Genomic DNA, 57,671 nt, shown 5'->3' on the forward strand with positions numbered 1-57,671 from the left:
GGCACCCGGTAGATGCCCCCGGAGATCAGCGCGCCCACGCAGTAGGGCGAAACCCTGTGGCCACGGGGGTAGAGCAGTTCCGTCGCCACGATGTCCTCACCCATTTTGCGCACGTGCTGCCAGGGAAAGGCCGGTGCTTCAATGCGGATGCGATCCTCACCGACGGTCTGGATGTTTTCGATCATGATGACGGCATTGGTGCCTTCGGGCATGACGTGGCCGGTGTTGAGGAACCGGGCCTGAGTGCCCACGGCCAACTCTTTGGGCCGGGATTCGCTGGCGCCGAAGGTCGCTTCGGCGGCCACGGCCACGCCATCCATGGCGGCGGCGTGAAAGTTGGGCGACGACACGGCGGCGGTCACCGGTTCGGCCAGGATCCGGCCCACGCTCTCGGGCGGCGACACGTGTTCGGCGGCCATGCTGCCGGTTCCGGGAAAATGGTCGAAGAGAATCTGCCGGGCTTCCTCGAGGGGCTTCATTTTCAAGTAGACATTGCGTTTGGTGGTCAAGGGTAACTCCCGTTGGCTTTGTATATGTTAGACTTTCAGTTTGATGTAAAAAGACCCGAATTGGCAGGCGGCCGTCATAGCGGCATCACCTCAACCGCTGCTCCCTGATCCAGCCCTTCGGTGTCGATGCCGATGGCGATCAGACCGTCGGCCTTGACCATGGTGTTGATCAACCCGGATTTTCCCAATATCGGCTCCGCCATGACAGGGCCGCCGGCCTCATCGCGATCAAGACGCACGCGGACGTAATCCACCCGTCCCTGGGCCGATGCCAGGTTGCGGCTCAGGACGGCCTTTACCGGAAACTGCCGGACCGTTTGCGTCAATCCACACAGCCGGTCCAGAAATGGCCTGACCACCGCGGCAAAGACCACCATGGCGGAGACGGCGTGACCGGGCAGTCCCCAGAAGGCCTTGCCGCCGGATCGGGCCAGGATGGTGGGCTTGCCCGGGCTGATGGAGATGCCGTGGACCAGGATCCCGGTATCGGGCAGGGTGTCGAGCACCTCGACGGTGAAATCCCTGGCCCCCACCGAACTGCCCCCGGAAATCATGACCATGTCGGTGGTTTCCAGGGCACCCCGGCACTTTTTCATGAGGTCGTCGCGGTTGTCCCTGACGATGCCGAAGACCACCGGCACCCCGCCGGCCGCCATCACCTGGCCGGACAGGCTTTGCGTGTTGATGTCCCGGACCTGTCCTTCGCCGGGAACCTGATCGACCGGTACGACTTCGTCACCGGTTGAAATGATGCCGACCATGGGGCGCCTGAAGACGGTGACCGCCGTTCGTCCGCAGGCGGCCAGCAGGCCCGCCTCCTGGGGTCGGATGCGCGTCCCGCTGGCCAGCGCCGGTTCGGCATGCCGGATGTCTTCGCCTTTCTCGATCACGTGCTGACCGGGGGCCACGCTCCGGTACGCCTCGATGGTGGTATCGTCCAGCAGGTCGGTGTGCTCGATCATGATGACGCTGTCGGCACCCTCGGGCAGCATGCCGCCGGTGGCGATCCGGGCCGCCTCCCCGGGGCCGATGGAAAAATCGGGCCGGACCCCCATTTTGACCTGCCCGCGTACATTCAGGTAAGCGGGGTTGGCCTCGGATGCACCGAAGGTGGAGGATGCCTTGACGGCGAAGCCGTCCATGGTGGATCGGCTGAAATCGGGAATGTCCACATCGGAATAGGCGTCCTCGGCCAGCACCCGGCCCAGGCATTCCGCCAGTGCCACCGTTTCCGTGCCCACCGCGGAAAATGACGCTGCGTGGGCCAGAACGCCTTCGATGGTTTCTACATGGAAAAACTCTTTCATGACATCTCTATCTCTTTTTGCTATGCCTGTCCGACCGTCGGCCCGTGGCATGCCCGGGCGACGCATCTGCGGCAGACGGCGTGTTTTTTTTCATTGGCACATATGTGTAACCCCAATGAAATCAAGGGCTCCACTCCTTTCGGGCCCGGTTTCAACCTTTAGGACTACTATACCATAATAGGAACGATGGAAACAGATACAATGGAAACCTGTGTGAATCATCCGGATGAACCCGCCAGCCTGGTGTGCATGAAATATCAGGTTCCATTTTGCGCCCGGTCCGCCCGGTGCCGGGACCCGAGATTGTATTGCAAATACCGGTCTGCCTGCCCCATCTGGTTTATCGCCAGGGACCGTGAAAATGGATGGGGGGATGAGTGAAGCCGGAAGTCGGAAGTGGCGTCTTTCATGGTATAAAGGCTTGAAAAAGGAGGGCCGGTGGACAACTACGAGAAGATCGCCAGGGATAATCTGGAACGGCTTTATGGGAATCTGCCAGGTGACCTGGAGAAGCGGCTTCCGGGTGAGAAAAACGGTTTGGCCTATCGATTCACGGCTTTCGGTCAGCGATGCGTCATTGCGCCGGACGGTATCGTCCTGGGCGGTGAAGCGGTGCCCGGTGTGATCGGCATCCTGCTCTCCCTGTACGCATTGAACGCCTCGACCGAGGCACCCCTTCTGGAACCGTTGAAATCGTTCAAGGAGTTTCCCGGTACCGCGCCCTATGTGGCGGCATTTACCTCCCACACCGAGCAGATTCTGGTGCCGGGGGTGCCCCGGATCAAGCAAAAACGCCAGTCGCTCGTGGATCTGCTTGGGGGCCATCCGGCCCCCCCGTCGGTGGGTGGCGATTTCGCATTCGTGATCCGCCCCCTGCCCAAGATCTTCCTGTGCTATATCGTTTACGAGGCCGACGAGGATTTCCCGCCGTCGGTAACCTGCCTATTTTCCGGCAACGCCAACCGGTTCATGCCTGTGGACGGGCTGGCCGATGTGGGCGAGTATACCTCAAAAAGGATTCTGGCGCTGGTCTGACGGGGCTTTTGGAACCGTCCTGCCCATGGCCCGGCCAGCCCAGTTCAACACTGCCGGCGTTCCTGCTTCGTAAGGATGGGTTGGCGCAGGTCTTTCTTTTCGTTTCTTTATGTCAAAATTGACACATGAGAAAAGATGCGATAGGAAATAACCCATCGATCCTTTTGTTCTGCCCGTATTCTCCGTTTCCTGAACTATGCATGCACCGCAGTGGCTTTTGAGTGGGGTGGTGCTGCTACTCACTGTGCGGTTTCGTCAGAGGTTGACGCCTGAGCTGCCGGACGCTTTTGCGAATGTCTTTTTAATCCATTAAAGGGGAGGGACCGGGATTATGATTAAACGGAACATCGTGCTGAACGGCACCGAAAAGGTTGTGGTCGCCCAGGTGGGTGACTCCCTTGCCAATGTTCTTCGCGGCCAGATGGGGCTCACCGGGACAAAAGTCGGCTGTGACCAGGGGCAGTGCGGGGCCTGCAGCGTCATCGTCGACGGGAAACTCGTGCGCTCCTGTGTCACCAGGTTCTCACGAATGGCGGAAGGGGCCTCCGTGACCACCATCGAGGGCATCGGCACACCGGCCGGCCTGCATCCGATCCAGCTGGCCTGGATTGCGCACGGCTGCGCCCAGTGCGGCTTCTGCAGCCCGGGATTTATCGTTTCGGCCAAGGCCCTGCTCGACGAGAAGCCCGATCCATCCCGGGAAGAGATCCGGGACTGGTTTCAGAAGCACCGCAATGCCTGCCGCTGTACCGGCTACAAACCGATCGTCGACGCGGTCATGGATGCCGCCAAGGTGCTGCGCGGAGAAATGGCAGCCGATGAACTCCATTTCAAAATCCCTGCCGACGGTCGCATCTGGGGCACCAAATACCCACGTCCCACAGCCGTCGCCAAGGTGACCGGCACCCTGGACTACGGCGCGGATCTGGGGCTGAAACTGCCCGAAGACCGGCTGAACCTGGCCCTGGTCCAGGCCACCGTCTCCCATGCCAATATCAAGGGCATCGATACGGCCGAGGCCGAACGGATGCCCGGCGTTTTCAAGGTGGTCACCCATAAGGATGTGCCCGGAAAAAACCGCATCAGCGGCCTGATCACCTTTCCGTCCAACAAGGGAGACGGCTGGGACCGGCCGATTCTCTGCGACACCAAGGTGTTTCAATACGGTGACGCCATCGCCATCGTCTGCGCCGATACCGATGCCCATGCCAGGGCGGCGGCGGCCAAGGTCAAGGTGGACCTGGAAGCGCTGCCCGAATACATGAGTGCGCAGGCGGCCATGGCCGACGACGCCATCGAGATCCATCCGGGCACGCCCAACGTCTACTATGTCCAGAAAATCGCCAAGGGGCATGAAACCGGCCCCGTTTTCGATGCGGCCGGCGCGGTGGTGGAAGACGATTTCTACGTCGGCCGCCAGCCCCACATGCCCATCGAACCGGACGTGGGGTTTGCTTACCAGGACGACGACGGCAAACTGGTGATCCACTCCAAGTCCATCGGCCTGCACCTGCATGCGGCCATGGTCGCTCCCGGCCTGGGGGTGGAGATGGAGAATCTGGTCATGGTCCAGAACCCGGCCGGCGGCACCTTCGGCTACAAGTTCAGCCCCACCATGGAGGCCCTGGTGGGCGCGGCCGCCCTGGCCACCGGAAGGCCCTGTTTTCTCAGGTACGACTACCAGCAGCAGATGGCCTACACCGGCAAGCGCTCGCCCTTTTTCATGAACATGCGTCTTGCCGCCGGCAGGGACGGCAAGCTGCTGGCCATGGAGACCGACTACAGCGTGGATCACGGTCCCTATTCGGAGTTCGGCGATCTGCTGACCCTTCGCGGGACCCAGTTCATGGGGGCCGGCTACGACATCCCCCATATTCGCGGCGAGGGGCGTACCGTGTGCACCAACCACGCCTGGGGATCGGCCTTCAGGGCCTACGGGTCCCCCCAGAGCGAATTCGCCTCGGAAGTGCTCATGGACGAACTGGCCGAAAAACTCGGTATGGATCCCCTGGAGCTGCGTTACAAAAACGTCTATCGCCAGGGATCCACGACCCCCACCGGTCAGGAACCGGAAGTCTATTCCCTGCCGGAGATGATCGACAAGCTGCGTCCGCTTTACAAGACGGCCAGAGACAAGGCTGCGGCCGAATCCACCGCGGGGATCAAAAAAGGGGTGGGGGTCTCCATCGGCGTATACGGGTGCGGTCTGGACGGTCCGGACAGCTCCGAGGCCTGGGTGGAACTCAACGCCGACGATACGGTGACCGTCTACTCCTGCTGGGAGGATCACGGCCAGGGTGCCGATGCCGGCGCACTGGGATCGGCCTTCGAGGCCTTGCATGTGACCGGTATCACCCCGGACCGGGTGCGCCTGGTGATGAACGACACCAGCAAGGCCCCCAACTCGGGCCCCGCCGGCGGCAGCCGGTCGCAGGTGATGACCGGGCAGGCCATCAAAAATGGCGCCGAAGCCCTGGTGGCGGCCATGAAAAAGCCCGACGGCACCTATCGATCCTACGCCGAGATGCAGGCCGACCACATCCCCGTGCACTATACCGGAAAATGGACCGCGCCGGCGACCAATTGTGACGGGAACAGCCAGGGATCGCCTTTCTCCGTGTACATGTACGGGGTATTCATGGCCGAGGTGGCCGTGGAGACCGCCACCGGTAAGACCGCGGTCGAAAAAATGACCCTGGTGGCCGATATCGGCAACATCAACAACCGGCTGGTGGTGGACGGGCAGATGTATGGCGGCCTGGCTCAGGGTATCGGCCTGGCCCTCACCGAAGACTACGAGGATATCAAGAAGCATTCCACCATGGTCGGTGCGGGGTTCCCGTATATCAAGCAGATCCCCGACGACATGGAATTGATCTACGTCGAAACCCCGCGCAAGGACGGTCCTTTCGGCGCCGGTGGCGTGGGGGAACTGCCCCTGACCAGCCCCCACGCGGCGGTCATCAACGCGATCACCGATGCCTGCGGCGTTCGTATAACGCAGCTGCCGGCCCTGCCCGAAAAGGTGCTGGCCGGTCTGAAAGAGAAGTAAGCGGCCTTATGGGGTTACCTGACCGTTACTCTGGTGACGTCTTCCCGAAACTTCTCCGCGGGAGCGCGTCACACCCGTTTCATTCTTTAATGTCAACCCGTCATCAAAAAATTTCTTTCGTCCGCGAACCTGGCCATGGAACAATGACGCTTTCGTGACTTTGAACGCCCATGCATTCAGGAAGGGCCGGTGGTCTGCATGGCAGCATCTCCCTGATCCGCTAACGCACCGGTGACCGGTCAGCCTTTAAGCTTGATCCCTGCCCCTGCAGAACGGTATTGAAAACACTGGGCCCGATTCTGGGGCGAATGGACCATCAAATTCAAATGGATCGCCGGGTATCGGTTTCCAGAGGGACCGGCAAACGCCGGATTCGTGACCGAAGAGAAAGGAACATGCATCCATGAACACCATTGCACGAGCGGCCTGCGAACTGCTGGACAGGCAGGAACCGTTTATCCTGGCCACCATAGTCAGTCACAGCGGTTCCACACCGCGTACCGCGGGCAGCCGGATGATCATCACCGCCGCCGGCCGTGGAATCGGTACCATCGGCGGCGGATTGCTGGAGGCCGGAGCCATGTCCCGGGCCGTGGAATTGATCGGGAAGGGGCAGTCGGCCCTCATGCCCTTTGACCTGAGCGACAACAATGTTGCCACCATGGACATGATCTGCGGAGGGCAGGCGGATGTGCTGCTGGCTTTCGTATCGCCCACGGAGTTGAACCGGACGGTTTTCGATCAATGGCGGCGGATGCTGGACCAGCGACCAGGCGGATGCCTCATCACTGTTGTCCGGGGATCGCAGGAGAATATAGAGGCCGTTGCCCATTGCGTGGCGACCGCCGCCGGCGAGATCATCGGTGATTTTCCGCTGTCCGGCGGGGAAGGGGAAATGGCGCTCAACGCCGCCGCCGGTTCAACGGGGCCGCGATGGCTGGCCCTGGAGACCGGTTTCGTGCTGGCGGAGCCGACCCGGCGGGTGCCCGGCACCTATCTTTTCGGTGCCGGTCACGTGGCCCGGTATACTGCCGCCGTGGCGGCCATGGCGGGATTCCGGGTCTCGGTCTCCGATGACCGGGCGGAATATGCCAACCGGGAGCGTTTTTCAGACGCCCATGAGATCCGGGTGCTGGAGAACTTCGACGACGCGATTTCAGGTCTTTCCGTCGGCCGCGAGGATTTTATCGTGATTCTCACCAGGGGGCACCTTCACGATAAAACAGTGCTGGCTCAGGCTTTGAGAACCGATGCGGGGTACATCGGCATGATCGGCAGCCGGAGAAAGAGAAATGCCATTTACGGGGCGCTTTTGGAGGAAGGTTTTTCAGAGGCGGACATCGACCGGGTGCATTCTCCCATCGGCCTGTCCATCGGCGCCGAAACCCCGGAAGAGATTGCCGTCAGCATTGTGGCGGAGATGATCCGGCATCGCGCCCATTCGTTCACCGCCCACGGCTGATAACCCAAAAGAGGGCACATCGAGACATCCGGGCGTGGTGTGCCCATCCTCAAAAGCGGGTGTGATTCGTTTTTTCACACCTTTAAAAAAATGCCAACCGACGGCTGCAGCCCGACGATTGGCATTTCATCTGAATCCTCAGCCCTGTTTACCTGCCGCTAGCATGGGGAGACGGTGACATAGTGCTCCTGCATGACCATGGCCCCGCCGCCCCGGTCCCATTTGTCCAGGCCGCCGCACATCAGTTCATGGTCGGCCACACCCTTGCCGAAAGCCCGGCTTTCCACGGGCAGGCGATGTCCGAACCCGTGCAGCATGAAGACCGCCTCGGGGTGAATCAGGTCGGTCAGTTTGGCCTGCATGCGCCCGCCGCTGCCGTTGCCGCTGACTTCCACCATGTCACCATCGGACAGGCCCATGGCCGCGCCGGCCCCGGCATGAATCCACAGGGTGTTCTCGGACACCTGCTCGAACAGCAGGCTGTTGTTGACCGTGTGGCCCTGGGTGTGAACCCCGCAGCGGCCGAATGTCAGCCTGAACTGGCCTTCCGGGGGGTGGGTGCCTGCATAAGGCTTGAGGGACGGTATCCCCCGGGACTCCCAGCGTTCCGAGATGATCTCCACTTTCCCGGACGGGGTCTTGAATGCGGGTTCCGGCCTGTACAGCGGACCCTTGCCCAGAGGAATGAACCCCCTGGCGTCGAAGTCGGCCACGCTGACGCCGGTGCCGTCCAGTTGATAGTTCCAGATCTCCTCGATGGAATCGAATGCCAGCGCATCGATGCCCAGCCGTTTGGACAGGCCGCAGATGATTTCCCAGTCGCTGCGGGTATCGTATCGCGGGGCCACTGCCCGGCGGCGGGTGAACAGATAGGGATTGAGCCCGTTCTTGCAGGCCAGTATGGACTCGCGCTCCAGATAGGGTGACAGGGGCAGCACCAGGTCGGAGAACCAGGCCGTATCCGACCAGGTGAAGCTGACGGACATGAGAAAATCGAGACCGGCCCATTTTTGCCTGAGCCGGTCCGGGTCCGGATACCCCATGAGCGGATCATGGCGGTAGGCAATGTACGCCTTGACCGGGTAGGGGGTTTCGGTTTCGATGGCATCGAACCCCAGATGCAGCAGACCGGGGCCGCTATCCAGGTGGCCGAGCTGCCAGCCCGTGCCGTCGGCACGCTTCTCTTTGGGGGTGGGAACCAGATCCGTCAGCTTTTTCAGTCCCTTGCGGTCGACATCGCCGGGTTTGTTGGCCATTGGCAGACCGCCCCGGGCGCCGATGGCGCCCAGCAGGGCATTGATGATGTAGATCGTACGGGACATGTAAAAGGAGTCGTTGTATCGGGCGTTCATCCATCCGGGGTGCCAGATGACCGCGGGGGCATCCTTGGCCAGGTCCCGGGCGAACCGGACGATTTCCACCGCAGGAATGCCGGTTTCCGTTTCCGCCCATTCGGGGGTGTAGGGTTTGACGAACCGATCGAGCACATCCAGGTCCTTGATCCACTTGCTGGCGTAGGCGGCATCGTAAAGATTGCGGTTCAAAAGGGTGTGGATGACCGCCAGGTTCAATGCGTAATCCGACCCGGGCCGGATCATCAGGAATCTATGGGCTTTGGTGGCCGACACATTGGCCCGGATATCGACCACCGTCAGTTTGCACCCCTTTTCCATGGCGGCCATGAGGTCGTTGACCTCCTTTACATTGATGGCCTCGAAGATGTTGCGGGTCTGGAGCACCACATGCCGGGCATTTTTGAGATCATAGCAGAGCGCTTTTCGGCCGAAACCGAACAGGGAGAGGGCTGCATGCTGGACGTTGCGGGCACATGAAGAGTCGTGGTTGGACCAGTTGGGGGAACCGAGCCCCCGGACGAAAGCCTGGTGCAGATCCCTGAACGGACCGCCGCGGTCGGAGAAGAGAACACTCCTGCCGCCGTGGGTGTCAATGGTCGATTCGAGCCGGCCGGCCGCATGATCCAGGGCGTCATCCCAGCTGACGGGCTTCCAGTTTCCCTGGCCGCGGTCACCGACCCGGATCATGGGACGCTGAAGGCGTTCATTGTCGTTGATCAGCGCCTTGCCGGCGGCGCCGCGGGCGCACAGGGCGCCGTTGATGCCGCCCATGTGGGGGTTGCCACGGACAAATTGAATTTCTCCGTTTTCGGTTTCGACCTCAATGGGGCACCTCACGGTGCACATGCCGCAAACACTGAATGTTGAATCTGTGGACGCCATCATCTGTCCTCCCGTCTGCAAGGTGTTCCCGGACCCCATGACCGGTAATTCCATGCTGGATATCGCAGCCGCTGCGTTATGTCAATACAGATATATACTTCTCATGCGGGCGCTGCCGACCGCTCTTTCATGGCGATGAGGCGTTCGTCGATTCCTCTCAAGGAACGTCTTTGGTTAAAACCGATTGACAATCGGGTGAATATCGAATAGCAACATACGTTATGTCATTAGTGACATAAAGTTTCGTGCCACGCCCACCGGCATCAACCCATTACATGTCCGCTCAACCATCGCAGGCGGAGGCTGTCGCTTCGGCAGCAGCGGCATTACCCGTCGCGCAGGCAGGAAAGGAGCCGTTCATGGCCCAGGAAAGCATGTCGATCAACGGGAGCCGGTTTCCGTTTGACCCGGGGCAGACCATTTTACAGGTTGCCGAGACCAACCGGATTAGGATCCCGACACTCTGTTATCTCAAGGAGGCCTCGCCCACGGGGGCCTGCCGTATCTGCGTGGTGGAGGTTGACGGTGCCCGTTCGCTCGTGGCCGCCTGCAGCACCCCTGCCGCAGACGGCATGGTGGTGCATACCGAATCTCCCCGGGTGGTGGCGTCAAGGAGAGAAACACTGGCACTGCTGCTTGCCTCGGGCAACCACAACTGCGCCATCGGTTCCGGGAGGGAAAACGCGTGGTCCGCTTTTCAAATGCGGGCGGCCGCTTCCGATGGCGGCGAGGACCTGTGCCCGGCCTGGGGGGACTGCCGCCTGCAGGACCTGGCCTACCATTATCAGGTGGAGGGGGGGAAATATCCGCGGACCGGCACCCGGTACCCCACGGAGACCGTCAATCCGCTCATCGTCCGTGATTTCTCCCGCTGCATTCTCTGCGGCCGGTGCGTTCAGGCCTGCAATGAGGTCCAGGTCAACCGGGCCATCAGTTTTGGCTACCGGGGGGCAGCGGCCAAAGTGGTGGCCGGTACCGATGTGCCGCTCAAAGAGTCCCAATGCGTGTTCTGCGGTGAATGTATCCAGGCCTGCCCGACCGGCGCCCTGGTGGAAAAGAAAGCCCGCTTTGTCTGGCGTCCCTGGAAAAACCGCACGATCCGAACGACCTGTCCATACTGTGGTGTCGGCTGCCAGCAGTGGCTGCATGTTCAGGACGGTCGCATCGTCAAGGTCACCGGCGTGGAAGACGGGTCCCCCAACCAGGGCCGGCTGTGCGTCAAGGGGCGCTTCGGCTACGACTTCATTTACTCCGATGAACGCCTCAAGACCCCGTTGATCCGGGAGGGCGACGATTTCCGCGGGGCATCCTGGGACGAGGCCCTGGACCTGGTGGCGGACACCTTCAAGACCATCATCGAAGAGAGCGGGCCCGACGCCGTGGCCGGTGTCAGCTGCGCCCGCAGCATCAACGAAGATTCCTACCAGATGCAAAAGCTTTTCCGGGGAGTGTTCAAGACCAACAACATCGACCATTGCGCCCGCACATGACATGCGCCGACGGTCGCCGGGCTGGCGGCCACGTTCGGATCGGGGGCGATGACCAACTCTTTTTCCGAGTTTTCCAGGGCCAGGATGTTCCTGGTGATCGGTTCCAATATGACCGAAGCCCACCCGGTGGCGGCCACCTTCGTAAAAAATGCCGTGTTGAACGGAGCCCGGCTGATTGTGGTGGATCCCCGGCGGCATCGGCTGGTTGATTTTGCCGACTTGCACCTGCCTCTGAAGGTGGGCAGCGACATCGCCCTGCTCAATGCCATCATGCACGTGCTGATTGAAGAAGACCTCTACGACAAAGCCTTTGTGGCGTCCTGCACCACGGGTTTCGAGCAGCTCCGGAAAACGGTGCAGGCCTATCCGCCGGAAAGGGCGGCGCCCATCTGCGGTATCGGTGCCGGGACCATCCGGGAGGTGGCCCGCCTGCTGGCCTCGGTGAAGCCGGCCATGGTCTGTTACACCCTGGGCATCACCGAACACACCTGCGGCAAAAACAACGTCATGTCCATCGCCAATCTGCAGATGCTGCTGGGCAACATGGGCGTGGAAACCGGCGGTGTAAACCCGCTGCGCGGTCAGAACAACGTGCAGGGGGCCTGCGATATGGGCGCCCTGCCCAATGTCTACCCAGGATACCAGCCGGTTACCGACGCGGGTGTCTGTGAGAAGTTCGAATCGGCCTGGCAGACCACCGACCTGCCCCGGGATGTGGGATTGATGATTCCCGAGATGATGAACGGACTGGCGGACGGCAGGGTCCGCGGTTTTTACATTTTCGGTGAGAACCTGGCCAATACCGAACCGGACATCCACAAGGCCGAGCACGAACTGGCATCGGCCGAATTCCTGGTTGTCCAGGACATCTTTCACAACGAAACCACCCGTTTTGCCCATGTGGTGCTGCCGGCGGCTGCCTGGAGCGAGAATGAAGGCACCTTCACCAACAGCGAGCGCCGGGTCAGCCGGGTGAGGACGGCCAGCCCGGCACCGGGTATGGCCATGCCCAACTGGTGGATTTTCAGGGAAATCGCCCGTCGTTTCGGACACGATTGGTCCGCCAACAGCGGCCAGGAGATCTGGGACAACGAAATCTCAATGCTGGCGCCCAGCATGGGCGGGATCAAATACCACCGCATTGACGCCGACGGACTGCAGTGGCCCTGTCCCACGGTGGACCACCCGGGTACCCCATGCCTGCATCGCGGCGGCCGGTTCACCTGCGGGCGTGGGCGGTTTTCCCCGGCCGAATGGACCCCGCCGGCCGAGGTGCCCGACGATGATTATCCCCTGGTACTCAGCACCGGACGACGTCTCTTCCATTACCACACCCGGACCCAGACCGGCCGCTGCGAAGGGCTGAACGACCTTCTGGGCGAAGAGACCGCCGACCTCTCCCATGCCGATGCGGATCGACTGGGCATTGCCGACGGTGAGCGGATCCGGATCCGGTCCCGGCGCGGCGAAGTGGCCGTCAGGGCCAAGGTGACCTCCGAGGTGCCGCCGGGCCTGGTGTGGATGGCCTTTCATTTTCGTGAAGGCAACGCCAACTGGCTCACCAACGCGGCCTTCGATCCGGCGACCTTGACGGCCGAGTACAAGGCCTGTGCCGTGCGCATTGAAAAAATCTGACGGCGTTTAATCGGCAGCCTGCAAGGCGAATCGAAATAGAACTGACTCGTGACAAGGAGCGTTCATGGGCGAGATGATCGTACTGAAAACATTGGAACCCAAGCCGGAAGCGGAGATCGATCGAATTTTTAAACGCCAGCAGGCAGCCTTCCGGCGACATCCGATGCCCGATGCGAAAGCGCGCATCCACGGACTCAAGCGGCTGGAAAAGGCCCTGATCCGCTTCAAGGCGGATATCGCTGCCGCCATCGACCGGGATTTCGGCTGCCGCTCATCTGATGAATCCTACCTGGCTGAAATCCTGCCCACCCTGGAGGGAATCCGATATGCCGTCAAACGGATCCGCCGATGGATGAAGCCGTCCCGCCGGCGTCCCGGCCTGCTCTACCTGCCGGCCAGGGCCCGGGTGATTTTTCAGCCGCTGGGTGTCGTCGGGATCATCGCGCCGTGGAACTATCCCGTCTACCTGGCCCTGGGGCCCCTGGTGGGGGTGCTGGCGGCGGGGAACCGGGCCATGATCAAGATGAGCACGTTCACCCCCCGGACCGCCGAGGTGCTCAAAGCCCTGATCGGAGAAGCCTTCGACGAGGACCAGGTGGCCGTCATGGGCGGCGAACCCGGCCTGGGTCCGGTTTTCTCGCGACTGCCCTGGGACCACCTGGTCTTTACCGGCTCCACCGCGGTGGGCAGGCATGTCATGCGGGCGGCGGCGGACAACCTGACGCCGGTGACCCTGGAACTGGGTGGCAAGTCGCCGGCGATCATCGGACCCGCCGTTTCCGTGGCCGATGCCGCCGGGCGCATCGCCTTCGGCAAGGTGTTCAACATGGGCCAGACCTGTGTGGCCCCGGACTACGTCCTGTGCCCACGAGGGGCCCGGGACGCATTCGTGGCCCGGTTCATCGCCGCCATGGGGCGCATGTACCCGTCCATGGCGGAAAATCCCCAGTACACCGGGATTGTAAACGACAGAGAATATGAACGACTCGAAGGCCTGCTGGCCGACGCAGTGGAGAAGGGGGCCCGGGTTGTCGAGGTGAATCCGGGCGGCGATGATTTCTCAGGTCTTCGCAAGATGCCCGTCCGGCTCCTGCTGGAGGTGAACGACGACATGGCCGTGATGCAGGAGGAGATATTCGGGCCCCTGCTGCCGGTGATCGCCTACGATACGCTCCAGGATGCGGTGGCATACGTGAACAGCCATCCCCGGCCGCTGGCACTCTATCTTTTCGATCACGAGAGGCGGAATGCCGAGTACGTGCTCGCCTGCACGCATTCGGGCGGGGCGCTGATCAACGACACCCTGGTGCATGTCACCCAGGATGACATGCCCTTCGGCGGCATCGGCCCTTCGGGCATGGGCCAGTACCATGGCCACGAAGGGTTTCTCACCTTTTCCAAAGCCAAAGGGGTGCTCTGCAAATCCAGATTCAACAGCGGCAGGTTCTTTTATCCCCCATACGGCGGACTGGTTCACCGCCTGATTTACCGTTTTTTCATGAGTTGAAAACCACCATCAACCCGAAGGAGATATCGTGCATCCGGCATCCACAGCCTTACCCCGGGAAATCCACCGCTTCAGCCATCACTCCGTGTTCGGAGACTGCTGGACCACTTTCAACCGGACATTGAACCGGGACGCCCTGGGCCTTCCCAACGAGGCCTCGTTGGCTGAACGGTTGGACACACTCTTGGACATGGAAATCCGCGACCTGCGTGTTTTCTGGCTCAGCCTGGCGCGGATTGCCGAGCTGGCGGTCAAACAGGCCGGTGATTATGCGGACAACTGCGAATTTCAAGCCGCGGGAGATCTGCTGGTCAACCCCCGACGAATCGATGTCTACCTGCGCGGATGGTCGAGCCCGGTGGTCAAGGACCGCCATCGCGGCCTCAGCCAGCAGTTCGCTGCAGCCATCGGAAGGGACAACCCGGTGGCCTGGTTAAGCCGGAAAACACTGCCCCATGTAAGGGAGGAGGCATTGCTGCCCTGTATGAAACAAACGTTGTCCGCCTCGGGATTCATGAACCCCGCTTACCTGGCCGACCTGGACCGGCGGATGGGCCGGGTGGCCGATACGATCGCTTTTCTGATGGCCTGGCCGGTGACGGACAGCGCTCAATTATTCCGGCGGATGCGGGACGCGGGGCCGGAGGGCCAGGCGTTTATCCGGTCGAAACTTTGCCGGTTTGACGCTGCCCGTTTCAACGCCATGGGAGAGGATATCAAAAATATTGCGATGGGTGGGGGCTGCTCGGCGCAATTCCTGTCCGGGTCCATGGTGCAATGCGCCCGCAACCATCCGGCGGGGAACACGCCGGGGACGGGGCTGCGCAACCGCCCGTTGACAGACGTCGGCCGGGCCTCCGGCCAATTGAGGCCCGCTTTTTGAGGGTTTAAGGTTCCTGCTGGTCTATCCGATCAATAAAATACGCCCGGAGACATCACGTAAAATCCGGCACCCACGAAGTAGTCCGTATCCGGCACACGGTAGATAAACGTGTGCTTGGGTTTGTTGATCTCCATGCCGGGGACCTGCCACGTATATTTGGTCCAGCCCTTGCCTTTTTTGGCCGCCTTGACGAAATCCACGAAAAAGGCCTTGCCGTCGACGTCCGTCGCTTCGATCAGGGTGTCCGGCTTGGTCAGTTCCGGCTTGTGGGGGTGGGCCAGCATCCTGGCCTTCATGTCCATCAGGAAGACATAGCTGACGCCGTCGTTCCATACGAACCGGCCTTTTTTGTCTCCGATTTCCTTGACGGCGGCATTGATGCCCTGTTTTTTTATAAATTCTCCGGCTTCCTTGCATTTGGTAATGCAATCGTCACGGGTCCCGGCCATGGCGGGATCCGCCAGCACCATCACCATGAGCATCAGTGCGGCCAATATACCTGCAGTTGATTTCTTCAAGGCAGCCTCCATCGGTTACGGTTATCCGTTCTAATGAGCCGAGGTCAAAAAAATATAAAAAATACAATGCGTTTGTCAAGAATTATGTCGTTTCCAGCCGCATCCTCTACGAACGCCGGGCGGCAGGTCTCCGGTGGTGGACCCGTTTCTGTTATCGGCATTTCCGGTCGAAACGTTTATAAAAAAAGGGCGCCCTTTCGGGCGCCCCTGAATGGCCGTCATATTGGTCCGCGGCTACTTTTTGAGCATCCCCAGTGCCGTGTTGACGATATGGTTCGCCGTAAACCCGTATTTTTCAAGGACGGTTCCTCCGGGTGCCGACGCTCCGAACCCCTCGATTCCGATGACTTTTCCGCCCGGGCCCACGTAACGCTCCCAGCCCATGGAAATGCCGGCTTCAACGGCAATGCGGTGTTTGATGGCCGGCGGGAGGATCCGGTTTTTAAAGGCGGTTGATTTCTCTTCAAATATTTCCCAGCAGGGCATGTTCACCACGCGGGCGGCGATGCCTTTGTCGGCCAGGATGGCCTGCGCCTCGAGGGTGATGTGAACCTCGGCGCCCGTGGCAATGAGGATGATTTTGGGTTTGCCCGGACAGTCCGAAAGAACATACCCGCCGTGTTCCACACCGCATCCGGTCTGTTTGGCGTCGAGTATGGGCAGCTTCTGCCGGCTGAGAATCAGGGCCACCGGTCGGTCATTCATGGCGATGGCTTTGCGCCAGGCTTCGGCGGTTTCCGTGGCGTCGGCCGGGCGGATCACGGCCAGGTTCGGGATGGCCCGCAGAGCGGCCAGGTGTTCCACGGGCTGGTGGGTGGGGCCGTCCTCACCCACGGCCACGCTGTCGTGTGTGAACACATAGACAACCGGCAGTTTCATCAGGGCCGCCAGGCGGATGGCCGGGCGCATGTAGTCGGCAAACACCAGGAAGGTGCCGCCGTAAGGGCGGACACCACCGTGCAGAAACATGCCGCTCATGACGGCGCCCATGGCAAACTCACGGACGCCGAAGCGGATGTTGCGGCCGTCGTATTGCTTTTTCTGAAATTCCGGGCAGCCGTCGATAAAGGTTTTGTTGGAGGGTGCCAGATCGGCCGAGCCGCCCATCAGGCTGGGGAAAACCGCCGCGGCCGCATTGAGCACCTTGCCCGAGGCGGCACGGGTGGCCAGGGGACCGTCTTCCGGTTTGAACCGGGGCAGGTTGGCCTCCCATCCCTTGGGCATGAAGCGGGTCAGGGCATTGACCCAGCCGTCGGCCAGTTCCGGGTGTGCTTTTGAATATTTCTGGTAGGCTTTTTTCCAGCGGGTTTCCGCTTTGTCGCCCGCCGCGACGCATTTGCGAAAAGCCGTCAGGGCCCGTTTCGGGATGGCAAAGGGTTTCTTTTCTTTCCAGCCCAATGCGGCTTTGGTCAGTTTGATCTCTTCTTCACCCAGCGGCGCGCCATGGGCATCGGCGGTGCCCTGTTTGTTGGGGCTGCCGTGGGCGATGTGGGTCTTGAGCATGATGATCGAGGGCTTTTTGGTTTCGGCCTTGGCCGCCAGGATGGCTTCTTCGATGGCATCGGCGTCGCTGCCGTCTTTGACCTTGATGGTCTGCCAGCGGTAGGCATCGAACCGCTTGGCGACATTCTCCGTAAAGGCGATGCCGGTTCCGCCTTCGATGGAAATGCCGTTGTCATCGTAGAGGCAGATCAGTTTGGACAACCCCAGATGGCCGGCCAGGGAGGCCGCTTCGGCGCTCACCCCTTCCATCAGGTCCCCGTCGCCGCACATCACGAAGGTGTGGTGGTCCACGATGTCATGGCCGGGCCGGTTGAAATTGGCCGCCAGGTGCCGTTCGGCCATGGCCATGCCGACGGCGTTGGCAAAACCCTGGCCCAGGGGGCCGGTGGTGGTCTCGACGCCGGGGGTGTGGCCGTATTCGGGATGGCCTGGGGTCTTGCTGCCCCATTGCCGGAAATTCTGGAGTTCCTCCATACTCAGGTTGTATCCGGTCAGGTGCAACAGGCTGTATAGCAACATGGAGGCATGGCCGCCGGAGAGTACGAACCGGTCGCGGTCCGGCCAGTCCGGGTTCTGCGGATTGTGCTTCAACACCCGCGTCCAGAGTACGTAGCCGGCCGGAGCCAGTCCCATGGGCGCCCCCGGGTGGCCGGAGTTGGCTTTTTGCACCGCATCCATGGACAGGGTGCGGATGGTATTGATGCAAAGATCGTCAAGGGTCGGCTTCTTTTTCGGGGTGCCCGTGCTCATTGGGTACGGCTCCTTTAATAATGGATTCAATCAAGAAACAACGTTTGAAAGGGGTGATACAAAAGATTTAAGGCTGAAGCAAGGGTTTTAAAGGCCTATTTGTTCAGGCGGCGAGCGGGTCAGGATGGCCGGCGTCCCTGCGGATCCGGCGTGGTCGGTGAAGCCCCGATCGACCGGTTCAGCGGGAAAAACAGCGGCACCCGGCCAAATGGATTGACAAAACCGTCAAAAAACAGTAATTGGTTCAACCAATTATAATTGGTCCATCTATTTAACCGTTAGATTGATGCTTCCGATGACACACTGGTTCCCCGTTAAATGGATATTGGCGTTTTCTCCCATCGCCATGGTTTTGTTCCTCATGGTTTTCCGGAACTGGGGGGGCGGACGGGCCGGGGCCGCCGGGTGGTTCACGGCGCTGATCGCGGCGGTCCTGTCTTTCGGCGCCCACCCCGAACTGATTGCCTATTCGCAGATGAAGGGCGTCCTGCTCTCCCTGAATGTGCTATACATCATCTGGGCGGCCCTGTTATTGTATCATGTGGTCAATGACACCGGCGCCATCGAGGCCATCGGTATCGGGATCGAGCGATTCAGCGGTGACAAGGCCATCCAGCTGCTCATTTTCGGATGGGTGTTCGGTTCCTTTCTTCAAGGCGTGGCCGGCTATGGGGTGCCCATCGCCGTGGTGGCCCCCCTTCTCGTCGGCCTCGGATTCAATCCCGTGGTTGCCGTTGCCGCGCCTGCCATCGGCCACAGCTGGTCCGTTACCTTCGGATCGATGGGTGCATCCTTTCAGGCGCTCATGGCGGTGACCGGACTGGATGACGCCTTTCTGGCCTCCTGGTCCGCCCTGCTGCTTGGATTGTCCGCCTATCTGTGCGCCATTTTCGCCATCCATGTTTTCGGCGGGTGGAAGCTTGTCCGCCACAGTGCCATCGCCATCCTGATCATCGGAACGGTCATGGCCGCCACCCAGTACGTGCTGGCGGTGTCCGGGATGTGGACCCTGGGCGGATTCGGTGCCAGCCTGATGGGGATGTGCGCGGCGCTGATGGTGGCCCGACTGAAGCCCTACAGGGCGGCAGCCGCATCGGACGCCCATGCTCAGATGAGTTTCATCTGGGCGTTCTCGGCATATATCATTCTGATCGTGATCGTCTCGGCAGGTGAATTGGTCGGTCCGGTAAGAAATTTTCTAGGACAGGTGAGGCTGTCCATGGTTTTTCCCGAGATTGTCTCCCGGACGGGCTGGGTGACCCCCGCCCAGAACGGGAAAAGCATCAATCTTTTCGGCCATGGCGGGGCGCTGCTCACCTATTCCGCCATGGCCAGTTATCTGGTTTTTTCCATCAAGGGGTATTACCGGCCGCAATCGATGCGTCGGATCCTCTCCAGAACAGTCAAAAGCGGTGTGCCCACCAGCCTGGGTATCGTCAGCATGGTCTGTTTCGCACTGATCATGGATCACTGTGGCATGATCAGTATTCTTGCCGAAGGAATCAGCCGCGTGTTCGGCGGCCTCTATCCGTTTTTTGCACCGTGGATCGGACTTCTGGGTGCATTCATGACCGGCAGCAACACCAACTCCAACGTGGTCTTCGGGGTCCTGCAGCAGCAGACCGCAGGCCTGGCCGGAATCAGCACCGCCCTGATCCTTGCCGCCCAGACTACGGGGGGGGCGCTGGGCAGCATGGTGGCACCGGCCAAGATTATCGTGGGCTGCTCTACGGTGGGCCTTGCCGGCAAGGAAGGACCGGTGCTGAAAGCGACGCTCCGGTATGGTATGGTGATCACCGGCATGATCGGCCTGGTCACCCTGGCCGCGGCAGCGATGGGGCTATGAAATCAAAAAAAACGATCGGTGCGTTCTACCGGAACAGAATCAAGGGGTTTTCCCTGACGGCGATGCTGGTGATTCCCTTTCTGCTTTACTTTGCCGCCAGATTCGGCGCACCCTGGCAGGTGATGGCACTGCTGGCCTTCATGGGGTTGAACATGCTTGTTGTCTTGAAAAAAGGATAACCGGGACCGGTTCACCATGGCGCGAAAAAGGGAAAAAAACGGAACGCGGGGCGCAGCGGCGGGCCTTCGGCCCGTGACCCACACCAAACTGCATGAGCAGATTGTCGCCCAGATTCAGGACCTGATTCAATCCGGAAATCTCAAGCATGGTGACCGCCTTCCACCCGAAAGAGAGCTGTCGGCTATTTTCGGCGTGTCCCGCCACTCGGTTCGGGAGGCCGTACGGCGTCTGGAACAGCAGGGGATGTTGAAAAGCAGGGCCGGCAGCGGCACGTTCGTGGTTTTGGATGAGGCCTGTCCCTTGAGTCAATTCCTGGCGGTTGCCGTCCATCGGGAAAAAAGCAAAATTTCCGAGATTTTTCAGTTCCGACGGATGATCGAGCCTCAGATCGCGCGGCTCGCCGCCATTAATGCCACGCCGTCGGACATCCGCCACCTGGAACAGATTCTTCGTGACCAGATGCAGAGCCTGGATGATCCGGTTCTGGCCGGCACCCATGATCAGGCATTTCATGTCGCCCTGGCCCGGGCCACGGGCAATTCGGTCCTTTTTCATATCGTCGAGCGGATTGGCGATGTGTTGCGTTTTATCCGGGATGAGTTTTCCCAGACGGCTGCGCGGCAGAAGCTGTCCCTTCGAGGACATGAGGACCTGCTCGCCGCCCTCCGGGAAAAGGATCCCGAAAAGGCCCGGACGGCAATGGAAAAACATCTGGCCGCGATCGAGCAGACCATGCTCGACAACGAGGAGATTTAAATTAAATCAGGCATCAACAGGCACGAAGGATACACCCCCAACATTCTAACCCGGAGGAGGAAAAAATGAAGAAGATCGGTATGCTGATCCTGACAGTGGTCCTGGTTTTCGGCATCGGCGGGAACGCGATGGCCGAGCGTGCGGGAGGGACGTTCAACTGGATCGCCCCCTACGGCGGCGATTTCCACAATCTCGATCCCCATATTTCCGCCCGGACCAACGACTATCTGGCGTTGATCAACATGAACCGGGGACTCTACCGCTGGAATCCGGATACCAACCAGCCGGCTGCGGAATTGGCGGAAACGGTGGATGTTTCCGACGATGGCCTGGTGTACACCTACCGGCTGCGAAAAAATGTCAAATTTCACAATGGCCGCAACCTGACCGCCGATGATGTGATCTGGAGTTTCAACCGGATCATGGCCAAGGAAACCGCCTCTCCCTGCGCCCGGTATGTCCGTATTGTCAAAGGCGCCAAGGAGATGGAGGCGGGAACCGCCGAAACCATCGCCGGTATCCAAAAAATTGACGACTACACCGTTGAAATCACGCTGGATGATCCCATCGATCCGGGGTTTCCCCTCTGCCATCCCTGCACGGCCATCCTGCCCAAAGAAGAAGTCGAGAAGAAAGGCGAGGGGTTCGGCGTGGATCCGATCGGGTGCGGCCCGTTTCAGTTTGTTCGATGGGAAAAGGGCAGCGTCATGGAAATGACCAAGTTTCCTGGATACTATGAAAATGAAAAACCCTACCTGGACAAATTGGTCTACCACATCATGCCCGAAGGCGCGGCCCGCGATGTGGGGTTCCGATCCAAGGAACTGGATGCCACTCTGGTCGGCTCCGCCCAGTATCCGGCCTACCAGAAAGACCCCGAAATCTCCCAGAACATGGTGGAAGTCGCTGAAATGTTCACCCGCCACATGGGTTTCAACACCAATTTCAAACCGTTTGCCGACAAACGGGTGCGCCAGGCCATCAATTATGCCATCAACGAAGACCTGATCATAAAAAAGTTCATCAAGAACAAGGCCTATCCGGCAGTCAGCTTCCTGCCGACCACCTCTCCCGCCTTTGACACCGGCGCCAAGGGGTACGGTTATGATGTCGAAAAGGCCAAGCAGCTCATGAAGGACGCCGGGTATGAGCAGGGCTTTGAATTCACCTGCATCGCCACCAGCAACAAATCCTTCGGTGCGGCGGTTGTGGAGGCCCTGATTCCCTTTCTCAAAAAAATCAACGTGACCGTCAAACCCCAGCTTCTGGAGGGGGCGGCCCTGTCTGAAAAGGTCTTCAAAACGGCGGATTTCGATGCCTATATCTGGTCGGTGGAGTCCGGTCCCGACCCCCTTCAGGCGCTGAACCGCTGGAAGTCCAGCAATCCCAGGAGTGCCGGAAACCTGGTGGAATACAACAATCCGGAATTTGACAGGCTGCTGGACGCCGCCGGAAAAGAACGCGACCCGGCCAAAAAGGCCGGCCTGCTGAAAACGGCCGACGGTATCTTCAAAGATGATGCACCGCTGTGGTTCTTCAACTACAACAAGGCCATTATCGCCCATCAGCCCTGGGTTCACGGAATCAAACCCGTGGCGGTGGAGCACATGTTCCAGGATTTTACCAGCATCTGGGTAGACGCCGCTTCCCCCAGGGCAACCCAAAAATAAAACCGGCACAGGTTGGGTTGAGACGTTCAGCCCAACCTGTCCATCACCTGTCAGGCGAGCCGTAATCCATGATAGCGTATACGCTTCGAAGATTGCTGCAGTTCATCCCGACGATCCTGGTCATTTCCCTGATCATGTTTGTGCTGCTGAACGTGCTTCCGGGCAATGCGGCCCTGATGGCCGGGGACAAGGGGCGGGTCATGGATCAGCAGTACATCGACAAGATGAACAAGCAATGGGGGCTGGATAAACCCCTGCATATCCGCTACCTGACCTATGTCCGGGATATGGCCAGAGGCGACCTGGGGGTCTCTTTTCTGCGGGGCGAAAAGGTCAACACCCTGCTGGCCGCGAGATTGTGGCCCACATTCAGGCTGGCCGTCGCCTCGCTGATCATCGCCGTATGCGTGGGGATTCCCCTGGGGTTCTATTCGGCCCTGAAGCAGGGTACCTGGCTGGACACTTTTTCCATGATGGGCGCGGTATCCGGGGTTTCCGTTCCCCAGTTCTGGCTGGGGCTGGTGCTCATGTATTTTCTATCGGTCACGGTCCGGATTTTTCCCACTTTCGGCTACGGCGGCGGGGATTTCATGCACCTGGTGCTGCCCGCATTCACCCTGGGCGTCGGTTACATGGCCCTGCTGGCGAGAACGACCCGGGCGGCCGTCGTTGAAGTGCTCAACACCGACTACATCCGCACGGCCCGGGCCAAGGGGCTTTCGGAACTCTGGGTCAACCGCAAGCATGTGCTGCGCAATACGCTGGTGCTCATTCTGACCACGGCCGGGCTGCAGTTCGGTTCACTGGTCGGGCAGACCGTGGTGGTGGAAAAACTGTTTTCCTGGCCCGGCATCGGCTCCCTGCTGGTGGATTCCATTTTCCAGCGCGATATCGCCGTGACCCAGGGGTGTATCCTGGTGGTCATCCTTGTTTTTCTGGTCGTCAATCTTTGCGTGGACCTGCTGTATGCGTTCATCGATCCCCGGATAGAATACGAATGAGAGAAACGCTGAAAAAGCTGTTCAGGCGAAAAAACCTGTTGCTGGGGGGGGCGATTGTGGTTCTGGTCAGCATGATGGCCATATTTGCGCCCTTGCTTGCGCCCTATCACCCCATCGATGACGCCGATCTGATGAACGCCGAGGAACCGCCCAGCAGTCGCTTCTGGTGCGGTACAGACAGCCAGGGCCGGGATATCCTTTCCCGGATCATCTACGGGGCGAGAATTTCCCTGAGCATCGGGCTGGTGACCCAGTTCGTGAATACGCTGATCGGCATCGTATTGGGAATGACCGCCGGTTTTTTTGGCAAATGGTGGGACGACCTGGTCATGGGGCTGACCAATATCATGCTGTCCATCCCGCCGATGATTTTTGCCCTGGCCATCATGGCCCTCCTGGGCCCGGGGTTCATCAATGTTTTCATTGCACTGGGGCTGACCAACTGGGCATACAGCTGCCGGATCACCCGCTCCCAGGTGCTCGCGGCCCGGTCCATGAATTACGTGATCGCCGCCCGGGCCCTGGGATACAGCAAAATCCGAATCATGTTTACCCAGATCCTGCCCAATGTCATCGGTCCCATACTCGTGATCGCCACCCTGGGCGTGGCCTATGCCATCCTGCTGGAAGCCGCGCTGTCCTTTCTGGGGCTGGGCACCCAGCCGCCCAACCCGAGCTGGGGGGGCATGCTGGCAACGGCGCGGGACCAGTTTTTCACGACGCCGTGGATCTCCGTGTTCCCGGGCGTGGCCATTTTTGTAACCGTACTGGGGCTCAACCTTTTCGGCGATGGCCTCAGGGATATACTGGACCCCCATGTTACCCGGAAATAACTCAGACGGCTTCGTAAGAAGTCCGATATCTGCGTTACGCGTCATCCCTCGTCACTGCGACGTACCATCGGTACGCCTCATTCCTCGGGATTCGCAAGCCTTGATTTCGAACTTCTTACGAAGCCGTCTGGAATGCGATTGTTTACGTGTTAATCGAACATAACGATCAAACAGAGGCATGCCTATGAACTTCACCATCTACTCCTCGGATATTTTCACCTGCGACCCATCCCGGCCACGGGCCGAAGCCATTGCGGTGAGGGACGGCAAGATTGCGGCCGTCGGCACCAATGCCCAGGTGCGAAACGCCTGCGCCCCGGCCGGTCCGGTGCTGGAACTGCCCGGACGGCTGATTACACCGGGATTTACGGATTCCCACACCCATTTCAACCGTCTGGGGCAGAGCCTCGGCTGGGTGAGCCTCAAGGGGCTTTCCTCCATTGCCGAGTGCCGGGAAAAAATCCGGTCGGCCGTGTCGCAGACGCCGCCGGGACAATGGATCGTCGGTATGGGGTGGAACCACAACCAGTGGACCGACAACCGGGAGCCCGACCGCAGCGACCTGGATGATATCACCCCGGACCACCCGGTCATGATGGTGCGGGCCTGCTGCCATTCCATATGGGTGAATACCCGGGCGCTGGACGTGGCCGGGCTAACCGCGGCATCGCCGGAACCACCGGGCGGCAAGATTGACCGGGAGCCCGGTTCCGGGCATCCCACCGGCCTGATCCGCGAGGCCCGGAACCTGATTCAGGACCATATTCCCGCACCTGCCCTGGAAGCCCGCAAAGCCGCCCTGCTTTCGGCACAGGAAGAGGCGCTGCGCCTCGGCTTTACCGGGGTCCATACCATGGAATCCCTCGCCGAGTGGGAAGCGGCCGCTGCGCTGGAAAAAGAAGGTCGCTTGAAAATGCGTCTTTACCACCTGTTCCAGGGTGATGAACTGGATGCGGTGGCGCGGCGCGGCATCACCCCCGGATCCGGAAGCGACCGTCTCTGGTTCGGCCACGCCAAATTGTTTGCGGACGGATCCATGGGCGCGAAAACCGCCCTGATGCACGACCCCTACGAAGACGATCCGACCGACTTCGGCATCCCCTTCCTGGAGCCGGCGGTGCTTGACGAACGGGTGGCATATGCCTGTTCGCTCGGCTGGAGCGTGGCCATCCATGCCATCGGCGACAAGGCGGTCACCCATTCCCTTGACGCCATCGCCCGGGCCAGGAAAACCGGTCCCGGCCGCCTGCCGGACCGCATCGAGCACATCCAGGTCTGCCGCCCCGATGATGTGCGCCGATTCAACGACCTGGGGGTGGTCGCTTCGGTGCAGCCGGTGTTCGTTCCCACCGACTGGCCCGCGGCGCAGCGGCTGTGGGGCCAGCGCTGCATCAATGGGTACGCCTGGAAAACCATCCTGGATGCCGGTATCGGCACCCAGTTCGGTTCCGACTGCCCCATCGAGCCCATTGATTTCCGTTTCGGGCTCCATGCGGCGGTGACCCGCCAGACCGTCGATGGCGACCCCGAGGGCGGCTGGTATCCCGACCAGCGGCTGACCCTGGCCCAGGGGATCCACGGATTTACGGTCCAGCCGGCCCTGACATCCGGCAGGGGGGCGCTGCTGGGCACCCTGACGCCGGGAAAATGGGCGGACATGACCGTTTTGCGGCACAATCTGTTCGATCTGGGCCCGGACGAATGGCTCTCCACAGAAGCCGAGATGACCATTGTGCAGGGAGAGATTGTTTTTCAGCAAAGGTGAATCGTGACGACCAATGGGTGACCAGCTTCTGGAAATAGACCGGCTGCGGACCGTATTTGCCTCGGTGGACGGGGTCGCCACGGCGGTGGACGGGGTTTCTTTCACCATGGAAAAAGGAGAAACCCTGGGCATCGTCGGTGAGTCCGGTTCGGGCAAAAGCGTGACGGCCCTGTCGGTGATGCGCCTGATCCGGCCTCCCGGGAAAATAACGGGCGGCGCCATCCGTTTTGGCGGCAGCGACCTGCTCCGCCTGCCGGAAAAAGAGATGCAGGACATACGCGGAAACCGGATCTCCATGATTTTCCAGGAACCCATGACCTCGCTCAACCCGCTGTATACGGTCGGCGATCAGATTGCGGAGATGTTCATCCGGCACCGGGGAATGAACCGCAGCGAGAGCCGGAAGCGATCCGTGGATATGCTGGATCGGGTCCGCATCCCTTCCCCGGCCAAACGCGCCGGCGAATATCCCCACCAGCTTTCCGGCGGCATGCGCCAGCGGGTCATGATCGCCATGGCCCTGGCCTGTAATCCGGAGCTCCTGATTGCGGACGAGCCCACCACCGCGCTGGATGTGACCATACAGGCCCAGGTGATCGACCTGATGCTCCGGTTGAAGGAGAAGGTCAAAGCCGGAATCTTGATGATCACGCACGACCTGGGGGTCGTGGCGGAAATGGCTCAGCGGGTAGTGGTCATGTATGCGGGACAGGTCGTGGAGACGGGTGACGTGTTCTCGATTTTCGAAGCGCCCAGCCATCCTTACACCCGCGCCCTTTTGCGTTCGATGCCCAAACTGGGGGCCCGTGCCGTTAAAGGGCGTCATCGGCTCCGGGAAATCACCGGCATGGTCCCCAGCCTCTACGATTTGCCCGCAGGCTGCTGTTTTGCGCCGCGATGCCCCGATGTGATGGCCATCTGCAGGCAGGCGCCGGTGCCGCTGGTTCAGCTGGGCGGTCCGGATTCCGGGCGCCGTGTCAGATGCCGGTTGTGGCAAAAGGAATAAGGAGCGTTCATGTCCGCGGAACCCTTACTTGACGTCAAGGACCTGAAGGTGCATTTCCCGGTCGGCAAGCGCTTTTTTTCCCGAACCCGGCGCTATGTCTACGCCGTGAACGGCATCAGCCTGACCCTGGACAAGGGGGAAACCCTGGGTATCGTCGGCGAGAGCGGCTGCGGCAAGACCACCGCCGGGATGGCAGTCCTGAATCTGGTGGACCCGACCGCCGGAAAAATCACCTTCCGGGGCAAGGACATTTCGAATCGATCCCTGTTGTCCAACGCCGAGCGGCTGGCCCTGCGAAAAGAGATGCAGATCATTTTCCAGGACCCGTATTCCTCGCTGAATCCACGCAGCAGCCTGAACCAGATTCTGGACGTGCCCATGAGGATTCACGGGGGGTATACCCCCGGCGAAAGAAAAGACCGGATTGCCTACCTGCTGGAAAAAGTCGGGCTTTCCCCTGAACAGGGCAGCCGGTACCCCCACGAATTCAGCGGCGGGCAGCGCCAGCGCATCGGCATCGCCCGGGCGCTCTCCCTGGACCCGGTGCTGATCATCGGCGATGAGCCGGTGTCGGCCCTGGATGTGTCCATTCAGGCCCAGATCATCAACCTGCTCCTGGATCTGCAGGAAGAGTTCGATCTATCTTACATCATCATCGCCCATGATCTGGCGGTGGTGGAACACATCTCGGACCGCATCGCCGTCATGTACCTGGGAAAGGTGGTCGAGACGGCGCCTTACGCCGATCTGTATACCAACCCCCGCCATCCCTATACGCAGGCCCTGCTCTCGGCCATTCCCGTTGCCGACCCGCGAATCAATCGCAATCGGATCATTTTGAGCGGCGACGTCCCCAGCCCCCGACGGCCCCCCTCGGGGTGTGCCTTTCATCCCCGCTGTCCCCGTAAATTCGACGGCTGCGATCAAATCGAACCGCAACTCGGACCGGTGGGTGACGCACATCAGGTGGCCTGCCACCTGTACTGAATCAAAGCGCCCGCATCCACTCCGGCCGCAGCGCCACCCTGCCGTCCAGCGCCGCATCAATCAGGTCCAGGGTCCTGGCTTTTTCCTTGGGCATGCGAGCCCGGATGGGCAGGTAGTTGGAGGCGTGGTTGGCGTGAAAAAGACCCTGGGTCTGGTGGGTCTCGGCGATCATGGTGCGCAGTTCGGCCAGCATTTCGTCCGGCTCGATGAGCTCGAAGCGTCCGGCCTGGTAGTCGTCGTGCATGGGGGTGCCGGGAATCAGCATCAGGCTCAGGGCGCCCACATACTCCGGGTCGATGGCGGACAGCACACGGCCGGTCTCCCGGGCGTGGACCTGGGAGCGCTCCCGGCCGGCCAGTCCCAGCAGCACGGTGATGGAGAGCTTGATGCCGGCGGCCCGGGCTTTTCGGCCCATGTCGATCATCTGTTGGGCCGTGGCCCCCTTGTTGATGGCCTTGAGGGTGACATCGTCCCCGGTCTCAAGACCCATATAGGCGATCCCCAATCCGTTTTCACGCAGCTGCCTGAGTTCGTCCGGGGTTTTCATGTTCAGGCTTTTGGCATTGGCGTATACCCCTACCCGGGTTACCCAGGGAAGCTGCCGGCGGATTTCGGTGAGAATCTTAAGCAGCCGCTTCTGGGGGATGATCAGGGCGTCGCCGTCACAGAGAAATATGCGCCGCTGGCGCTGGCAGTGGGTGGCGGCAAAGGCGATATCCGCCATGATAATCTCATCGGATTTGATCTTGAACCGCTCCCCCTGGTAGGCTCCGCAGAAGGTGCACTTGTTGCGTGAGCAGCCCACGGTGACCTGGAGCAGGATGCTGTTGGCCTCACTGGGGGGGCGGATGATGTTGCCTTCGTAGTGCATAAGATAAAGCTCCTGGATTTTAACGGTACGTCCGACAGGCTACAATTTGCGTGTGTTTTCCGGGATTGTCAATGATGGACCGTTTTGATATGAAAAAATCAACCCAAAATTCTTGTCTGCGAGCCGCCGGTGAGGCCTGATTTTTCATTTCCCTTGCTGGTATCCACCGGCGGAAACTCTCGTCGTATTTATCATTTACCCCTATTTCCCCATTGTGTTGCAGAGAGGAGACTCAGGCATGAGCAGACTTTTGTGGCAACCGTCCGAAACCCAGATCCAGTCCACCAGCATGTACCGGTTCATGACGCGGGTCAACAGGCGCTACGGGACATCTTTTGACGATTACGGCGGCCTCTACCAGTGGTCCGTTGACCACATCTCCGAGTTCTGGAAGGAGATGTGGGAATTTGCCGGCATCAAGGCCTCGGCCTCCTGTTCGGCGGTGGTTGACGATGCCGGCCGGATGCCGGGTGCCCGCTGGTTCGAGGGGACCCGCCTCAATTTTGCCGAGAATCTGCTGCGCTTCCGCGACCACCGTCCGGCCCTGATTTTCCGGGGGGAAGACCGGGTGCGACGGACCCTGACCTATGCCGGGCTGTATGACGAGGTGGCACGGGTGGCCAGCGCCCTCAAAGAGGCCGGGGTGAGGCCCGGCGACCGGGTGGCCGGCTTCGTTCCCAACATGCCCGAATCGATCATCGCCATGCTGGCGGCGGCCTCATTGGGCGCGGCCTGGTCTTCCTGTTCGCCGGATTTCGGCATCAAGGGGGTCCTGGACCGCTTCGGCCAGATCAAACCCCGGGTGATCTTCACGGCCGACGGCTATTTCTTCAAGGGGAAGCCGATTGACTCCCTGGCGCGCATCGCAGACATCATCGGCCGGATTCCGTCGGTGGAGCGGCTGGTCGTGATCCCCTACGTCAGCCGCACACCGGATATCAGCGCCATCCCCAGCGCCGTCATGATCGACGATTTCAAGTCGACGGCCGACGGTCTGGAAATCGAATTCGCCCAGTTGCCCTTCGATCATCCGCTCTACGTCATGTACTCGTCTGGCACCACCGGCCTGCCCAAGTGCATGGTGCAGAGCGCCGGCGGCATCCTGGTGCACCACCTCAAAGAACTGATCCTGCATACCGACCTCACGCGCGAGGACACCATCTTCTACTTCACCACCTGCGGGTGGATGATGTGGAACTGGCTGGTCAGCAGCCTGGCCACCGGCGCCACCCTGGTGCTCTACGACGGCAACCCCTTCCATCCTTCTCCGAGGACCCTTTGGCAGATGGCCCAGGATGAGAAGATCACCGTATTCGGCACCAGCGCCGGGTACCTGGCCGCGCTTCAGGCTGCCGGTGTACGGCCGGGTGAGGACTTCGACCTTTCTCACTTGCGGGCCGTGCTCTCCACCGGGTCGCCCCTGTCCATCGAAAGCTTCGAGTTCGTCTACGAGGCCATCAAATCCGACCTCCAGCTGGCCTCCATCGCCGGCGGTACGGACCTCAACGGCTGTTTCGCCCTGGGCAACCCCATGGGGCCGGTCTATGCCGGCGAGCTTCAGTGCAGGGGGCTGGCCATGAAGGTGTTTGCCTTTGACGATGCGGGAAAACCCGTGGTGGGCCAGGAGGGGGAGCTGGTCTGCGCGGCGCCCTTTCCTTCGATGCCCATATACTTCTGGAACGATCCGGACGGGAAAAAATACCATGACGCCTATTTCGATGTCTACCCGGGCATCTGGCGCCACGGAGATTACATTGTAATCACCGAGCACGGCGGTGTGGTGATGCACGGCCGCTCCGACGCCACCTTGAATCCCGGCGGCGTGCGCATCGGTACGGCCGAGCTCTACCGGCAGGTGGAACAGCTGGAGGAGATCGAGGACAGCGTGGTGGTGGGGCAGAAATGGAAAAACGACGTGCGCGTGATCCTGTTTGTCCGGCTGGCCCCGGGGGTCGCGCTCACCGGCGACCTGAAGAATAAGATCCGAAAGGCCATCCGCGAACATGCCTCGCCGCGCCACGTGCCCGCCAAGATCATCCCGGTGCCTGACATCCCCTATACCCTGAACATGAAAAAAGTGGAACTGGCGGTGAAGAAGGTGATTCACAACCAGGCGGTCAAAAACAAGGACGCACTGAGAAATCCCGAGGCCCTGGATTGCTTCGCCGGTATTGCCGAACTGCAGGAAGATTGAGGGCGTGGGGCGGAAATTTCAGATGAAGCGTTCGCCCCCGGCCCGGTCAGCCTGCCAAATGCTTGAATTGAAAAATTCAGGAATGCGAGCCAGGACTATTCTTGATAATTTGGGATCATCTGGCCCCTGTTGAACTGGTCAAAACCGCTGATGCGTTGACGAGCACCAGGGGGCAACGGACCCTGCGCTCGTTTTTCTCCTGTGACAGCAATTTGAAAACCAACTGATCATCGGAAAGGGCCCAACACTATGGGTTGTGATCGGCCATCTTTTTTCTCGTATGGCTCTTTATAGCAGTTATGTTGCCGGTTTGATTATGTCGTGGGTCTCATTCCCATTTCATTCCGTTTAATTCCCAAAGGATTCAAGAATCCCTATCATTCCTTTAATTCACCCCACCTATTGATTTTCGTCGATTGACATATGTTTCCATCTGGTTCTGATCGACGGTTGGGCTTGTCTCCTGGCGGGTGATCTGCGACCTTTATGGGCATGAATTGGAAAAGGCCGGCTACCAGGTGGTGTCGCCGGCATCGCCTTTTTTGCTTCTGTTTTCCCGCTGCTCTGATGAACAGAGGCTCTGCCACATCATTTATGGCTTTTTCCCAATCAGTGCAGCCTATATGACCTTGACATCATATGTTTTATCTTGGTCAACATCAATTACATGCACACCACAGGCAATGCAAGGGTCGAAGGAGTGGATGACCCGCAGGATTTCCACCGGATTTGCCGGGTCTGCGACCGGAACGCCGACCAATGCCTGTTCCATCGGCCCGGGAATGCTTTTGCTTGCGTCGACGCTATCCACGCTTCGCGGCCCTAAATTCCAGGTGGTCGGCACCACCATCTGATAACGGCTGGTGGTGCTGTTGTCGATGTCGATCCAGTGGCCCAAGGCGCCGCGGGGTGCTTCGAGGAATCCACGTCCGGAATCGGAAATCATTGCATAATCCCAGTAGATCGCCTTGTCACCCGATTGCAGATTGTTTTCCAGCTGATCCAGCCAGCTAACCATACCGTTACCGACAATGACCGTTTCCAGAGCCCGGGCTGCGGTGCGGCCCAGCGTGGAGATCAGATCCGCTTCAGACAGGCCGGTATCCAACAAGAAGTTTTGGACGACAGTAACGAACTCGGGCTTCCCGAGGCCATAGCCGATGAGCACGCGTGCGAGCGGCCCGACTTCCATGGCAGCTCCGTCGTAGCGGGGCGCCTTGAACCATGAGTAGCGGTCATTGACGTCGAGACCCGTGAACGCCGGGTTGGTTTCTCCGTTGAGCGGGTGCAGATCCGAAGTGCCCGAATACCAGGAGCGGGCCACGTGCTCGGTAATGGCGGCTTCATTCAGGGGCTGTACATTCAGGATATCACCATTGAGAATGACACCCGCTGGCATGAACAGTCCTCCATCTGGAACCTGGGGGAACTCGCCGCAGGCCAGAAAATTGGTGAAACCGCCAATGTCCACCCATTCGGGATAGCGCGCGGCCACCACCTTGAGGTCCGGCATGTAAACGGTATCCACGAAGCGGCGTGTCTGTTCCAGATAGGTACGGAAGGTGGCCAGCCTGTCGGGTGACAGCTCGCCGCCACAGGTCACACCGCCCACGATGGTGGATTGGGGATGGGGGTTCTTGCCGCCCAGGATGGCCATCATGCGCGCGGCCACGATCTGAAGATCCAGGGCGGAAAGGTAGTGGGCGGTGACCAGCAGGTTTTCCTCGGGGCTCAGTTTGTAATCGGAATGGCCCCAATACGCGTTGGCAAAAGGGCCCAGATTGCCGGTGTCGACCATGCCTTGCAGACGGGACTTTACCGCAGCGAAGTCGATCGGATCTGCATCCGGTGACACGCTGTGCGCCAAGGCTTCGGTTGCACCCGCGTTGGCCGACAGGGCGCTGGTGATGTCCACCCAGTCGAGGCCGTGCAGGTGATAAAAGTGTACGATGTGGTCGTGCATGAACTGGGCGCCGAGCGTCAGGTTGCGTACGAGGCAGGCGTTGTCCGGGACCAGCGTGCCGATGGCGTTCTCGATGGCGCGCACCGAGCAGAGCTGATGCACATAGGTGCAGACGCCGCAAAGCCGCTGGGTGATGAGCGGAGCGTCACGCGGATCGCGGCCGGCCAGGATTTTCTCGATGCCACGGAACAGGGTGGCAGACGACCAGGCCTTCGATACGGTTCCCCCGCTGACCTCCACTTCCACTCGCAGATGCCCTTCGATGCGCGATACCGGATCGATGACCACCCGATTGGTGGTGCTGCCCCCACCGGCGTCCTGTTCGGTGGCGGTCACGTAGACCGTTTCGGCAGCGGGTGCCGAGACGGCGAATACGGCCTGACCGTTGGCCGTGTCGTCGTCTTCAGCCGCGGCTAAGGTAACCGGCTGACCAACATTCCAGCTGGAAGAATCGAAATAATAGGTGTTTCCGGATGCCACTGTAATGTCCGTATCGCCGGACTGGTGGCCAACGGTAACCGGAACGATCTGGCCCGGATCGGCACTCAGTTTCACGTTGAAAACCGCGGTTGCCCCTTCGTTTACGGTAAGGGCGTCGCGATCGGTCACAATCTGATACGCTGGTGCGGCCTGATCATCATCCACTTCGGTGGCGACGATTTCTGCCGATTGCAGCCCCTCACCGTAAAGACGGAATGTGGCCGTGCCGTCAACGGTGTCGGCGTCCTGCGCCGCGGCCAGGGTCACTGTCTTCCATTGATTGAACCGGGCTTTATTGAATATCAGAGATTCCCCGGAGACGATGGTGATGTCCGTGTCTCCGCCAGCGCGGATCACGTTAACCGCCACGGTGCTGGACGGTCTGGCAGCCAGCCTCACGTTGAAGGTCGCTTGGCCGCCTTGGGGGACCGAAATGGCGGATTCGCTGGTCTCGATGGCAACGGGGTCGGTGTTATCTTTAGTTGGCTTAGGCATATCGTGTTTCCTCGTTTATCGATGAAAAAGGTGAGTACAGGTGGCTTCAGTCGTCATGATAACTTCCCCCAGTGGTCGTCCCGCCTGGTGCTTCGGGGTGACAGTTGGCGCATCCCTGATTCGTCGACAGTCTGACGTTGTGTTCATGATGCATGGCCTGCTGGAATCGTCTGGGATCCTCCTGGTAAGACTCCTCTTCTTCAAAAATACCTGACCCATGGCAGCGGGTGCAGGATGCCGTTTTCTGGTCTTCGTGGGGTACGGCCGTGGGTCGATAGGTACTGAACATGGACATCCACATCGGATTGTAGAAGGGGGCATTGGAGTCCCAGAAACCGGGCTCCGAACAGCCGATGCACTGATGCTCGGCCTGAACGCACCAGGACTCCTGATTGTATAATGCTGTATGGCAGTTGTTATATGTGTTCGGGCCTTTACAGTTATAGCCCTGCATGCAGGCGTGGGGAACCGTGCAGCTGGAGTGAATGGTGCTGCCATGGCAGAAGGTGGGGCGTCCGTCTGTACGCAGGGGGGGCATCTGGTTGTTGAGCAGGTAGCTGGTGATGCAGGATACCAGATTCATGGGGTGGGGCGGGCAGCCGGTGATGTTGATCGTATCTACACCGATGGCGTCCTTTACGCCCATGGCGCCGGTGGGGTTGGGCGCTGCCGCGGGAAGCCCGCCGTAAGCCGCGCACGTACCCAATGCGATGGTGTACCTGGCCTGGGGGATGATGGTCTGGGCAATGTCGAGCATCGTGCGACCGCCAATCATGCCATAGACGCCATTGTCCGCTGTCGGAATGGCCCCTTCCACGATGCAGATGAACTCTCCGGCATGGTTGGCTACGGTCTGGTCGCGGTTGTGCTCAGCCTTTTCCCCGCAGGCGGCCTGGATGGTTTCGTGATAGGTGACGTTCAGCACGTCAAACAGGATATCCGCGACCCCCGGGTCGGTCGCCCTCAAAAAGGCCTCGCTGCAGCCGGTGCACTCGGCAAAGTGGAGCCAAACGACAGGTGGCCGTCCGTCGCTGGTCAAGGCCTCTGCGATCTTGGGAACCATGGTGGTAGACAGTCCCAATGTCGCGGCAATGCCGCCGCAGTATTTAAGAAACGCCCGCCTCGAAATCTCGTTGGAAAACATCGTTTCTCCTTTCACTCATCTGAGAAGCCAATCTCAGGTGACGTCCAATGTGGGTGTCGGCAACTGTCCTACAGCGTGAATGCCTCAATCATCGTGGCCAGTGTTATCTGTGTCGACCCAATTTATTATTTACTCTACGCCGTCCATACAAAATTAGTACCAGGTGGTGCGTTCGATGCGAGGTCGAGCGTTCCTTTTTTTTGATGGTGTATTAATTACTGTTTTTAATAGCTTTAAGCCGGGTGTTGGATTTTCCGGGGGGCATTGGGATGAGGCTGATTGCGGCAATAGTCTGGCTTGACGATCGGCATCGTTATCAAAATTTTTCACATAAGAAGTGCAATATCCTGCTAATTGGGCCGGGAAGGAACATGGCGTTACGTCGGTGAATGGAGGAACGGGTCAGATGGACTAAGGACGGGGTTGGCAACCGTTATGAGGGGATTCATAAACTGAGCAACCGTGAAAATGCAACCATCCCTTCTGACCCGCTGCCCTTGAAAACGGGCCGGTTGCCTGTTGGCCGCTCAACTCATCCAACTTTTTCGTTCGGATGTGGCGCTGACAATTCGGTGGGTTAGGAGGCGGATGAAACTTGATTGAAACCGCACAGTTCATCGACTTAACTGGTGGCAGGCAGGGAGACGATCACAAATCTGTCAATTGAACGCTCTCACTGATCTCGTACTCGAACAATAGGTTTTCCGGGAAGCGATGTCAATTGAGTAAATGCCTGGTTCAGTAAGACAATCTGCTTGACGGGGGCCATACATATGCTATGATTTTTAGAAAGATTCCTCCGGTTGAAATTTCACCACCGATAGCATTTCTGTTACGCGCTTCGCTGCACGATCCCATTTGCTGTCACCGCTACGATGGGTAACCGTGTGCATGCCATCATACTCTGCGATCACTTGGATCGAACGCACAATGCCGGACCAATCCGGAGGGCGTCTGTGCTCCCTTCGTCCTCGACCTCTTTCATAACCGTAGGAGGCGGCTATGGACTGGAGACAAAAGTTGGTTTCCCCCAACGCGGTTCTTGAACGGATGCGACCGGGGATGAGCGTCTTCCTTTCCACCGGTGCGGCAGAGCCGCGTACCTTGGTGAAGCATCTGATGGCGGTACAAAGCGCCAACCTCCAGGACTTGGAGTTGATCCAGATTCTTAGTCTTGCCGACGCCATCTCCCTGAGAAACCTACAGAACCAGAAATTCAGATTGAAAACATTTTTTTCCGGATGGGTGGCCGACGAGGCCATCGCTTCTGGCCATGTAGACCTGATTCCGTGCCATCCGTTTCGCATTCCGGGACTACTGGAATCCCGCAAGGTCCAGGTGGATGCCGTCTTCGTTCAGATCACTCCCCCGGACAAGGATGGCTACAGCAGTTTGGGGGTATCGGTGGACGCCGCCCGCCTGGCGATGGAGCAGGCTGATTTTGTGGTCGGAGAAATCAACGACCGTATACCGCGAACATTGGGGGACACCTTCGTCCGAATCACCGAGTTCGACATGCTGGTGCCGTCGGAGGAACCCCCGGTGTACTTTGAACGCTGGCCGGTCGAGCCCGTCAACCACAAGATTGCCGTCAATATCGCGCCTCTGGTTGACGACAAAAGCTGCATCGCCTTTTCCATGGGGAGCCTGTTCGAAGCCGTCAGCCTTGCATTGGCCGGCAAACGGGATCTGGGCGTCCATTCGCCTTTTTTCAGCGATGCGCTCATGGATCTGGTAAAAAGCGGTGCCGTGACCAACCGGCACAAAGAACTGTTTCGAAGGAAATCCATCACCTCCTATGCCTGCGGTACGGCGGATCTGCTAAAATGGCTGGATCAGAATCCGAGCGTCGAATTCCAGCCGGTGGACAAGGTCTTCGACCCGTTGAGCATCGGTCGTAACCCTCGTTTCGTCGCCATCATTTCTGCGAAACGGGCGGATATTACCGGCAGGATCTCCCTTCACACCGGTTTGGGCCACATTGCCGCTGGCCCGGCCGAAGTGCTCGCTTTTATCAGTGGCGCCCAGTTTTCAGAGGGTGGCTACACCATCTTCGGGCTTCCCAGCCGCGATCACCGGGGACGCACCAATATTACCGTTTTCATCAAAGATCATAAAAACAGCTTCGATTTCAGGGAGGGCGTGGATTACGTGGTCACGGAATACGGCGTTGCCTACCTCAAAGGGCTCACCCTTCGGGAACGCGCCCAGGCGATGATCGAAATCGCCCATCCCGAAGACCGCGCCGGTTTGATTGCCACCGCCAAGCAAAAGAATATTCTCTATACCGACCAGATCTACTTTCCGGAAAGCGATCGCTGTTATCCCGCGCACATTAACGAGCGTCAGCAGTTCAAAAGTAGAGTCGAACTCCGGTTCCGGCCGATCCGGCCGTCAGATGAAGAAAAAATGCGGCGGCTTTTCTACCGTTTTTCGGATGAAGCCGTCTACTACCGCTATTTTTCGTCTCTCAAGGCAATGCCCCATGCCCGTATGCAGGCCTACGTCAATGTGGATTGGAGCACCATCATGTCCATCGTCGGGGTGGATGGAAAGCCCGGAGAAGGGGTGATTGTATCCGAAGCACGATACCTTTTGGATCCCGACGGCCAATGGGCCGAAGTCGCATTCGTGGTCGACGAAGCCTACCAGCGTATCGGTATTTCCACATATGTTTTCAACCTACTTGTCAGACTGGCCAAAGAGCGAGGCGTCAAAGGATTCTGGGCGGATGTGTTGCTGTCCAACACTGCAATGATGAAAGTTTTCCACAAAAGTGGCTTGCCCGTCCTCAGAGAGATGGAAAGCGGCGTCTATCATGTCACGATTCCGTTTGACACGGCTGACGATGGATCCCCATGAGTGGCGCCAATGTATAAGGACAGCGAGGGTGGTCAGGAATACGTCCAACCAGCAACGGTGGGCACACCGTAAAGGAACGGATGAATCAGCGACGTTCCCCCGCTCCCGTCGAGAAAGGAAGGTGCAGCATGTTTATCAACAAATTCATGACCAAGGACGTGGTTACGGTAAACGTGAATGACGACATTGTTCATGCGAAAAGGCTGATGGTCCGGTACCGCATTCGCCATTTGCCGGTCACCCAACCGGACCGGGTTCTTATCGGCATCATCACGGATCGTGACATCCGAAGTGCCATGCCGTCATCGGTCGGCCGGAACCAGGGCCCGACTGACGATGAAACGGATACCGCCACGGGGATTCTTGTTCAGGACATCATGACCAAGGATCCGGTTTCCATTTCGCTTGCCTCTACGATTCAAGACGCCCTGTTGCTTGTCGAGAAGACGCGGGTAGGTGCTTTTCCGGTGGTGGATGAACACTTTAAGGTTGTGGGGATCGTGTCGGACCGGGATCTGTTGAACGCATTCATCGATGTGTTGGGAATCAAGGAGCCAGGAGCGCTGCTGGGTGTCGTGATCGACGAAAAACCGGAGGAAATCGAGAACATCGTCCACGCCATCATTACCGAAAATATCGCCTTCGGTTCCATTCTGGTTTACCGAGGCTGGCGCCCTGGAAAAGAAGCGGTTTTCCCCTATCTGTTCGCCAAGAATGTCACCCACCTCAAGCAGAAGCTCACCAATATGGGCTACGATGTTTTGGACCCAATCGAATGGTATGCCGAACGGGCCGCCTGATTCGATGGGGCATCTGCCCCGCTGCAATTATACTTCGCCTGTTACCGGCCAAAGGACGTCCGGAATCGGTCGATTGAGGGGAGGCGGACCCGGTGCGCGCCTATACATCCAGCCAGATATCCGCCTCACAACCGCAGTGGCGTCAGACGGCATGATATTCAGTCTTCCCCTCGTCCTTGGCCGCCTTGGCCGACACTATTGGTTTCAGCGTATCGTCGGCTACCTGATCCTCTTCGAGGGAGCAGGTAGCGACCATTTCTGCTTGGTTGCCGCAGTTCCTGCGCCAGCACACATGGTTGAATTTGCTTCTCCACCATGAAATTACATCCTCAAGCACTGGGGGGATGGGGTTTGACGGACCCGATGTCTCTCAATTATATTCTATCTCATGAATGCAGATAGGGGACGCAATAATTCAAAAAATCACTCCGTCTGATATCCGATCGCGCACAGCTTCGACTGCACGGGCACCATTTTCGGTACCAGCGCAATCGATCGGGGTTTGGCTCTCAAAATCACCGGATGGCGTGCCACGCTCTCTCGCACGCTCTTTGTCGCCAGGTTATATAACCGGACGATGTTGTTGCGATCAGTTGGGATCCTTGGCCTCAAGTCCAGGGTATTTGAGTTGAATTTCTCGATTTGAGAGTTTCTTTTACGTCTGTCATGCTTTGGCAGGAAATACTTTACACGAACCGCTTGACCCATTTGCGAAACACCGGATCGAAAATTCGATATTCGCCGTTTTTGCTTACCAACTCTCTTTGCTCAAGAACCTTCATGGCCGCAACCACCTGTGATGCAGTCTTCAGTTTGAATCTATCAAGGTTGGCCGCCGAAAACAATTGTGCGCCTCCGGTGGCCGCGACCAGTTTCAGCGCCTTTTTCTGGTTCAGGGAAAGCGAATCCCAGACATTCATGAACTCGACAGATCGCTTTTCAATAATTGTGTTTTCAACGGCGTTGATCGCTTCCGTTCCGATTTTCCTGGCCGACCAGAGGGTATAGAAAAACTCCTGTACATATTTCGGGTGGTTCTCGCATCTGGCGACAACATCCCGAATGGCCATTTCGTCAATCGTTTTTCCCGCCTGACCATAAAGATCTTTGACCCAATCGACATAATCCACCGTAGAAATCCGGTCCAGCGGCATGTGAATAGCCATCTGATAGAAGGCTCTTTTCGTATCGTTGAACATCAGCGTCAAAATGTGGCGTTGGCTTCCGGCAAAGATATAAGAAACGTTGTCATGGTGCTGGATGCTTTTTCGTAGATCCTTTTCAAACGTATCGGATCCATAACCGGCGACCTCCTGGAACTCGTCAAAGGCGATCACGATTTTTTTCTCGCGAGTCACTTTCCGGATCAGCTGGAAAACGGCCTCGATATCCACGGCAGCCGGTTGACGTTCAAAAGACGCGCCGATGTTGGGAGTTTGGCTGATTGGATCAAAACCAAAGGAGATGGAGAGGCCGGAGATGGTTTCACGGATGAGGTTTATGAAGCGACTGCTTTTTGGTTCAAGGATGCTGGCGCCTTTGATTAAGGCCTTGATAAACCCTTCGACGCTGGTTGTGCCGTACAGATCAACATAGAGTGGGTCGACATGGCGAAGGTTCCTCAACACCTTTAGGATCAGCGAGGTTTTGCCGTACCTTCGGTGGGAATAAAGAAGAATATTTTGCGAGTTTTCGATGTGCCTGGCAAGCTCGGTCTGCTCGTGCTGCCGATTGCAAAAAGACGGATCATCTACCACACCGGTAACCACGAACGGGTTTTTCATGAGGAGCTCCAAAATTCGCTATTAGTGAGGCATCGATAATGTAAAATATTACATTGGCAATATAATAACACACATCACAGACCGGTCAACCCGTTCTTTTCTGCATATGCGCCAAAGAGCCAATCGGCTCAGAAATCGATTTGACGAACCGGTCCGCTTACCACTCGGAAAGCCCGCCGGCTGTATATAGCCGGTCCAAGATATTGGGAAGTAGCGAATCCATCTGTCCCATCGCACCAGCCTCACCAGCGCCTCCATTAGTTTCTTCCGCAACCGCCATTTGATCCTCCTTTAGAATGTCTCAACCTGTAGGCCAAGCTACCGCAACCATGGCATTGCCCGGCCGGAAACTCGCCGCCAACATCGACCCGCTGCGAAAGATCCGTGGCCGCTTAAAGGTCGTCTTCCAAATGGACGCTGCCGTAATTGTCGCAATGAGCGATACACGCCCCGTCGATCCCAGCCAGCAGGTGGTCCACCTCAAGGATTACAAAAACAATTACTTTTCCCAAGGTAATAGGTCAACGGGTGCTAAAGTTGCCGCGAAGCGGTTTCGTGCTTTGGTCTTTCAACGATTCCCGAAAGGTTCGCGCGAAATGTATTTTGAGAACAAATAACGTTATTCGTCAAGCCTAACTAATTAAAATTTTCGCATAACAATATTTTTTCTCATTCAACGTAATAAGCTCATGGAATAAAATACTCAAGCTTTACTCTATACAGCCGATATTCTCAAATTGCAGAGTATTGATGACCGATAGCAGCGTGACATAGTGTGTATCATGTTCAGAGCGCATGAATTGCTCCATCACTTCACAACGTCCCAATTTTTCTATGGCGTATTAAAAAAGCCTGCCGGTTTAGACACTTCAGAAACCACATGTGGCCAAAAGAGAAGGGCCAAACAGTTCATTAACAGAATGAACAGAGGGTCTGTTCTGCATGTAACCGCTCAATTCGTTATGAAAAATCTGAGGAGGCATCAAATGATCAGCAATCATCCACATCCCAAGCGAGCAAACGCGAACTCATCTTTCGGGGCTTCGGCGACTTCCCACGGCAATATCTGGCGGCGAGGTTGCTTTTGGGGTTTGGGACCATCCGGGACGGTCTTTTTTTTATGTCTATTCGTGCTGTTCCTGACAGGCGGTTGTGGTGGTTCCGATTCCAGCACTTCGCCTGCTGACGTATTGACAGACGCCGAATGGTTCGGTTTTCGGGATGGCGACGGTCAATGGCAGGAAATCCAAACCCCCGAAACCCAAATATTCAGGTTCGATGACACAACGACCGGAACTTATGTCACTAACTCGGAAGGCCGTTACTCCTTAGTGGCATTGCATGCTGATGCATCCTCACAGCAGGTGACTTTATTGGCTTTGCAGTCAACTGTCGATGAATCGCCGGAACTCAACATCAGCTCATTCTTGTCTGATGATGAAAGTGCTGACCTTGGAGTTACAATTTCTGGAATCGATTATGGCTACTTGGCCAATATCTTTGTAGCCGACGAAGAGACCGGAATGAGTATGGATGGCAGCACCATGTTCTCTTTCGATCCAGGCACTTACGATCTTGTGGTTACCCGCTCGGAGGACTACACGGCCTTGCCAACCCATCTTTTCGCCAGGCATGATATGGAACTTCAAGCTGAACCCACGGGCGGTCAAAGCATCGATGTATCGCTTGATCCAGTTGATTTGATCCAGTTATCGGATCAATACACGATATCTGTCGACAGTGTGCACAAACTCGATGACGGTGAAGTCTATCTGCTTACAGCCAATGGAACGATGGCCAGCCTTGGTTATACCAGCATTTCTTCCGGCGATCCAAAGGAGCTCTATTACAAGGGGTTGCCATTCGCATTCACGTCGGATGTCGATTGGCAGGAAGATCTTTATATTGTGGAGCTTTCTCTTGAGCCTATCGAAGACAGCACCATTTATTATTTCCAGGGCTTCGATATGGCTGGCAATCTGACCGTAACCCCACCGGGCGTATTTGACGGAACACTCGCAACAGATACCTCGACAGGATATCTGTTACCGGGTTTGGTGGCAAACGCTTATGCTGGAGCGATCGGCTACACGGTCCAGTACGAGGTTTCCGGCAACGGCATCAATTATGTTACCGCTTGTTACACCACCAAGGGCTGGTTGGACGAACTCTCCGAGATCGAATTTTTCATGCCTGCGCTGCATGAGGCTGATGGCTGGGACACGAAATGGTCTATTCCCGAGAGTGGCACAATGGATTGGGAAGCATATGTATCTGTCCAAGCAGGCTCCAACGATGTGACTTTCGCGAATCTAATAGAATGGGTCCTTATGGACACTCCCCGGGTCGACAATGGTTCGTGGTTTGCCAGCATCGCCAATTGGTTTGGTGGGGGCTCCGGAGAGCCGTTGTAGCGACGATGCCTTAGAGATAACCAAGCCGCGATACGTTAAATGGGGCTGTCGCATTTTTCTAAGGCAAACCAGCGCATAGCCGCCTGTTTCAGGACCTTTACTTTTCCCGTACTTCCGGCACCGGCCCATACAGGCACTCCACAAAATTTTGCCGCTGAACCTGCTGGTCGCCGAAGATGGGGTGCAGGCCGATGTCGGGAGAGTACTCACTGGCCGGAACCAGGCGGCCCAGCGCTTCGGCCATGGCGCGCACGTGGTGAGGGCCGGCCCCGCAGCAGATGCCGATGTAATTGATGCCCATGTCCCTGGCCGCGACGGCGAAATCCGCCATTTCAAAGCGGCTTAACAAAAAGGGGTCCAGCGCGACGGGAAAGCCGTTTTTGCCGTCCTCGCCCCGCAGATCGAAAAAGCAGGGCTGCCGGTCGTGAGTGCGGTAGGGCACCGGCAGGGCCGCCACATGGCCGGTCACCGACTGGCGGATCTCCCGGAGGAGCGGCAGCATGGTTGCCGGCCCCCGGCCGCAATTGAGCCCGACCACGTCGCATCCATTGTCTTCCAGCCGTTTGCAGGCCTCGGCCAGAGAAAACCCATCGCAGGTGACCGGTGCCACCGGGCTGAAGGTGACCACCGCTGGCATGTCAGTCGCTTTGATCTCTTCCAGGCTCAGCAGGGCTTCGCCGAAATGGGTGAAGGTCTCGGCAATGATGAAATCCGCTCCCCCTGCCTTGGCCCATTGAACCTGCTCACCGAAAATGCGTCTGACCCTGGCTTCCGACGCCTGCATGTCGGACGGATCATACTCCCAGGTGTTGCAGATATTCCCCGCCACGAGCGCCCCGGTTTCGCGGGCGGCTTCAACGGCCAGTTCGATGGCCTTGACATTCATCTCTTCCAGGGCGTTTTCGATGCCGATGGACTGCAGTTTCGACCGGTGGGCGTAATAGGTGCACGCCACGACCACGTCGGTTCCCGCCCGCACGAATTCACGGTGCAGGCCCTGGACCACGTCCGGATACTTGAGTACCGCCTCGGGAACGAAAGGGCCCGCTTTGAGAACCCCCCTGCGTTCCAGTTCGAAAATATAGCCTTCGGCGACCAATACGGTCCCCGCATCGAGTCTTCCCATAAGGTTCCGGTTGGGTTCGGTCATGGGGTTCTCCGTGTATGGTTGGTTTCTCAGGGTGGGGTATCCGGGTTTGCTTCACTGACTGACAGTATGCAATTTCAGATAGTTGTGCAAACGATATCTTTTATTGGCAATTCATTTATAACTTACATAAACGTTTGAATGTAGATTTGTAATGACAATTATGTCTTTTATTCGCGGTGTGTGTCGGATGCCTGAATTTTCATAAACAATAAAAATACGGATGGTTATCGTTTCCGTTAATCGATTCCGACCCTGGCACATATGTTGAATCGTTTCTATGGGGTACGGATTCATCTGACGTGAGTCCCCATTGCTTGCGAACAAACATGAAACGTGTGGACCCGCCGATACGGTTAACCGCATTCAAACATGGTTCTATGGAAAACAAAATTTTTGAACTGGAGTTAAAGACACTCTACGCCATCAGCCAGAAAATTGGTGGGGTCCTTGATCTGGATTCCACCCTGATGTCTATCCTCGAGATTCTCTCCAGGAAACTTTCCATGGAGCGCGGCACGATCACCTTGAAGGACAGGGACACCGGACTGCTCAGAATCATTGCCTCCCACGGTCTGGATCCCGTCGCCCAGAAAAGAGGTATTTATCAGCCCGGCGAAGGCGTTACCGGTTCGATCTTCGAAACCGCCCAACCCTTTGCGGTTCCCGATATCGGTAAAGAACCGCTTTTTCTGAATCGCACCCAGGCCCGCACCCTGACCAAAAACAGCCTGGCCTTTATCGGCGTTCCCATCCTGCTGAACAACGAACCCGCCGGTGTGCTCAGCGTAGACCGGCTTTTCGGTCCTGAAGTGGATTTCAAGGAAGACATCCGTTTCCTGACCATCGTAGCGGCGCTGATGGCCCAGTTCGTCCAGCTCAATCGCAAGGTGGAACGGCGTGAAGCGCACCTGCTTACGGAAAATCGCAGTCTGAGGGCCGAGGTGTCCGCCAAATACAATCACTTTTTTGCGGTGGGCGTCAGTCCGGTCATGCAGCGGCTGAAGAAGATGATCCGCAAAGTTGCACCCAGCAGGGCATCGGTACTTCTGCTCGGTGAATCGGGCACCGGAAAAACACTCACGGCCCGGATCGTTCACGAATTGAGCCACCGCCGCCGCAACCCCTTTGCCAAGGTGAACTGCGCCGCACTTCCGGACAATCTGATCGAATCGGAGCTGTTCGGTCATGAAAAAGGCGCCTTTACCGGGGCCACTCAGCTCAAAAAAGGGCGCCTGGAAGAAGCGGACAGCGGGACCGTTTTCCTGGACGAAGTCGGTGAATTGCCCATGCCGGTTCAGGCCAAGCTGCTGCGATTCCTGCAGGAGCGGGAGTTCGAGCGACTGGGCAGCACCCAGACGCGGAAGGTGGACGTGCGCATTATCGCCGCCACCAACATCGATCTGGATCTGGCTGTGGACGAGGGGCGATTCCGGTCGGATCTCTTTTACCGGTTGAACGTTTTTCCGATTGCCATCCCGCCGCTGTGCCGGCGCAAGGAAGACCTGCCCCTGCTGGTGGATTATTTTATTGAAAAAACGGCCAGGGAGTACGGCCGCCGGTTTCGTTTTTCTTCAGAATGCATGGACGTGCTGTCCGCTTATCACTGGCCGGGAAATGTGCGTGAACTGGAAAACCTCATCGAACGCGTGGCCATCATGGCGGAAACCAGCTGCATCCCGACCTCCATGCTGCCGGCGTATCTGTTCAACAGCAGGGGGCCCGCCGGTTATGACCTGCCGCCGGCGACCACCGCCTCCCGGCTGGAGCTCATGGAGCGGAAAACCCTGCTGGAATCCCTGGCGCGCAATAACTGGGTGCAGCAGAAAGCGGCCCGGGAGATCGGCTTAACCCTCAGGCAGATGGGCTACCGGGTCAAAAAATTCAAACTGGACGGGATCATCCGGGAAAATAAACAACGCAACATGCAATTTAAAAATCTCTCCAACTAAGTACCCGTGTTCATAAGTGGGGTGACACACACACAGTGGGTCGAATCGCCTGCATCGCATGGCTCGAGGAGCGAGAAATGGCCAAAGCAATTCACCCGCCGAGCAACGCGACGAAACTGGATGACTGGGCAATCGAATGGCTCCGTATTTATGAATAGGAGTACTATACTTTCCACCCCGTAAGAACACTCCCCCTTTTTCTTTCGACTGCTTTCCCGGGCCAGTTGAAGTCAGCCGGCTTTTTCATGCTCCAGCGGCATTCCGCATCCTTTCCATGGGATAATCCCGATTCGCAGGATCAAGCGCCGAATCTCATCGGCATCCGGAGTAAAACGTGGGATCCGAACCGTCAGACTGCATCTACATTATTGTAGGTCCGACATCTACAGGATTGTAGATAGGGGTTGCCAAAGGTTAGAAAAAGTGAACGTGCGTAAACTACAAACGTTAAAATAAGTAATAATTTTATCAATAGGTTGTCCGCCGCCGCCGATTAATCTGCTTCTATGGCACATCGGTTGCTCTGTCTGTCCTCAAGCGGATCAGGACAACAGCAATATAACCCCGGCAGACAAAGGAATTGAAAGATGAGAAAAGTGGCAATCTACGGCAAAGGCGGAATCGGTAAATCCACCACGACCCAGAATACGGTGGCGGGCCTGGCGGAAATGGGCAAGAAGGTCATGGTCGTCGGCTGCGACCCCAAGGCCGACTCCACGCGGCTGCTCCTTAACGGACTGGCCCAGAGAACCGTCCTGGACACCCTCAGGGAAGAAGGCGAAGACGTGGAGCTTGAAGATGTGCGCAAACAGGGGTATGGCGGCACCATGTGCACTGAATCAGGCGGCCCCGAGCCGGGCGTCGGCTGTGCCGGCCGCGGTATCATTACTTCCATCAACCTGCTTGAGCAATTGGGCGCATACGCCGACAGCGAAGAACTGGATTACGTTTTTTACGATGTGCTGGGGGATGTGGTCTGCGGCGGCTTTGCCATGCCCATCCGGGAAGGCAAAGCCCAGGAGATCTATATCGTCGTTTCCGGTGAGATGATGGCCATGTATGCGGCCAACAATATCTGCAAGGGCATTGTCAAATTTGCAGAGGCCGGCGGTGTCCGGTTGGGTGGCCTGATCTGCAACAGCCGCAAGGTGGACAACGAACAGGAGATGATCCTGGCGCTGGCGGACAAGCTCGGTACCCAGATGATTCACTTCGTGCCCCGCGAAAATATGGTCCAGCGCGCCGAGATCAACCGCCAGACCGTCATCGAATTTGAGGCCTCCCACACCCAGGCGGAGGAGTACCGGACCCTGGCGAAAAAGATCGACGCCAATGAAATGCGCGTCATCCCTACGCCGCTGGCGATCGAAGAGCTGGAAAAGCTGTTGATTGATTATGGCATAGCCGCCTGATGATCAACCAGAAACGGCATCTTTTGGCCCAGACCGGCGTTCTCGTTCGGCTGAAATCCTCGACGTAGCGCTGCTACGCCTGCGGTTTCAACCTCGCTGCGGCCTTGGCCTGAACCAAAATCTACCATTTCTGATTGACCACTACCAATTTAAAAAGAGCTGACAGGAGAAAAAATACCATGATTATGATTCGTTCCATTGTCCGTCCTGAAAAGGTTGACAACGTGCTGGCGGCCCTCATGGAGGCCGGATTCCCCGGTGTAACCAAAATGTCCGTGGTGGGGCGCGGCAAGCAGCGCGGGATCAAGATCGGTGAAATCACCTACGACGAAATCCCCAAGGAGATGCTTCTCACCGTGGTCAAGGACAGCGACAGGGAGTTTGCCATCAATACCATTATCAAGGCCGCCCGTACCGGCGACAAGGGCGCCTTCGGCGACGGCCGAATCTTCATTGTGCCCGTGGAAGAGGCCTACACCATCAGTTCCGGCATCAGGGAGACCGCCGACGGGAAGACCGAAGAGGTGCAGATATGAAAGAGTTGATTGCCATCGTGCGAATGAACATGATGAACCGGACCAAACTGGCACTGGCCGAAGCCGGCCTGGGATCCATAACCGCTCGGGAGGCTTTGGGGCGCGGCAAGGGCATTATTGACATGCAACTGCTTCATGGCGCTGAACACGGCTATGAAGAGGCCATCGCCCAGCTGGGCCAGAGCCATCGGCTCATTCCCAAGCGTGCCCTGCTGATGGTGGTCAACGACGATCTGGTTCAAAAGGCGGTGAAGACGATTATCAGGACCAACCAGACCGGCAAATCGGGAGACGGAATGATTTTCGTTTTTCCCTGCCAGGAAGCAGTCCGGGTGCGCACCGGGGAGAGAGGAGAAGACACCCTGGACGAAGGATAAGTGTTATTCCGGAAACGGCATCTTTCGGCCCAGGCCGGCGTTCTCGATCACTTGTAATCCTCGACGGTGCGCTGCTGTGCCTGCGGTTTCAACTTTACTGCGGCCCTGGCGTGTCATAGATCCCCCCATAGCGGGGAACCAGAATCTACAATTTCCGAAAGAATTTAATAGCTGAGAAAAACTTTTTATTTTACCCACGCCTTTTTTAGGAGAAGATATCATGGCTACGGCCCCAAACAAAAAAGCGACCCAAGACGTCAAACTGGACAGCCACGACCCTGAAAAAGTAAAGGCCAGGCTGCTGTCCAAGTATCCGCCCAAAGTGGCCCGCAAGCGCGCCAAACAGATCGTGGTCAACCGGGTCGATCCCGACGGCAAAACGCCGGTGATCAGCTCCAATGTGCGTACGGTGCCGGGTCTGATGGGCCAGCGGGGATGCTGCTATGCCGGCTGCAAGGGGGTTGTCCTGGGCCCCACGCGGGACATCATCAATATTACCCACGGCCCCATCGGCTGCGGCTATTACAGCTGGCTGACCCGCCGCAACCAGACCGATCCGGACTGCACCGCCGACGGCCACAACTTCATGACCTATTGCTTCTCCACGGACATGCAGGACCAGGAGATCATCTTTGGCGGCGAGAAAAAACTCAAGCAGGCCATCCAGGAGGCCTACGACAATTTCAGGCCCAAGGCCATCGCCGTTTTCTCCACCTGCCCGGTGGGCCTCATCGGCGATGACGTCCACGCCGTCTGCCGTGAGATGAAGGCCAAGCTGGGCATCAACGTTTTCGGTTTCTCCTGCGAAGGGTACAAGGGGGTCAGCCAGAGCGCCGGCCACCACATCGCCAACAACGGCATCTTCAAACATGTGGTGGGCCTCGACGACACCATCGGGGAGGGCAAATACCGCATCAATCTGCTGGGCGAGTACAACATCGGCGGCGATGCATTTGAAATCGAGCGGCTGTTCGAGCGGTGCGGCATCACCATGGTCTCTTCCTACAGCGGCAATTCCAGCATCGACGCCTTCGCCAACTCCCATACCGCCGACCTCAACCTGATCATGTGCCACCGGTCCATCAATTATGTGGCCGAGATGATGGAGACCAAATTCGGTGTGCCCTGGGTCAAGGTCAATTTTATCGGTGGGGCGGCCACGGCCAAGTCCCTGCGCAAGATCGCCCAGTATTTCGACGAAAAGGAACTGACCGACAGGGTTGAAGCGGTTATCGCCGCAGAGATGCCTGCCGTCGAGGCGGCCTGCGCCGATGTGCGCCCCCGCACCGAGGGCAAGCGGGCCATGCTTTTCGTGGGCGGTTCCCGGGCCCACCACTACCAGGAACTGTTTGCCGAACTGGGCATGAGAACCCTGTCCGCCGGATACGAGTTCGGCCACCGCGACGATTACGAAGGCCGCCGGGTACTGCCGGACATCAAGGTGGATGCCGACAGCCGCAACATCGAGGAACTGGCGATCACACCGGACCCGGAGCGATTCAATCCGAGGATCAGTGACGAGAAAAAAGCGGAACTGGAAGCCAGGGGGCTGCAGTTCGGTGAATACGACGGCATGATGCCCGAGATGCCCGACGGCACCATGGTGATCGACGACCTGAGCCAGTATGAAACCGACCAGCTGATCAAAATCTTCAAGCCCGATCTCTTCTGCGCGGGCATCAAGGAAAAATATACCGTGCAAAAGCACGGCATCCCCTTGAAGCAGCTGCACAGCTACGATTACGGCGGACCCTACGCCGGATTCAAGGGGGCCGTCAACTTCTACCATGAGATCGACCGCATGGTCAGCAGCCGGGTGTGGCAGTATATGCGTGCGCCGTGGCAGGAGCATCCTGAATTGTCGGCCACTTATGCCTGGGAATAGTATGGGATCCTCCAGAGACGGCATCTTTCACCCGAATTTCTTCGTTGGGCGTCAGATTCGAATCCTCGACATATTCCCGATATGCCTCCGGTTCGAATCTGACGCCTGCCTCGAACTCGGGCGAAATCTACCCCCTCTGGATGACCCCAGCTCGAGGCAGAAAATTAAAAGCAAAACAACACATATTGCATAATGGAGATTGGACCTCATGTTACTGAGACATACCCCCACCGAGATCAAGGAACGCAGCGCCCTGACCGTCAATCCGGCCAAGACCTGCCAGCCCATCGGGGCCATGTACGCCGCCCTGGGCGTTCACGGCTGCCTGCCCCACAGCCATGGCTCGCAGGGCTGCTACGCCTATCACCGCAGTGCCCTGACCCGCCACTTCAAGGAACCGGTGGTGGCGGCGACCAGCGCGTTCACCGAAGGGGCGTCGGTGTTCGGCGGGCAGGCCAACCTGGTGCAGGCCATCGACAACATCTTCAGCGTGTACAACCCCCGGGTGATCGCCGTGCACACCACCTGCCTGTCGGAAACCATCGGCGACGACGTTCCCCAGATTGTCGCCAAAGCCAAAGCCGACGGCAAGGTCCCCGATGGGAAATTCGTCTTTCATGCCAACACGCCCAGTTACGTGGGCTCCCATGTCACCGGGTTTTCCAGCATGACCAAGGCCATGGTGGACTATTTCGCCGAATCCAATGGACAACGGGCGAAGACGATCAATCTGATTCCGGGCTATGTGGAACCGTCGGACATGGCTGAAATCAGGCGGATTGCCGGCATCATGGGGATCGCGACCATCATGTTTCCGGATACGTCCAGGGTGCTCAACGGCCCCTTGACCGGCCGCTACAAGATGTTTCCCGACGGCGGCGTGACCATCGAAGACCTGAAGAAAACCGGCAGCAGCGCGGGCACCATCGCCCTCGGCCGGACCGCGTCCCTGGCGGCCGCCCGGGCCCTGGATGCCAAATGCAAGGTGCCCTGTGAAATCCTGGGGCTGCCGGTGGGGCTGCACGGCACCGATGCCTTCGTTGACACCCTGCGGCGCATGGCCGGGGTGTCCGTTCCCGATGCCCTCAACCTGGAGCGCGGCCAGCTGGTGGACACGATTTCCGACTGGCACCAGTACCTGTACGGCAAGCGGGTGGCCATTGCCGGCGATCCGGACCAGGTGCTGGCCCTGACCCGTTTTGTGGTTTCACTGGACATGCGCCCGGTGCACATCGTCACCGGCAGCCCGGCCGGCAAGAAGTATGAAAAACGTCTGCGTGAAGCCGTGTCCGAGGTCCCGGAACCGGTGAACGTCAAGGTGCCCGGGGACATGCTGCTCTTCCACCAGTGGATCAAGAACGACCCGGTGGACCTGATCGTCGGCAACACCTACGCCAAGTACATCGCCAAGGATGAGGATATCCCGCTGGTGCGCTACGGGTTCCCCATATACGACCGCATGGGCCACAGTTACTTCTCCACCATGGGCTATCGCGGCGCCCTGAGATTGATGGAGAAACTGCTCGATGCCATCCTGGACCGCAAGGATCGCGATGCCGACGACATTACCATGGAACTGGTCATGTAGGTCGGAAGTCGGAAGTCCGAGGTCCGAAGTCCGAGGACGGAAGTCGGAAGTCGGAGGTCCGAGGTCCGAGGTCCGAAGCCGGAAGTCGGAAGTCCGAGGACGGAATCCCGAATTAAGGGGATTAAGGAGTTGAGGAATATAGGGATTGCAGGAGCTGCTTCCAGGCGCGATTGATTTCAGAACTCAGATTTCAGAACTCAGAACTCAGAAAGTAGAAGGTAGACCTCGAGTCGGACATCAGTTCTCGGACATCTGAATTCGGATAAACAGGAGAAGAATCATGTCGTCGACACCCATACTTGAAGCCCGTCAGTCACAGATCCATCACAAGGGCAGGGATCCTTTCGAGATGACCTGCGATAAGCACAGCCTGGCCGGATCGGTCAGCCAGCGGGCCTGCGTGTTCTGCGGGTCCCGGGTGGTGCTTTACCCCATCGCCGATGCTCTGCACCTGATCCATGGGCCCATCGGCTGCGCGGCATACACCTGGGATATTCGCGGGGCGCTTTCTTCGGGGCCGGAACTGCACCGCATGAGTTTTTCCACCGACCTTCGTGAAACGGATGTTATTTTCGGCGGAGAGAAGAAGCTGGCGGCCGCGCTGGGTGAGCTGATCGACGTCTACCAGCCCAGGGCCGCTTTTGTATACTCCACATGCATCGTCGGCATCATCGGCGACGATGTGGCCGCCGTTTGCCGGAAGGTGGGCGAGGCGAAAGGAATTCCGGTGCTGCCGGTCCATTCCGAAGGTTTTAAAGGCACCAAGAAGGACGGATACAAAGCCGCCTGCGACGCCCTTTTTAAACTGGTCGGCACCGGCGCTACCGAAGATATCGGCCCGGTGAGCATAAACATCCTGGGGGAGTTTAACATCGCCGGGGAAGCCTGGCTGATTAAAAAGTATTACGAACGGATGGGCGTCCAGGTGGTCTCAATCATGACCGGAGACGGCCGTGTGGACCAATTGGCCCGAAGCCACGGGGCGACACTCAACGTTGTGCAGTGCTCCGGTGCGTTGACCTTTTTGGCCGAGATGATGAAGGAAACATACGGCATTCCCTATATCCGGGCTTCCTATTTCGGCATCGACGACATGGCCAAGGCCTTGTACGACGTGGCCGAGCAGTTTGGCGATCACCCCGACGTCATGGTCCGCAGCCGTGAGATCGTGCGCAGTGAAGTGGACGCCATCATGCCCGAAATCAATCGCCTCAAAGCCGATCTTTCCGGCAAGCGGGCGGCCATTTATGTGGGCGGGGCCTTCAAGGCCTTTTCCCTGATCAAGGCGTTGCGCTACCTTGGGATGAACGTGGTGCTGGTGGGATCCCAGACCGGCAACCAGAGCGATTACGCCACACTGCGGGATATGTGCGAGGACGGCACCATCATTCTCGACGATGCCAACCCCCTGGAACTGTCCAGGTACATCATCGAGAAAAAGGTCGATCTGTTTATCGGCGGCGTCAAGGAACGTCCCATCGCCTACAAGATGGGTATCGGGTTTTGTGACCACAACCACGAACGCAAGATCCCCCTGGCCGGTTTCGCCGGCATGCTGGCGTTCGCCCGGGAGGTGCACACGTCGGCAACCAGTCCGGTCTGGCAGTTTGCTCCGGCACGACGCTTTCAAGGGCCGGAGCACTGCAGATCCGGCGTTGCCGGGGGATTGCTGTGCTGTAGTCCCTGCGACGGCGTCATCCCCGGCGCCCTGGCTCTCGAATTGTAGAAGCAGATTGCCATCGAAGGTCCACAAGGAGGTATCCCATGAAGTCCGTTCATCAAAAAGAGAATTTCACCGCTACTCAGAATGCCTGCAACCTGTGTGCGCCCCTGGGGGCGGCCTTCGCGTTCAAAGGCATCGCCAATGCCATGCCCCTGCTGCATGGATCGCAGGGGTGCTCCACGTATATCCGACGATACATGATCAGCCACTTCAAAGAGCCGCTGGATATCGCCTGCTCCAATTTTGGCGAGGAAACGGCCATCTTCGGCGGCGGTGCGAACCTGAAGCTGGCTATCGACAATATCCGTAAACAATACCATCCGGAATTGATCGGGGTGGCGACCACCTGCCTGTCGGAGACCATCGGTGACGATGTCCCCATGTTTATCAAGGCCTACCGGGACGCATGCCGGGATGACGCGCTGCCGGCACTGGTGCATGTCTCCACGCCCAGTTACCAGGGAACCCACATGCAGGGCTTTCACGGGGCCGTGCGTGCGTTGATCTCCACCCTGGCCGAATCCACCGGCGCATGCGGGAGCCCGTCGATCAACCTGTTCCCCGGCATGATGTCGCCTGCGGATCTGCGCTGTTTGAAAACGATCATGACCGATTTCGATCTGGACTGCACCCTGGTGCCGGACTACAGCGATACCCTCAACGGTCCCTTATGGACCGAATACCAGCAGATTCCCGAGGGCGGCACCCCTGTCAGTGCGCTCCGCCGTATGGGCGATGCCACGATCAGCATCGAGTGCGGTCTGGTCCTGGCAGGAGAAAAAGAGACCGCCGGTACCTGGCTGAAGGAGCATTTCGACGTACCGCTTCATCGAATCGGGCTTCCCATCGGCATCCGCCAGAGCGATCGATTTTTCGAATTGCTTTCCACGATCAGCGGCCGGCCGGTGCCCAAAATTTATACCGGCCAGCGCGGCCGGCTGCTGGATGCCATGGTCGACGGTCATAAACACCTCAACGGTGTCCGCGCCGCCCTGTTCGGCGAAGAAGATCTGGTGGCCGGACTGGCTGCTTTCTGCGCGGAGGTGGGCATTATCCCGGTGCTGTGCGCCACCGGCGGCGGCAACGGGCGTTTTGCCCAGGCCGTGCGATGCGTGGTGCCGGAAGCCTGTCACGACCGGATGCAGATCATGGAGGATGTTGATTTCGTGACCATTGAGAAAACGCTGGAGAAGATCGGCGTGGACCTGCTCATTGGGCACAGCAAGGGGTACACCATGTCCCGCCGGCTGAAACGGCCCCTGATCCGGGTGGGATTTCCCGTGCACGACCGCGTGGACGGCAGCCGCCTGCTGCACCTGGGCTACCGGGGCGCCCAGCAGCTGTTCGACCGGATTGCCAACACGGTGATTGAGAAGAAACAGGAGAAGAGTACTGTGGGTTACACGTATATGTGAGATCCGAAGTCCGAAGTCGGAGGTCGGAATTTCGGATTGGGGGATTGAGGAATTCAGGAATTGGTGAAGCGGCTTTCAGCCGCGATCGGTTTCAGCCCCCCATAACTCGGAACAGAAACCCCAGATCAGAGACCCGAGACCAAAAATACAGGAACCAGGAACCATGAATTTAGACAACCATCCCTGCTTCAACCCCGGCGCCTGCAAATCATTCGGACGGGTTCACCTGCCGGTGGCCCCCCGATGCAATATCCAGTGCAAATTCTGCAACCGCAGGTTCGACTGCGTCAACGAAACCCGCCCCGGCGTCACCAGTGCCGTGCTCTCGCCGGGCCAGGCCATGGTCTACCTGGAGGAGGTGTTTGCCCTGAAGGGCAATATCGCTGTGGTGGGCATCGCCGGGCCGGGTGATCCGTTCGCCAACCCCGAGGAGACCCTGGAGACCCTGTCCCGCGTGCGATCCCGTTATCCGGAGGTCATGCTGTGCGTGGCTACCAACGGCCTCAATCTGGAACCCTATCTTGATGAAATCAAACGGCTCGACGTCAGCCACGTCACCGTGACGGTCAATGCCGTGGATCCGGCCATCGGCGAGCAGATTTATTCCTGGATGCGGGTGGGCAAACGGGTGCTGCGCGCCCGGGAAGGGGCCGCCGTTCTCCTGGAGCGGCAGCTTGCGGCCATCAAGGGCCTCAAGGACCGGGGCATCATGGTCAAGGCCAACAGCATCATCCTGCCCGGCATCAACGAGGGCCACATTGAGGCCGTGGCGCGCCGCATGGCCGACCTTGAGGTGGACCTGTTCAACGCCATGCCCTACTACCCCAATGCCGGATCCGAATTCGAGCATCTGGCCGAACCGGAAACGGCCACAGTTGAGAACATCCGGGCTGCAGCCGCGGTGCATGTCAAGCAGATGCGTCACTGCACCCGCTGCCGGGCCGACGCTGTCGGCCTGCTGGGCGAACCCACCGATGACGGGTTGATGAACACGCTTTCCGCCTGCCGGCGGCTGGATGTGAAAACGCCCAGGGTCGGCCGGGTGTCGCCGCGCCCCTGCGTGGCGGTGGCCAGCATGGAGGGGGTGCTGGTCAACCAGCATCTGGGCGAGGCGGACAAGCTGCTGGTTTACGGGGAGAAAGAAGGCCGGATCCAACTGCTGGAAGCCCGCGCCACACCGGCCAGAGGGGGCTATATGAAACGCTGGCAGGAAATGGCCGACACGTTCTCGGACTGCAGCACGCTGCTGGTCAGCGGGGTGGGGGCCAACCCCCTGAAGGTGCTTTCCGCCGCCGGCATCGAGGTGCTGGAGATCGAAGGGCTCATCGATGAGGCCGTGCGGGCGGTATTTGCCGGCGAGCGTCTGAACCACATGGTTAAACGGTCGCTGAGTGCGTGTGGGGAGGCTTGCCATGGCAACGGCATGGGCTGCGGCTGATTTTGATGCGCCAGGGCAGGCATCTTTTGATCCCACGCGGCGTTCTCGTCCTTTTGCGATCCTCGACGTAGCGCTGCTACGCCTGCGGTTCCAAAAGGCCTGTGGCCTTGCCTGGAACCAAAACCTACCTGCCCTGACGCACCAAACGGATGCCGTGAATGCCGTATGTTCACCTGCAACCTGATTATACCTGAGAAAAACATTAACGTTGTATTTCCCACTTAACTCGCAAGAAGACCTGAACGGAGGAGCAAATGGAAAAACCGGAACATCACATTTTTGTCTGTGCCAGCTTTCGTGCCGATGGCGATCCAAAGGGGGTCTGCCATAAGAAAGGGTCAACGGCCCTGCTGCCGTACATCGAAAACGAAATTCTCGATCGGGGGCTGGACGCCCAGATTACCAGTACCGGCTGCATGAAGGCCTGCGATCACGGCCCGGTGATGGTGATTCAACCGCAGGGCATCTGGTACGGTGGTGTGGACTGCGAAGATGTGGTCGATGAAATTCTGGATGCGCTGGAAGATGGGGATGTCGTCGAAAACCAGCTGATCCCCTAATGCATGCCGGTTGCCACGAACAGCGGCAATCGGCCAGGAAAGGAGAATGTGCATGCAGATTCAACCCATTCCCGGCTGGCGGGTCCACATCATGGACGGGCGCAAATACCTGAAGACGGCCACCAGGGGGCAATCCCGTCCCGCTGTGTTCAACAACGAGCTGATCTTCCAGCTGGCCGCCATGGCCATCGAAAAAATGATGGTCGGCGTATCGCAATATCATCATCAGATGCCTTTCGACCACACCCTGTCCGGTTTGACAAAGGCCTTGTCGCCGGTTTGCCCCATGGATCCCGAACTGGCCGACAGGATCAGGGCGATCGAACGGATGGATGACATGTGTTCCCTGACACCCGTTCAGCGAAGCGGCCCCAGCGACACGGCCATCCGGAGCATTCTTGATATCGGCCGGCAGGTGGCCGGCTTTGCCGAGCGGCACCTTCCCCTTGACGACCTGGAAACGCTGCCGTCATGACTGCACGGGAGCCCGCGGGAGGGACATCGATACCCAGGGATGTGACGATCCGCAATGCCCGGCACGCGGACCTGGAAACGCTGGTGGCGCTGCTCGACGAACTGTTTTCCATCGAAGCTGATTTTGCCGTCGACGGGCATCGCCAGCACCGGGGGCTTTCCCTGATGCTGGACGGCTGCGGCAAGCACCGTTGCGTCAAAGTTGCCGAAGCGCAAGGCCGGGTC

Annotated in this window: 42 protein-coding genes (2 of these 42 cut by a window edge); 32 read left to right on the forward strand and 10 right to left on the reverse strand. The window is 58.5% G+C overall.

The features are described from left to right. Together DSCA_RS24350 and DSCA_RS24355 are read right to left on the reverse strand one after the other, a co-directional pair. On the reverse strand, positions 1–509 hold the start of the coding sequence (locus DSCA_RS24350; RefSeq protein WP_155318920.1) for a molybdopterin biosynthesis protein. It extends 1,420 nt beyond the left edge of the window; the window shows 509 of its 1,929 coding nt (coding positions 1–509); it begins with the start codon at positions 507–509; its stop codon lies beyond the left edge, outside the window. A 74-nt stretch (positions 510–583) separates the two neighbouring features. Then, positions 584–1,816: a molybdopterin molybdotransferase MoeA gene (locus tag DSCA_RS24355; RefSeq protein WP_155318921.1), complete on the reverse strand. Its 1,233-nt coding sequence runs from the start codon at positions 1,814–1,816 to the stop codon at positions 584–586. Between the two features lie 438 nt (positions 1,817–2,254). On the opposite strand from DSCA_RS24355, the gene DSCA_RS24360 reads away from it, so the two are divergent. The 3 genes from DSCA_RS24360 to DSCA_RS24370 all read left to right on the forward strand — a co-directional run bounded on the left by DSCA_RS24360 (position 2,255) and on the right by DSCA_RS24370 (position 7,365). Further along, positions 2,255–2,851, forward strand: a complete 597-nt coding sequence (locus DSCA_RS24360) for a DUF3786 domain-containing protein (protein WP_155318922.1) — start codon at positions 2,255–2,257, stop codon at positions 2,849–2,851. A 331-nt stretch (positions 2,852–3,182) separates the two neighbouring features. Beyond that, a complete protein-coding gene (locus DSCA_RS24365; protein WP_155318923.1) occupies positions 3,183–5,903 on the forward strand; it encodes a molybdopterin-dependent aldehyde oxidoreductase in 2,721 nt (906 codons plus the stop codon). 403 nt (positions 5,904–6,306) lie between these two features. Further along, positions 6,307–7,365: an XdhC family aldehyde oxidoreductase maturation factor gene (locus DSCA_RS24370; protein ID WP_155318924.1), complete on the forward strand. Its 1,059-nt coding sequence runs from the start codon at positions 6,307–6,309 to the stop codon at positions 7,363–7,365. Positions 7,366–7,523: 158 nt separating this feature from the next. On the opposite strand, the gene DSCA_RS24375 is transcribed toward DSCA_RS24370, so the two are convergent. Beyond that, positions 7,524–9,605 (reverse strand): molybdopterin-dependent oxidoreductase, encoded by a 2,082-nt coding sequence (locus DSCA_RS24375; RefSeq protein ID WP_269434614.1) that lies wholly within the window; start codon positions 9,603–9,605, stop codon positions 7,524–7,526. A gap of 356 nt (positions 9,606–9,961) precedes the next feature. Here DSCA_RS24375 and fdhF point away from each other — a divergent pair, with 356 nt between their 5' ends. From fdhF to DSCA_RS24390, 3 genes are all read left to right on the forward strand, one after another. Beyond that, on the forward strand, positions 9,962–12,727 hold the full coding sequence (fdhF, locus tag DSCA_RS24380) for a formate dehydrogenase subunit alpha (protein WP_155318926.1): 2,766 nt from the start codon (positions 9,962–9,964) through the stop codon (positions 12,725–12,727). A gap of 64 nt (positions 12,728–12,791) precedes the next feature. Continuing rightward, positions 12,792–14,234 (forward strand): coniferyl aldehyde dehydrogenase, encoded by a 1,443-nt coding sequence (locus tag DSCA_RS24385; RefSeq protein ID WP_197904658.1) that lies wholly within the window; start codon positions 12,792–12,794, stop codon positions 14,232–14,234. 28 nt (positions 14,235–14,262) lie between these two features. Continuing rightward, positions 14,263–15,117: a hypothetical protein gene (locus tag DSCA_RS24390; protein WP_155318927.1), complete on the forward strand. Its 855-nt coding sequence runs from the start codon at positions 14,263–14,265 to the stop codon at positions 15,115–15,117. 29 nt (positions 15,118–15,146) lie between these two features. Here DSCA_RS24390 and DSCA_RS24395 read toward each other — a convergent pair whose 3' ends face one another. Continuing rightward, positions 15,147–15,635: a cache domain-containing protein gene (locus tag DSCA_RS24395; RefSeq protein WP_167527938.1), complete on the reverse strand. Its 489-nt coding sequence runs from the start codon at positions 15,633–15,635 to the stop codon at positions 15,147–15,149. Positions 15,636–15,869: 234 nt separating this feature from the next. Continuing rightward, the gene (gene tkt, locus DSCA_RS24400; protein WP_155318929.1) at positions 15,870–17,888 is read right to left on the reverse strand and encodes a transketolase; all 2,019 of its coding nucleotides are present in this window, start codon (positions 17,886–17,888) and stop codon (positions 15,870–15,872) included. Positions 17,889–18,183: 295 nt separating this feature from the next. Between tkt and DSCA_RS24405 the strand changes: the two genes are divergently transcribed. The 9 genes from DSCA_RS24405 (at position 18,184) to DSCA_RS24445 (ending at position 27,932) form a co-directional block, all read left to right on the forward strand. After that, entirely contained in the window at positions 18,184–19,734 is a 1,551-nt protein-coding gene (locus tag DSCA_RS24405) for an L-lactate permease (RefSeq protein WP_155318930.1), read from the forward strand. After that, on the forward strand, positions 19,731–19,913 hold the full coding sequence (locus tag DSCA_RS24410; RefSeq protein ID WP_155318931.1) for a hypothetical protein: 183 nt from the start codon (positions 19,731–19,733) through the stop codon (positions 19,911–19,913). The genes DSCA_RS24405 and DSCA_RS24410 overlap by 4 nt, the downstream gene beginning before the upstream one ends. Positions 19,914–19,929: 16 nt before the next feature. Further along, positions 19,930–20,670 (forward strand): FadR/GntR family transcriptional regulator, encoded by a 741-nt coding sequence (locus DSCA_RS24415; protein ID WP_155318932.1) that lies wholly within the window; start codon positions 19,930–19,932, stop codon positions 20,668–20,670. A gap of 65 nt (positions 20,671–20,735) precedes the next feature. Continuing rightward, positions 20,736–22,340: an ABC transporter substrate-binding protein gene (locus DSCA_RS24420; protein ID WP_155318933.1), complete on the forward strand. Its 1,605-nt coding sequence runs from the start codon at positions 20,736–20,738 to the stop codon at positions 22,338–22,340. 68 nt (positions 22,341–22,408) lie between these two features. Further along, complete coding sequence (locus DSCA_RS24425; RefSeq protein WP_155318934.1) at positions 22,409–23,341, forward strand: ABC transporter permease; 933 nt, start codon at positions 22,409–22,411, stop codon at positions 23,339–23,341. Further along, positions 23,338–24,174 (forward strand): ABC transporter permease, encoded by an 837-nt coding sequence (locus tag DSCA_RS24430; RefSeq protein WP_155318935.1) that lies wholly within the window; start codon positions 23,338–23,340, stop codon positions 24,172–24,174. The genes DSCA_RS24425 and DSCA_RS24430 overlap by 4 nt, the downstream gene beginning before the upstream one ends. A gap of 184 nt (positions 24,175–24,358) precedes the next feature. Further along, positions 24,359–25,939: an amidohydrolase gene (locus tag DSCA_RS24435; protein WP_167527939.1), complete on the forward strand. Its 1,581-nt coding sequence runs from the start codon at positions 24,359–24,361 to the stop codon at positions 25,937–25,939. Between the two features lie 13 nt (positions 25,940–25,952). Further along, positions 25,953–26,945, forward strand: coding sequence for an ABC transporter ATP-binding protein (locus DSCA_RS24440; RefSeq protein ID WP_155318937.1), 993 nt, complete (start codon positions 25,953–25,955; stop codon positions 26,943–26,945). Positions 26,946–26,954: 9 nt separating this feature from the next. Then, positions 26,955–27,932, forward strand: a complete 978-nt coding sequence (locus DSCA_RS24445; RefSeq protein WP_155318938.1) for an ABC transporter ATP-binding protein — start codon at positions 26,955–26,957, stop codon at positions 27,930–27,932. Position 27,933: 1 nt separating this feature from the next. Here the strand turns inward: DSCA_RS24445 and DSCA_RS24450 are convergent, their stop codons facing one another. Further along, positions 27,934–28,803: a radical SAM protein gene (locus DSCA_RS24450; protein WP_155318939.1), complete on the reverse strand. Its 870-nt coding sequence runs from the start codon at positions 28,801–28,803 to the stop codon at positions 27,934–27,936. 238 nt (positions 28,804–29,041) lie between these two features. Here DSCA_RS24450 and DSCA_RS24455 point away from each other — a divergent pair, with 238 nt between their 5' ends. Continuing rightward, the gene (locus tag DSCA_RS24455; RefSeq protein ID WP_155318940.1) at positions 29,042–30,997 is read left to right on the forward strand and encodes an acetoacetate--CoA ligase; all 1,956 of its coding nucleotides are present in this window, start codon (positions 29,042–29,044) and stop codon (positions 30,995–30,997) included. 619 nt (positions 30,998–31,616) lie between these two features. Here DSCA_RS24455 and DSCA_RS24460 read toward each other — a convergent pair. Further along, a complete protein-coding gene (locus tag DSCA_RS24460; RefSeq protein WP_407924260.1) occupies positions 31,617–33,296 on the reverse strand; it encodes a nickel-dependent hydrogenase large subunit in 1,680 nt (559 codons plus the stop codon). A 685-nt stretch (positions 33,297–33,981) separates the two neighbouring features. Beyond that, the gene (locus DSCA_RS24465; protein ID WP_155318942.1) at positions 33,982–35,079 is read right to left on the reverse strand and encodes a hydrogenase small subunit; all 1,098 of its coding nucleotides are present in this window, start codon (positions 35,077–35,079) and stop codon (positions 33,982–33,984) included. Positions 35,080–36,081: 1,002 nt separating this feature from the next. Here DSCA_RS24465 and DSCA_RS24470 point away from each other — a divergent pair. Both DSCA_RS24470 and DSCA_RS24475 read left to right on the forward strand, forming a co-directional pair. Further along, positions 36,082–37,941, forward strand: a complete 1,860-nt coding sequence (locus DSCA_RS24470; protein ID WP_155318943.1) for a bifunctional acetyl-CoA hydrolase/transferase family protein/GNAT family N-acetyltransferase — start codon at positions 36,082–36,084, stop codon at positions 37,939–37,941. Positions 37,942–38,069: 128 nt separating this feature from the next. Further along, positions 38,070–38,741 carry a CBS domain-containing protein gene (locus DSCA_RS24475; RefSeq protein ID WP_155318944.1) on the forward strand — a complete coding sequence of 224 codons (672 nt, stop codon included), beginning with the start codon at positions 38,070–38,072 and terminating at the stop codon, positions 38,739–38,741. Positions 38,742–39,427: 686 nt separating this feature from the next. Here DSCA_RS24475 and DSCA_RS24485 read toward each other — a convergent pair. Then, on the reverse strand, positions 39,428–40,525 hold the full coding sequence (locus tag DSCA_RS24485; protein ID WP_155318945.1) for an AAA family ATPase: 1,098 nt from the start codon (positions 40,523–40,525) through the stop codon (positions 39,428–39,430). A 329-nt stretch (positions 40,526–40,854) separates the two neighbouring features. Here DSCA_RS24485 and DSCA_RS24490 point away from each other — a divergent pair, with 329 nt between their 5' ends. Together DSCA_RS24490 and DSCA_RS24495 are read left to right on the forward strand one after the other, a co-directional pair. Then, positions 40,855–41,142, forward strand: coding sequence for a hypothetical protein (locus tag DSCA_RS24490; protein WP_155318946.1), 288 nt, complete (start codon positions 40,855–40,857; stop codon positions 41,140–41,142). Between the two features lie 369 nt (positions 41,143–41,511). Continuing rightward, positions 41,512–42,939 carry a hypothetical protein gene (locus tag DSCA_RS24495; RefSeq protein WP_155318947.1) on the forward strand — a complete coding sequence of 476 codons (1,428 nt, stop codon included), beginning with the start codon at positions 41,512–41,514 and terminating at the stop codon, positions 42,937–42,939. A gap of 97 nt (positions 42,940–43,036) precedes the next feature. On the opposite strand, the gene DSCA_RS24500 is transcribed toward DSCA_RS24495, so the two are convergent. Beyond that, positions 43,037–44,089, reverse strand: coding sequence for a homocysteine S-methyltransferase family protein (locus DSCA_RS24500; RefSeq protein WP_155318948.1), 1,053 nt, complete (start codon positions 44,087–44,089; stop codon positions 43,037–43,039). Positions 44,090–44,466: 377 nt separating this feature from the next. On the opposite strand from DSCA_RS24500, the gene DSCA_RS24505 reads away from it, so the two are divergent. The 12 genes from DSCA_RS24505 to DSCA_RS24560 form a co-directional block, all read left to right on the forward strand. Continuing rightward, entirely contained in the window at positions 44,467–46,038 is a 1,572-nt protein-coding gene (locus DSCA_RS24505; protein WP_155318949.1) for a sigma 54-interacting transcriptional regulator, read from the forward strand. A 587-nt stretch (positions 46,039–46,625) separates the two neighbouring features. Continuing rightward, positions 46,626–47,450: a nitrogenase iron protein gene (nifH, locus tag DSCA_RS24510; RefSeq protein WP_155318950.1), complete on the forward strand. Its 825-nt coding sequence runs from the start codon at positions 46,626–46,628 to the stop codon at positions 47,448–47,450. Between the two features lie 179 nt (positions 47,451–47,629). After that, entirely contained in the window at positions 47,630–47,986 is a 357-nt protein-coding gene (locus tag DSCA_RS24515; RefSeq protein WP_155318951.1) for a P-II family nitrogen regulator, read from the forward strand. Further along, positions 47,983–48,363, forward strand: coding sequence for a P-II family nitrogen regulator (locus DSCA_RS24520; protein ID WP_155318952.1), 381 nt, complete (start codon positions 47,983–47,985; stop codon positions 48,361–48,363). Before DSCA_RS24515 ends, DSCA_RS24520 begins: the two co-directional genes overlap by 4 nt. Before the next feature lie 220 nt (positions 48,364–48,583). After that, positions 48,584–50,248 (forward strand): nitrogenase molybdenum-iron protein alpha chain, encoded by a 1,665-nt coding sequence (gene nifD / locus DSCA_RS24525; protein ID WP_155318953.1) that lies wholly within the window; start codon positions 48,584–48,586, stop codon positions 50,246–50,248. 208 nt (positions 50,249–50,456) lie between these two features. Then, positions 50,457–51,836 carry a nitrogenase molybdenum-iron protein subunit beta gene (gene nifK / locus DSCA_RS24530; RefSeq protein WP_155318954.1) on the forward strand — a complete coding sequence of 460 codons (1,380 nt, stop codon included), beginning with the start codon at positions 50,457–50,459 and terminating at the stop codon, positions 51,834–51,836. A gap of 280 nt (positions 51,837–52,116) precedes the next feature. Beyond that, positions 52,117–53,562 carry a nitrogenase iron-molybdenum cofactor biosynthesis protein NifE gene (gene nifE, locus DSCA_RS24535; protein WP_155318955.1) on the forward strand — a complete coding sequence of 482 codons (1,446 nt, stop codon included), beginning with the start codon at positions 52,117–52,119 and terminating at the stop codon, positions 53,560–53,562. A 38-nt stretch (positions 53,563–53,600) separates the two neighbouring features. Continuing rightward, complete coding sequence (locus tag DSCA_RS24540; protein ID WP_155318956.1) at positions 53,601–54,974, forward strand: nitrogenase component 1; 1,374 nt, start codon at positions 53,601–53,603, stop codon at positions 54,972–54,974. A gap of 163 nt (positions 54,975–55,137) precedes the next feature. Next, on the forward strand, positions 55,138–56,412 hold the full coding sequence (nifB, locus tag DSCA_RS24545; RefSeq protein ID WP_155318957.1) for a nitrogenase cofactor biosynthesis protein NifB: 1,275 nt from the start codon (positions 55,138–55,140) through the stop codon (positions 56,410–56,412). 254 nt (positions 56,413–56,666) lie between these two features. Then, positions 56,667–56,972 carry a (2Fe-2S) ferredoxin domain-containing protein gene (locus tag DSCA_RS24550; RefSeq protein WP_155318958.1) on the forward strand — a complete coding sequence of 102 codons (306 nt, stop codon included), beginning with the start codon at positions 56,667–56,669 and terminating at the stop codon, positions 56,970–56,972. A 52-nt stretch (positions 56,973–57,024) separates the two neighbouring features. After that, a complete protein-coding gene (locus tag DSCA_RS24555) occupies positions 57,025–57,447 on the forward strand; it encodes a hypothetical protein (protein WP_155318959.1) in 423 nt (140 codons plus the stop codon). Further along, positions 57,444–57,671 carry the beginning of a GNAT family N-acetyltransferase gene (locus DSCA_RS24560; protein ID WP_155318960.1) on the forward strand. 276 nt of this gene lie beyond the right edge of the window, so only the first 228 of its 504 coding nucleotides appear in the window; the start codon lies at positions 57,444–57,446; its stop codon lies off the right edge, out of view. Before DSCA_RS24555 ends, DSCA_RS24560 begins: the two co-directional genes overlap by 4 nt.

Origin of the sequence: Desulfosarcina alkanivorans, from assembly GCF_009688945.1 — a bacterium.
GTDB lineage: Bacteria > Desulfobacterota > Desulfobacteria > Desulfobacterales > Desulfosarcinaceae > Desulfosarcina > Desulfosarcina alkanivorans.

Coding starts and splice junctions, on each gene's coding strand:
- DSCA_RS24355 (WP_155318921.1), bottom strand. CDS start 1,816: ATGAAAGAGTTTTTCCATGTAGAAACCATCGAAGGCGTTCTGGCCCAC.
- DSCA_RS24365 (WP_155318923.1), top strand. CDS start 3,183: ATGATTAAACGGAACATCGTGCTGAACGGCACCGAAAAGGTTGTGGTC.
- DSCA_RS24370 (WP_155318924.1), top strand. CDS start 6,307: ATGAACACCATTGCACGAGCGGCCTGCGAACTGCTGGACAGGCAGGAA.
- DSCA_RS24375 (WP_269434614.1), bottom strand. CDS start 9,605: ATGATGGCGTCCACAGATTCAACATTCAGTGTTTGCGGCATGTGCACC.
- DSCA_RS24385 (WP_197904658.1), top strand. CDS start 12,792: ATGGGCGAGATGATCGTACTGAAAACATTGGAACCCAAGCCGGAAGCG.
- tkt (WP_155318929.1), bottom strand. CDS start 17,888: ATGAGCACGGGCACCCCGAAAAAGAAGCCGACCCTTGACGATCTTTGC.
- DSCA_RS24405 (WP_155318930.1), top strand. CDS start 18,184: ATGACACACTGGTTCCCCGTTAAATGGATATTGGCGTTTTCTCCCATC.
- DSCA_RS24410 (WP_155318931.1), top strand. CDS start 19,731: ATGAAATCAAAAAAAACGATCGGTGCGTTCTACCGGAACAGAATCAAG.
- DSCA_RS24415 (WP_155318932.1), top strand. CDS start 19,930: ATGGCGCGAAAAAGGGAAAAAAACGGAACGCGGGGCGCAGCGGCGGGC.
- DSCA_RS24420 (WP_155318933.1), top strand. CDS start 20,736: ATGAAGAAGATCGGTATGCTGATCCTGACAGTGGTCCTGGTTTTCGGC.
- DSCA_RS24425 (WP_155318934.1), top strand. CDS start 22,409: ATGATAGCGTATACGCTTCGAAGATTGCTGCAGTTCATCCCGACGATC.
- DSCA_RS24430 (WP_155318935.1), top strand. CDS start 23,338: ATGAGAGAAACGCTGAAAAAGCTGTTCAGGCGAAAAAACCTGTTGCTG.
- DSCA_RS24435 (WP_167527939.1), top strand. CDS start 24,359: ATGAACTTCACCATCTACTCCTCGGATATTTTCACCTGCGACCCATCC.
- DSCA_RS24440 (WP_155318937.1), top strand. CDS start 25,953: ATGGGTGACCAGCTTCTGGAAATAGACCGGCTGCGGACCGTATTTGCC.
- DSCA_RS24445 (WP_155318938.1), top strand. CDS start 26,955: ATGTCCGCGGAACCCTTACTTGACGTCAAGGACCTGAAGGTGCATTTC.
- DSCA_RS24450 (WP_155318939.1), bottom strand. CDS start 28,803: ATGCACTACGAAGGCAACATCATCCGCCCCCCCAGTGAGGCCAACAGC.
- DSCA_RS24455 (WP_155318940.1), top strand. CDS start 29,042: ATGAGCAGACTTTTGTGGCAACCGTCCGAAACCCAGATCCAGTCCACC.
- DSCA_RS24465 (WP_155318942.1), bottom strand. CDS start 35,079: ATGTTTTCCAACGAGATTTCGAGGCGGGCGTTTCTTAAATACTGCGGC.
- DSCA_RS24470 (WP_155318943.1), top strand. CDS start 36,082: ATGGACTGGAGACAAAAGTTGGTTTCCCCCAACGCGGTTCTTGAACGG.
- DSCA_RS24475 (WP_155318944.1), top strand. CDS start 38,070: ATGTTTATCAACAAATTCATGACCAAGGACGTGGTTACGGTAAACGTG.
- DSCA_RS24485 (WP_155318945.1), bottom strand. CDS start 40,525: ATGAAAAACCCGTTCGTGGTTACCGGTGTGGTAGATGATCCGTCTTTT.
- DSCA_RS24490 (WP_155318946.1), top strand. CDS start 40,855: ATGGCATTGCCCGGCCGGAAACTCGCCGCCAACATCGACCCGCTGCGA.
- DSCA_RS24495 (WP_155318947.1), top strand. CDS start 41,512: ATGATCAGCAATCATCCACATCCCAAGCGAGCAAACGCGAACTCATCT.
- DSCA_RS24500 (WP_155318948.1), bottom strand. CDS start 44,089: ATGACCGAACCCAACCGGAACCTTATGGGAAGACTCGATGCGGGGACC.
- DSCA_RS24505 (WP_155318949.1), top strand. CDS start 44,467: ATGGAAAACAAAATTTTTGAACTGGAGTTAAAGACACTCTACGCCATC.
- nifH (WP_155318950.1), top strand. CDS start 46,626: ATGAGAAAAGTGGCAATCTACGGCAAAGGCGGAATCGGTAAATCCACC.
- DSCA_RS24515 (WP_155318951.1), top strand. CDS start 47,630: ATGATTATGATTCGTTCCATTGTCCGTCCTGAAAAGGTTGACAACGTG.
- DSCA_RS24520 (WP_155318952.1), top strand. CDS start 47,983: ATGAAAGAGTTGATTGCCATCGTGCGAATGAACATGATGAACCGGACC.
- nifD (WP_155318953.1), top strand. CDS start 48,584: ATGGCTACGGCCCCAAACAAAAAAGCGACCCAAGACGTCAAACTGGAC.
- nifK (WP_155318954.1), top strand. CDS start 50,457: ATGTTACTGAGACATACCCCCACCGAGATCAAGGAACGCAGCGCCCTG.
- nifE (WP_155318955.1), top strand. CDS start 52,117: ATGTCGTCGACACCCATACTTGAAGCCCGTCAGTCACAGATCCATCAC.
- DSCA_RS24540 (WP_155318956.1), top strand. CDS start 53,601: ATGAAGTCCGTTCATCAAAAAGAGAATTTCACCGCTACTCAGAATGCC.
- nifB (WP_155318957.1), top strand. CDS start 55,138: ATGAATTTAGACAACCATCCCTGCTTCAACCCCGGCGCCTGCAAATCA.
- DSCA_RS24550 (WP_155318958.1), top strand. CDS start 56,667: ATGGAAAAACCGGAACATCACATTTTTGTCTGTGCCAGCTTTCGTGCC.
- DSCA_RS24555 (WP_155318959.1), top strand. CDS start 57,025: ATGCAGATTCAACCCATTCCCGGCTGGCGGGTCCACATCATGGACGGG.